The 56,786-nt window shown below is 38.1% G+C and carries 52 protein-coding genes and 1 tRNA gene; 16 read left to right on the forward strand and 37 right to left on the reverse strand.

What is annotated here, in order from left to right; genetic code table 11:
- Positions 1–49: 49 nt before the first annotated feature.
- The 10 genes from purF to CXF64_RS02475 all read right to left on the reverse strand — a co-directional run bounded on the left by purF (position 50) and on the right by CXF64_RS02475 (position 15,413).
- A complete protein-coding gene (gene purF / locus CXF64_RS02430; protein ID WP_007580920.1) occupies positions 50–1,576 on the reverse strand; it encodes an amidophosphoribosyltransferase in 1,527 nt (508 codons plus the stop codon).
- 18 nt (positions 1,577–1,594) lie between these two features.
- Positions 1,595–2,089: a CvpA family protein gene (locus CXF64_RS02435; protein WP_007376853.1), complete on the reverse strand. Its 495-nt coding sequence runs from the start codon at positions 2,087–2,089 to the stop codon at positions 1,595–1,597.
- 195 nt (positions 2,090–2,284) lie between these two features.
- The gene (locus tag CXF64_RS02440) at positions 2,285–2,926 is read right to left on the reverse strand and encodes an SPOR domain-containing protein (RefSeq protein WP_024590975.1); all 642 of its coding nucleotides are present in this window, start codon (positions 2,924–2,926) and stop codon (positions 2,285–2,287) included.
- Between the two features lie 11 nt (positions 2,927–2,937).
- Positions 2,938–4,203, reverse strand: coding sequence for a bifunctional tetrahydrofolate synthase/dihydrofolate synthase (gene folC / locus CXF64_RS02445; protein ID WP_024590974.1), 1,266 nt, complete (start codon positions 4,201–4,203; stop codon positions 2,938–2,940).
- 25 nt (positions 4,204–4,228) lie between these two features.
- Positions 4,229–5,104 carry an acetyl-CoA carboxylase, carboxyltransferase subunit beta gene (gene accD / locus CXF64_RS02450; RefSeq protein ID WP_007376856.1) on the reverse strand — a complete coding sequence of 292 codons (876 nt, stop codon included), beginning with the start codon at positions 5,102–5,104 and terminating at the stop codon, positions 4,229–4,231.
- Positions 5,105–5,244: 140 nt separating this feature from the next.
- The gene (truA, locus tag CXF64_RS02455; protein ID WP_007584098.1) at positions 5,245–6,042 is read right to left on the reverse strand and encodes a tRNA pseudouridine(38-40) synthase TruA; all 798 of its coding nucleotides are present in this window, start codon (positions 6,040–6,042) and stop codon (positions 5,245–5,247) included.
- A 148-nt stretch (positions 6,043–6,190) separates the two neighbouring features.
- Positions 6,191–10,384 (reverse strand): FimV/HubP family polar landmark protein, encoded by a 4,194-nt coding sequence (locus CXF64_RS02460; protein WP_101216186.1) that lies wholly within the window; start codon positions 10,382–10,384, stop codon positions 6,191–6,193.
- Positions 10,385–10,738: 354 nt separating this feature from the next.
- Positions 10,739–11,755: an aspartate-semialdehyde dehydrogenase gene (locus CXF64_RS02465; RefSeq protein WP_007586655.1), complete on the reverse strand. Its 1,017-nt coding sequence runs from the start codon at positions 11,753–11,755 to the stop codon at positions 10,739–10,741.
- Between the two features lie 48 nt (positions 11,756–11,803).
- On the reverse strand, positions 11,804–12,925 hold the full coding sequence (locus tag CXF64_RS02470; RefSeq protein WP_101216187.1) for a 4-phosphoerythronate dehydrogenase: 1,122 nt from the start codon (positions 12,923–12,925) through the stop codon (positions 11,804–11,806).
- 265 nt (positions 12,926–13,190) lie between these two features.
- A complete protein-coding gene (locus CXF64_RS02475) occupies positions 13,191–15,413 on the reverse strand; it encodes a TonB-dependent receptor (RefSeq protein ID WP_101216188.1) in 2,223 nt (740 codons plus the stop codon).
- Positions 15,414–15,822: 409 nt separating this feature from the next.
- On the opposite strand from CXF64_RS02475, the gene CXF64_RS02480 reads away from it, so the two are divergent.
- Positions 15,823–16,413: a LuxR C-terminal-related transcriptional regulator gene (locus CXF64_RS02480; protein ID WP_101216189.1), complete on the forward strand. Its 591-nt coding sequence runs from the start codon at positions 15,823–15,825 to the stop codon at positions 16,411–16,413.
- On the opposite strand, the gene CXF64_RS02485 is transcribed toward CXF64_RS02480, so the two are convergent.
- The 6 genes from CXF64_RS02485 to CXF64_RS02510 are packed head-to-tail and all read right to left on the reverse strand — an operon-like array spanning position 16,403 to position 22,169.
- Positions 16,403–17,254, reverse strand: coding sequence for a hypothetical protein (locus tag CXF64_RS02485; protein WP_101216190.1), 852 nt, complete (start codon positions 17,252–17,254; stop codon positions 16,403–16,405). The two genes, CXF64_RS02480 and CXF64_RS02485, sit on opposite strands and share 11 nt — an antisense overlap.
- Positions 17,244–19,649 (reverse strand): fimbria/pilus outer membrane usher protein, encoded by a 2,406-nt coding sequence (locus CXF64_RS02490; RefSeq protein ID WP_101216191.1) that lies wholly within the window; start codon positions 19,647–19,649, stop codon positions 17,244–17,246. Before CXF64_RS02490 ends, CXF64_RS02485 begins: the two co-directional genes overlap by 11 nt.
- 2 nt (positions 19,650–19,651) lie before the next feature.
- Complete coding sequence (locus CXF64_RS02495) at positions 19,652–20,386, reverse strand: hypothetical protein (RefSeq protein WP_232783780.1); 735 nt, start codon at positions 20,384–20,386, stop codon at positions 19,652–19,654.
- Positions 20,379–21,080 carry a hypothetical protein gene (locus tag CXF64_RS02500; protein WP_101216192.1) on the reverse strand — a complete coding sequence of 234 codons (702 nt, stop codon included), beginning with the start codon at positions 21,078–21,080 and terminating at the stop codon, positions 20,379–20,381. Before CXF64_RS02500 ends, CXF64_RS02495 begins: the two co-directional genes overlap by 8 nt.
- 51 nt (positions 21,081–21,131) lie before the next feature.
- Positions 21,132–21,644 (reverse strand): hypothetical protein, encoded by a 513-nt coding sequence (locus tag CXF64_RS02505; RefSeq protein WP_101216193.1) that lies wholly within the window; start codon positions 21,642–21,644, stop codon positions 21,132–21,134.
- A 54-nt stretch (positions 21,645–21,698) separates the two neighbouring features.
- Positions 21,699–22,169: a hypothetical protein gene (locus CXF64_RS02510; protein WP_101216194.1), complete on the reverse strand. Its 471-nt coding sequence runs from the start codon at positions 22,167–22,169 to the stop codon at positions 21,699–21,701.
- Positions 22,170–22,675: 506 nt separating this feature from the next.
- Here CXF64_RS02510 and CXF64_RS02515 point away from each other — a divergent pair.
- Positions 22,676–23,806 carry a porin gene (locus tag CXF64_RS02515; RefSeq protein WP_101216195.1) on the forward strand — a complete coding sequence of 377 codons (1,131 nt, stop codon included), beginning with the start codon at positions 22,676–22,678 and terminating at the stop codon, positions 23,804–23,806.
- Positions 23,807–23,818: 12 nt separating this feature from the next.
- Positions 23,819–24,226, forward strand: coding sequence for a phosphate ABC transporter substrate-binding protein (locus tag CXF64_RS02520; protein ID WP_101216196.1), 408 nt, complete (start codon positions 23,819–23,821; stop codon positions 24,224–24,226).
- Between the two features lie 441 nt (positions 24,227–24,667).
- On the opposite strand, the gene CXF64_RS02525 is transcribed toward CXF64_RS02520, so the two are convergent.
- From CXF64_RS02525 to rlmE, 8 genes are all read right to left on the reverse strand, one after another.
- Positions 24,668–26,293, reverse strand: a complete 1,626-nt coding sequence (locus CXF64_RS02525) for a methyl-accepting chemotaxis protein (RefSeq protein ID WP_024590962.1) — start codon at positions 26,291–26,293, stop codon at positions 24,668–24,670.
- A gap of 198 nt (positions 26,294–26,491) precedes the next feature.
- Positions 26,492–26,576: transfer RNA gene (locus CXF64_RS02530), tRNA-Leu, on the reverse strand.
- An 81-nt stretch (positions 26,577–26,657) separates the two neighbouring features.
- The gene (secG, locus tag CXF64_RS02535) at positions 26,658–27,011 is read right to left on the reverse strand and encodes a preprotein translocase subunit SecG (RefSeq protein WP_002962769.1); all 354 of its coding nucleotides are present in this window, start codon (positions 27,009–27,011) and stop codon (positions 26,658–26,660) included.
- A 1-nt stretch (position 27,012) separates the two neighbouring features.
- Positions 27,013–27,762, reverse strand: a complete 750-nt coding sequence (gene tpiA / locus CXF64_RS02540; RefSeq protein ID WP_007586641.1) for a triose-phosphate isomerase — start codon at positions 27,760–27,762, stop codon at positions 27,013–27,015.
- A gap of 71 nt (positions 27,763–27,833) precedes the next feature.
- On the reverse strand, positions 27,834–29,183 hold the full coding sequence (glmM, locus tag CXF64_RS02545; RefSeq protein ID WP_007586638.1) for a phosphoglucosamine mutase: 1,350 nt from the start codon (positions 29,181–29,183) through the stop codon (positions 27,834–27,836).
- Positions 29,180–30,028 (reverse strand): dihydropteroate synthase, encoded by an 849-nt coding sequence (gene folP, locus CXF64_RS02550; protein ID WP_101216197.1) that lies wholly within the window; start codon positions 30,026–30,028, stop codon positions 29,180–29,182. Before folP ends, glmM begins: the two co-directional genes overlap by 4 nt.
- Before the next feature lie 78 nt (positions 30,029–30,106).
- A complete protein-coding gene (ftsH, locus tag CXF64_RS02555; protein ID WP_032827068.1) occupies positions 30,107–32,050 on the reverse strand; it encodes an ATP-dependent zinc metalloprotease FtsH in 1,944 nt (647 codons plus the stop codon).
- A 66-nt stretch (positions 32,051–32,116) separates the two neighbouring features.
- On the reverse strand, positions 32,117–32,746 hold the full coding sequence (gene rlmE / locus CXF64_RS02560) for a 23S rRNA (uridine(2552)-2'-O)-methyltransferase RlmE (protein ID WP_007586629.1): 630 nt from the start codon (positions 32,744–32,746) through the stop codon (positions 32,117–32,119).
- An 88-nt stretch (positions 32,747–32,834) separates the two neighbouring features.
- Here rlmE and yhbY point away from each other — a divergent pair, with 88 nt between their 5' ends.
- On the forward strand, positions 32,835–33,131 hold the full coding sequence (yhbY, locus tag CXF64_RS02565) for a ribosome assembly RNA-binding protein YhbY (protein ID WP_002963153.1): 297 nt from the start codon (positions 32,835–32,837) through the stop codon (positions 33,129–33,131).
- Between the two features lie 75 nt (positions 33,132–33,206).
- On the opposite strand, the gene CXF64_RS02570 is transcribed toward yhbY, so the two are convergent.
- Positions 33,207–33,710: a SixA phosphatase family protein gene (locus CXF64_RS02570; RefSeq protein ID WP_101216198.1), complete on the reverse strand. Its 504-nt coding sequence runs from the start codon at positions 33,708–33,710 to the stop codon at positions 33,207–33,209.
- Entirely contained in the window at positions 33,707–34,861 is a 1,155-nt protein-coding gene (locus CXF64_RS02575; RefSeq protein WP_101216199.1) for a serine hydrolase domain-containing protein, read from the reverse strand. The genes CXF64_RS02570 and CXF64_RS02575 overlap by 4 nt, the downstream gene beginning before the upstream one ends.
- 113 nt (positions 34,862–34,974) lie before the next feature.
- On the opposite strand from CXF64_RS02575, the gene CXF64_RS02580 reads away from it, so the two are divergent.
- From CXF64_RS02580 to CXF64_RS02605, 6 genes are all read left to right on the forward strand, one after another.
- Positions 34,975–35,778 (forward strand): hypothetical protein, encoded by an 804-nt coding sequence (locus CXF64_RS02580; protein WP_007586622.1) that lies wholly within the window; start codon positions 34,975–34,977, stop codon positions 35,776–35,778.
- Positions 35,779–36,207: 429 nt separating this feature from the next.
- Positions 36,208–36,990, forward strand: a complete 783-nt coding sequence (locus CXF64_RS02585; protein WP_010553867.1) for a MipA/OmpV family protein — start codon at positions 36,208–36,210, stop codon at positions 36,988–36,990.
- Positions 36,980–37,363, forward strand: coding sequence for a DUF3019 domain-containing protein (locus CXF64_RS02590; protein WP_007586617.1), 384 nt, complete (start codon positions 36,980–36,982; stop codon positions 37,361–37,363). The genes CXF64_RS02585 and CXF64_RS02590 overlap by 11 nt, the downstream gene beginning before the upstream one ends.
- A gap of 25 nt (positions 37,364–37,388) precedes the next feature.
- Positions 37,389–38,093 carry a response regulator transcription factor gene (locus CXF64_RS02595; RefSeq protein ID WP_101216200.1) on the forward strand — a complete coding sequence of 235 codons (705 nt, stop codon included), beginning with the start codon at positions 37,389–37,391 and terminating at the stop codon, positions 38,091–38,093.
- Between the two features lie 19 nt (positions 38,094–38,112).
- Positions 38,113–39,405, forward strand: coding sequence for a sensor histidine kinase (locus tag CXF64_RS02600; protein WP_101216201.1), 1,293 nt, complete (start codon positions 38,113–38,115; stop codon positions 39,403–39,405).
- A 204-nt stretch (positions 39,406–39,609) separates the two neighbouring features.
- Complete coding sequence (locus tag CXF64_RS02605; RefSeq protein ID WP_101216202.1) at positions 39,610–40,965, forward strand: sodium-dependent transporter; 1,356 nt, start codon at positions 39,610–39,612, stop codon at positions 40,963–40,965.
- 79 nt (positions 40,966–41,044) lie between these two features.
- On the opposite strand, the gene CXF64_RS02610 is transcribed toward CXF64_RS02605, so the two are convergent.
- Positions 41,045–41,494, reverse strand: coding sequence for a GNAT family N-acetyltransferase (locus CXF64_RS02610; protein ID WP_101216203.1), 450 nt, complete (start codon positions 41,492–41,494; stop codon positions 41,045–41,047).
- A gap of 74 nt (positions 41,495–41,568) precedes the next feature.
- Positions 41,569–42,312 carry a sporulation protein gene (locus CXF64_RS02615; RefSeq protein WP_007586609.1) on the reverse strand — a complete coding sequence of 248 codons (744 nt, stop codon included), beginning with the start codon at positions 42,310–42,312 and terminating at the stop codon, positions 41,569–41,571.
- Between the two features lie 265 nt (positions 42,313–42,577).
- Between CXF64_RS02615 and CXF64_RS02620 the strand changes: the two genes are divergently transcribed.
- Both CXF64_RS02620 and CXF64_RS02625 read left to right on the forward strand, forming a co-directional pair.
- A complete protein-coding gene (locus CXF64_RS02620; RefSeq protein WP_007586608.1) occupies positions 42,578–44,152 on the forward strand; it encodes a cation:proton antiporter family protein in 1,575 nt (524 codons plus the stop codon).
- Positions 44,153–44,502: 350 nt separating this feature from the next.
- Entirely contained in the window at positions 44,503–44,727 is a 225-nt protein-coding gene (locus tag CXF64_RS02625) for a DUF3820 family protein (protein WP_101216204.1), read from the forward strand.
- Positions 44,728–44,815: 88 nt separating this feature from the next.
- Here the strand turns inward: CXF64_RS02625 and CXF64_RS02630 are convergent, their stop codons facing one another.
- From CXF64_RS02630 to ilvY, 6 genes are all read right to left on the reverse strand, one after another.
- Positions 44,816–46,063 (reverse strand): ATP-binding protein, encoded by a 1,248-nt coding sequence (locus CXF64_RS02630; protein WP_101216205.1) that lies wholly within the window; start codon positions 46,061–46,063, stop codon positions 44,816–44,818.
- 25 nt (positions 46,064–46,088) lie between these two features.
- Positions 46,089–46,781: a response regulator gene (locus CXF64_RS02635; protein WP_007584133.1), complete on the reverse strand. Its 693-nt coding sequence runs from the start codon at positions 46,779–46,781 to the stop codon at positions 46,089–46,091.
- A gap of 14 nt (positions 46,782–46,795) precedes the next feature.
- A complete protein-coding gene (locus CXF64_RS02640; RefSeq protein WP_198551127.1) occupies positions 46,796–47,176 on the reverse strand; it encodes a DUF3019 domain-containing protein in 381 nt (126 codons plus the stop codon).
- 1 nt (position 47,177) lies between these two features.
- Positions 47,178–47,990: a MipA/OmpV family protein gene (locus tag CXF64_RS02645; protein ID WP_101216206.1), complete on the reverse strand. Its 813-nt coding sequence runs from the start codon at positions 47,988–47,990 to the stop codon at positions 47,178–47,180.
- A gap of 447 nt (positions 47,991–48,437) precedes the next feature.
- Positions 48,438–49,484, reverse strand: a complete 1,047-nt coding sequence (locus tag CXF64_RS02650; protein WP_024589919.1) for a GGDEF domain-containing protein — start codon at positions 49,482–49,484, stop codon at positions 48,438–48,440.
- 116 nt (positions 49,485–49,600) lie between these two features.
- A complete protein-coding gene (ilvY, locus tag CXF64_RS02655; protein ID WP_101216207.1) occupies positions 49,601–50,506 on the reverse strand; it encodes an HTH-type transcriptional activator IlvY in 906 nt (301 codons plus the stop codon).
- Positions 50,507–50,644: 138 nt separating this feature from the next.
- Between ilvY and ilvC the strand changes: the two genes are divergently transcribed.
- Together ilvC and CXF64_RS02665 are read left to right on the forward strand one after the other, a co-directional pair.
- Positions 50,645–52,117, forward strand: a complete 1,473-nt coding sequence (gene ilvC / locus CXF64_RS02660) for a ketol-acid reductoisomerase (RefSeq protein WP_024589917.1) — start codon at positions 50,645–50,647, stop codon at positions 52,115–52,117.
- A 192-nt stretch (positions 52,118–52,309) separates the two neighbouring features.
- Complete coding sequence (locus CXF64_RS02665; protein ID WP_024589916.1) at positions 52,310–54,229, forward strand: methyl-accepting chemotaxis protein; 1,920 nt, start codon at positions 52,310–52,312, stop codon at positions 54,227–54,229.
- 88 nt (positions 54,230–54,317) lie between these two features.
- Here CXF64_RS02665 and CXF64_RS02670 read toward each other — a convergent pair whose 3' ends face one another.
- Positions 54,318–54,647: a GIY-YIG nuclease family protein gene (locus CXF64_RS02670; RefSeq protein WP_101216208.1), complete on the reverse strand. Its 330-nt coding sequence runs from the start codon at positions 54,645–54,647 to the stop codon at positions 54,318–54,320.
- 107 nt (positions 54,648–54,754) lie between these two features.
- Between CXF64_RS02670 and CXF64_RS02675 the strand changes: the two genes are divergently transcribed.
- Entirely contained in the window at positions 54,755–55,114 is a 360-nt protein-coding gene (locus CXF64_RS02675) for an outer membrane protein assembly factor BamE (protein ID WP_004335706.1), read from the forward strand.
- Between the two features lie 133 nt (positions 55,115–55,247).
- Here CXF64_RS02675 and CXF64_RS02680 read toward each other — a convergent pair whose 3' ends face one another.
- Together CXF64_RS02680 and CXF64_RS02685 are read right to left on the reverse strand one after the other, a co-directional pair.
- Entirely contained in the window at positions 55,248–55,571 is a 324-nt protein-coding gene (locus CXF64_RS02680; RefSeq protein WP_007584122.1) for an RnfH family protein, read from the reverse strand.
- On the reverse strand, positions 55,568–56,008 hold the full coding sequence (locus tag CXF64_RS02685; protein ID WP_007584120.1) for a type II toxin-antitoxin system RatA family toxin: 441 nt from the start codon (positions 56,006–56,008) through the stop codon (positions 55,568–55,570). Before CXF64_RS02685 ends, CXF64_RS02680 begins: the two co-directional genes overlap by 4 nt.
- Before the next feature lie 147 nt (positions 56,009–56,155).
- Between CXF64_RS02685 and smpB the strand changes: the two genes are divergently transcribed.
- Entirely contained in the window at positions 56,156–56,635 is a 480-nt protein-coding gene (gene smpB / locus CXF64_RS02690) for an SsrA-binding protein SmpB (RefSeq protein WP_007584119.1), read from the forward strand.
- The last annotated feature ends 151 nt before the right edge of the window (positions 56,636–56,786 follow it).

Here is a 56,786-nt window from a genome sequence, read left to right on the forward strand (position 1 = left end):
AGCTAATTAGCTCCTTTTTTTTGTGTAACGACTTTTTATTAACTAATCATTAATCAGCTTCGTTTTCGTCTTGGTTGTGTATTTCTAAACCTGAAGACATCGCACTTTCTCGGGTGCTTTTTGCTGAATCGTTACGTAGCTTATCAATACGATTTAAATAGTTTTGATCAATATCGCCAGTAATATATTGGCCATCAAATACTGAAGTTTCAAACTTAGTAATTTCAGGATTTTCTTGGCTAACCGCAGCAATTAAATCTTTTAACGATTGAAAGATTAAACCGTCAGAACCAATACTTGCATTAATATCTTCTACTTCACGTCCGTGAGCAATAAGCTCAGCGGCTGAAGGCATATCAATACCGTACACATTAGGGAAGCGTATTTCAGGTGCCGCTGATGCAAAGTAAACGTTTTTAGCGCCAGACTCTCGGGCCATTTCAACAATTTGTGCTGATGTTGTACCACGAACAATTGAGTCATCAACTAATAATACGTTTTTACCTTTAAACTCGCGATCAATTGCGTTTAGCTTTTGACGCACTGATTTTTTACGCATCTCTTGGCCAGGCATGATAAATGTACGACCAATATAACGGTTTTTAACAAAACCTTGGCGATACGGTAAATCAAGTACACGTGCGATTTCCAGTGCTACATCACATGAAGTTTCTGGGATTGGGATAACTACATCAATATCTTTGTCAGCCCATTCACGTGCAATTTTTTCGCCTAGTTTAGTCCCCATGTTTACGCGTGTTGCGTACACAGACATACGGTCTATTGTTGAGTCAGGTCGAGCAAAATAAACAAATTCAAAAATACACGGCGAGTAAGATGCCTTATCAGCACAACTAAGTGAATGGAATTCACCTTCTTCTGTAACATATATAGCTTCACCAGGGGCTACATCACGTACAAACTCAAAACCGTCCGGTTTCAACGCAACGCTTTCTGAGGCAAACATGTACTCAGTACCTTTTTCGGTTTCGCGTTTACCAAATACAAGTGGGCGAATACCATTAGGGTCGCGAAAAGCAACAATGCCGTGGCCGATAATCATAGCAATAGTTGCATAACCACCGCTTACTTTATTGTTTACTTCGGTTACCGCAGTAAAAATATCTTCAGGGTCTAAATGCAACTTATCAGATTTGCTTAATTCATGTGCCATGATATTAAGTAAAATTTCAGAGTCTGATGTTGTATTAACGTGACGACGTGCTTCTGAGAATAACTGCTCTTTTAAAGCTTCTGCATTAGTAAGGTTGCCATTATGGGCAAGTGCTATACCAAACGGTGAGTTAACATAAAAAGGCTGTGCTTCAGATGAGCTTGAAGATCCTGCTGTAGGATAGCGCACATGGCCAAGACCAATTGTACCTTGTAGTCGTTTCATATGACGTGTGTGAAAGGCATCTTTCACTAAGCCATTTGCTTTGCGCAAGCTAAACGTATTATTCTCAATGGTAATGATACCCGCGGCATCTTGACCACGGTGCTGCAAAACAGTTAAGCCATCATAAATCGCCTGATTCACAGGGGATGTTCCGACTATTCCAACGATACCACACATGTAATTTATCCTCGCCGATTAACGGTTTACTGAATTTAAAAAGCTCGAGTTGTTTTCTAGGTACGAAAAGAACCATTCAACAACAAAGCCAAATTCTGGAATCAAAATAGAATTGCCCCACCAGTGCGTATTGGGTGCACCAGTAAAAGCATCAAGAAAGAAGAGTAACGCGCTCACGACCAACACGCCTCGTAGAGCACCAAACACTATGCCAAAGACACGGTCGGTACCCGATAAACCAGTACGATGTACAAGCTCACCTAAAATATAGTTTAGTAAACCGCCTAACAGTAGCGTCGCAAAGAATAATATGGCTATGGCCGCAGCATTTCTTAAAAGGGGTTCAGAAATGGTTGTTAGGAAGGAAGCTAAATATTGGTAAAATAAGCTAGAGATGATAAAGGCGCCAGCCCATACCGCTAATGACATTGCTTCTTTTACAAAGCCGCGTATTAAACCGATGATGGTAGACAATGCAATGATGCCAATAATGGCGTAATCAACCCAGATCATAAGAACCAATTAGTCGCTAATTTGGGGCGCATTCTATACCCAAACATCGTTAGTATGCAAGTTTAAACGGGAGATTACTGGGTTGTAGTCAATACAAAAAATTAACATTATAGAATGGGTATTGTGAGATAAAGATAATGATAAAAACAAATATAAATAAATAAAAAAAGGCTTGTGATACAAGCCTTTTTTTAATTATTTTGTTACTTCGTATTGCGTAACTTTACCATTTAATTTAGTAAGCTCTTTCAGCTGGGGAAGCTGCTTTTGTAATTCATTTTTATCAAGCGAAGGACCAACAAATACCTTGGTTAACGTCCCATTTGGGGTTTTAATCGGTTTAGTAAACGTTTTAAACCCTTCAACTTTTAATTTAGCCTGTAATGCTTTTACATTTGCAACATGTGAAAAACTACCTAATTGAATAACGTAAGCCATACTTGTTAGGTTTTCATCACTTTTACGAGGCGCAATAGGTTTTGGTTTAGCCTGAACAGGTGCCTTAGTGATCGGTGTTGCTTTGGGTTCAATAGTCGCTTCAACAACTTTATTCTCTACAGCGTAGTCACTCTCATCCATAGCGTTTTGCTGCTCAAAAGCTTCATCGTCAGCTTGAATATCTTCAATTTCATCTTGTTTTAGTGGCTCAGCATTAGCCATGTTTTCATCAATTGACTCTTGAAGATCGATTGTTTTGAACTCAGGGCGATCAGGTATCGCTTTAAAGCCCTCTTTATAATGCACTTTTTCGCCATCGAGTATATTAGGGATAAACACAATTGCTGCGATCACTACTATACTTGTTCCGACTAAGCGATTAATAAAACTTGAGTTCACCGACATCCTCTCTATTTTTTAAAGTAATTAATAGCGCCGGCCACTGTAAAAAATGAACCAAATACAATCAACATAGTATCACTTTGTTGTTTTGGTAAAATTACACTCAGTGCCTGTGCCACACTATCATAGCTATTGATAGTATTATGATGAGATATACCCTGCAGCGCATTTTGTAAATTACTTGCAGTGTCGCCTCGCGGACCACTTAAGCTCGCTAATGACCACTCATCGACCAAGTGACTTACTTCTTTGAGTACACCCACTTTATCTTTATCAGCAAGCATAGCGGCTAATGCATGAATTTTAAAGCCTTTATCTTTATAGCTTGATAACTTATTGGCTAAGTAACGCGCCGACTCAGGGTTATGTGCTACATCGGTAAAGACTAAAGGCTCAGCGCTTAACTGCTGAAACCGCCCTTCTACAACTAAATTAGCGAGGCAACTTCGTATGACTTGCTCACTAGGTAATAAGCTTAAAACACTTAGCGCAGTTAACGCAGTTGCTGCATTTTGACACGGTATTGCTGGCTTATCTATTACAAGATTATGTTCTTTATATTGCCAATTAAAGCTCTCAGCATTCTCTTTGAAAATAAAGTCACTGCCCGACAACGTCATATTGGCATTAATTTCTTTGCCGTAATCAGTCATTGTGTGAGGAATATTTAAATCCCCTATAATAGCAGGCGTATTTTCACGAAAAATACCGGCTTTATCATAAGCCACTAACTCTCGTGTATCACCTAGGTACTCTTTATGATCTAAATCGATAGTGGTGATCACGCTTGCAAAGGGAGTTACTATATTTGTAGCATCAAAGCGCCCGCCTAGACCAACCTCTAGTAATACATAATCGACCTTACAGCGTTTAAAAATTGCCAACGCACCCAAAGTACCATATTCAAAATAAGTCAAAGGAGTGTCTTTACGGCCTTGCTCAAGCTGGTGAAAAGCATCTATATGAAATTGGTCTGCCAGTTCTTCGCCATTAACTCGTACACGCTCGTTATAACGAATTAAATGAGGAGATGCGTAAGTACCCACGCTAAAACCTTGCGCTAGCAATAGCGACTCTAAGCAACGTGCAGTGGTGCCCTTACCGTTTGTACCGGCAATAAGAATAATTTTACTTGGAGTGTTTAAAAGGCCAATATTGTTGGCAACATTAGCAACTCGTTCTAGGCCCATTGCAATGTTAGCTGGGTGAACACTTTCTAAATAAAAAAGCCAATCATCAAGGCTTGATGATTGGCTAGGAATTGTTTTTGTCATAGCGTGTAATCAGTAAAGCTGAAATTTACGCTACTCTATGCTCTTGTTCCGTAGAAGGCAAGTTCATAAATTTAGCTAAAATGCGTGCAAGGGTATCGCGCATTTCACGGCGGTCAATAATCATGTCAATTGCACCATGTTCTAGCAAAAATTCACTACGCTGAAAACCTTCAGGTAATGTTTCGCGAACAGTCTGCTCAATAACACGAGGGCCTGCAAAACCAATTAACGCTTTAGGTTCAGCAACGTTAATATCACCCAGCATAGCAAGTGATGCAGATACACCACCCATTGTCGGGTCGGTCATTACTGAAATAAATGGAAGACCTTTTTCCGTCATTTTTGCAAGTGCAGCACTTGTTTTAGCCATTTGCATAAGCGACATAAGCGCTTCTTGCATACGTGCTCCGCCTGATGCAGAAAAACAAATAAGCGGCATATTATGCTCTAAACATTGATCAACAGCATCAACAAAGCGAGCGCCAACAACAGAAGCCATTGAACCACCCATAAATGAGAACTCAAATGCTACCGCTGCCACTGGAATACCTTTTAATCGGCCTTTCATAGCTACAAGTGCATCTTTTTCACCACTTGCTTTTTGGGCTGCACTGATACGGTCAGAGTACTTTTTAGAATCTTTAAACTTAAGAATGTCTTTAGGCTCATGTTGTGTACCAAGCTCTTGACGATCACCTTCATCTAAAAAGTGCTCTAGGCGCTTACGGCCACTAACACGCATGTGATGGTCACACTTAGGACATACGTTTAATGACTTTTCTAATTCAGCTTTATATAAAATTGAATCACACGATGTACACTTAGCCCAAACACCTTCTGGGATTTCTTTACGACCTGATGATTTTGTCGTTTTAGGTAAGATTTTTTCTAGCCAACTCATTTGCAACTCTCTTAATACTGTTCTGTGTCGCGAGCCTGCTAATAGCAATTAGCAGACAAATTTTTTCAATTAAAACATGAATTACACTAACGCGGTATAAAAAACTGGTCTTAGTAGTTAAAAGTGCTCATAAAAAGTACTTATACCACATCTATATCAGGCAAAAATAAAGGGCCTAAAGGTGTTTGAGGAATATTAAATTGCTCAGGGTAGTCAACATCCACTAAATACAAACCAGCAGCCTTAGCGGTAGCACTGGCCTTTGCGCGTTCTTTACAATCAAGTAGCTCTTTTATCCATATAGGTTGTTGTTTATGTAAACCAACATCCATTAAGCTGCCTGTGATATTACGTACCATGTGATGTAAAAATGCATTCGCTTTAATATCAATAATAACGTAAGTACCTTGGCGCTGTACCGACAGATGATGAATTGTTCTTGTCGGTGTATTCGCTTGGCAATGTATCGCTCTAAAAGAGGTGAAATCGTGTTTACCTATTAAGTACTGACACGCCTCTTGCATCTTTGTTTCATCAAGATGATGATGAAAATGCGTAACCCCCTCGTTTAATACCGCACCTCGTAGGGGGGAGTTATAAATAACATAGCGATAACGACGAGCTGTAGCACTAAAACGGGCATGAAAGTCATCAGCAACCGGTTGGGCAAAGCGAATAGCAATATCTTTAGGCATTAAAGTATTCATACCTAGTGTAAATGCGACCATATCGCGATCGGCTTGCGTTTCAAAGTGTATTACTTGGCCTGTACCGTGCACACCAGCATCTGTACGCCCTGCACATATAACTTCAACAGGATGATTACAAATACGCGACAACGCTTTTTCTACTTCTTGCTGTACGCTATTTACATGTGATTGACGCTGCCAACCACTATAACGTGCGCCGTTGTATTCAACTCCAAGTGCTACTCGCATAATTACCGTTTTACCTACTGTGCTAATGAACGAGGCATTTTATGCTATCTAACGATGCAATAAAAGGAGACCTGTCGTAATCAAACCAATACACATAAAAAAACCCGTATTTAGCTAAGCTAGATACGGGTTCTTATAAACATTTTAATTATTTTAGTTTAGCTTTTAAGCTAAGTGCTTCCTCTTGAACTTCTTCAGGACCTTTGTTAATGACATCCTCAATAACTTTAAGCGCAGAATCAAAATCATCAATTTCAATATAAGCACGCGCTAAATCAAGTTTAGCTGAGTAGCCACCACTTTCAGCATCAACATCCGTTGGGTTATCACCTGCAAGTAATGCATCAAACTCACTCAAACCGACATCCATATTAACGTCGGTGTAAGGTTCGTGTTCAAGTTCAGCGTCGTCACTTTCTTCTAATAATGAATCAATATCTACAAATTCGTCATTATCAAGTTGCTCAACATCACTACCTTCAACAAGTGACTCTTTTGTAGTTAATGAATCATCTGTCTCTAAGTCTTCTTTTAGCAAGCTGTCAAAGTCAACATCAAATTCACTGCTGTCATCAACACTTAAGTCTTCAGGCTCTGCTAACTCACTAAGTAATGAATCAAAATCAGTTTGCGTCAAATTCGACATAAACTCTTCATCAAGTTCGTCGTCAGAGCTAATATCAGTGCTACCCACTTCATCTAAGCTTGTTAACTGTGCTTCGCGCTCTGCATTTGTTTGCTCTTGCGATTCGTCTGATAACTCATCAGTTAGCGCTTGCTCTAAACTATCTTCGTCAAATTCAGCATCTAATTCAGAAAAATCATTTTCAATTAAAATCTCATCATCAAAATCATTTTCTAAACTATCTAAATCAGCATCTGCCATAAGTGCGTTTGCTAAATCTTGCTCAGCTTGGCTGGAAGCGACTCCCGGTGCCTCACCATCTAAATCATCCCCTTGTAATTCTTCAGGGGTAAATGGCAACTCACTTTCTAATGTTTCTTGAACTTCATCAAGGTTAAGAGGTTTGATGTCATCTTCAATACTTGGTGGTTCAACAGAATCAACCTCATTATTAATTTCTTGAAGTAAATCATCATCAAGCGACTCATCTTCAATCTCCGTTTCAGTTTCTAATTCAGAGAAGTCATTATCAATTAATAGTTCATCATCAAAATCATCTTCTAAACTATCTAAATCACCATCTGCCATAAGCGCATTTGCGAGATCTTTCTCTGTTTGACTAAGTGCTACTGCATTTTCATCACCCGATGCATCTCCTTTAAGCTCTTGCGGCTCAAACGAAGGCTCATTCTCTAATAATGATTGATCATCGTCTAATTCAAGTTCAGGATATTCATCCAACTCTTCACTTGGCGTTACAAGCTCGCTATCAAGCTGCTCTTCAATTTCAGTAAGATCTGAGTCATCGTCGCCCGCTAGCGGATCGTCACCAAGATCAACTTCTATTTCTTCAAGATCATCATCAAGCTCATCTAAAGACCAATCAGGTGTTTCTATATAGTCGTCATCAGTGGCCTGTTGTAGCTCACTTAAAAGCTCATCAACGCTCTTTAAAGTATCATCTGTGTATTCTTCAAGTGCATCTTCAGGATCAAGAAGCGACTCTGATGTGTCTGAAAAATCATCAACCGTTACATCTATAAGTTCAGGTTCTTCTTTAAGCTCAGGTTCTTCTTCAAGCTCAGGCTTATCGTCAAGCTCAGGTTCTTCTGCAAGTTCAGGCTCATCGTCAAGCTCTGGCTCATCGTCAAGCTCTGGCTCATCGTAAAGCTCGGGCTCTTCTACAAGTTCTGGTTCTTCTTCAAGCTCTGGCTCTTCTTCAAGCTCTGGCTCTTCTTCAAGCTTAGGCTCTTCTTCAAGTTCTGGCTCATCGTAAAGCTCTGGTTCTTCTTCAAGCTCTGGCTCTTCTTCAAGCTCTGGCTCTTCTTCAAGCTTAGGCTCTTCTTCAAGCTTAGGCTCTTCTTCAAGCTCTGGCTCTTCTTCAAGCTCCGGCTCTTCTTCAAGCTCTGGCTCTTCTTCAAGCTCTGGCTCTTCATTTAATGATGAAGCAAGCGACTCAATATCATCAACATTTAATTCTTCTTGAGCATCTGCTAAATCCTCAACTGAGTCTGCTAATGCATTATCAATTTCTGAATCTCTTACATCTGAATTTTTTAGTTCATCATCAATTAGGTTATCTATGTCGTCTAAATCAAAGTCGTCACTTTCCTCAACTAATGATTTATCTGCAGTATCAACCGCTGCCTCATCAATTAAGCTATCTATGTCGTCTAAATCAAAGTCGTCACTTTCCTCAACTAATGAATCATTTGCAGTATCAACTGCTGCCTCATCAATTAGGTTATCTATGTCGTCTAAATCAAAGTCATCACTTTCCTCAACTAATGAATCATTTGCAGTATCAACCGCTGCCTCATCAATTAAGCTATCTATGTCGTCTAAATCAAAGTCGTCACTTTCCTCAACTAATGAATCATTTGCAGTATCAACTGCTGCCTCATCAATTAGGTTATCTATGTCGTCTAAATCAAAGTCGTCACTTTCCTCAACTAATGAATCATCTGCAGTGTCAACCGCTGCTTCATCAATTAAGCTATCTATGTCATCTAAATCAAAATCGTCGCTTTCCTCAACTAATGAATCATCTGCAGTGTCAACCGCTGCTTCATCAATTAAGCTATCTATGTCATCTAAATCAAAATCGTCGCTTTCTTCTAGAAGTTCATCTTCGTCGAGTAACTCTGCATCAATTGAGTCATCTGCCACATCACTTTTTGGGTCATTCGCTTCATCAATTAAGCTATCTATATCGTCTAAATCAAAGTCGTCGCTTGTATCAAGTTCAGCTGAAGTGTTATTTGAGGTATCTAATTCTGTTGATGTTTGATCTAATAATTCATCTATATCAAAATTATCATCATCTGCAAGCTCCTCACTTAAAGCCGCCATTTCATCATGAGACTCTAAGCTATCATCCTCTAAAGCTTCGCTTGTTTGCGGTGCATCAAACTCAGGTAGACTATCGTCTTCATCAAACAAGCTATCTAAATCGTCATTAGTTAGAATTTCATCATTGTTTATTGAGTCATCAGATAAGTCTAAATCAATATCTTCAGCGTTTTCATCTGAAGGTTGATCAAACCCTTGCTGCATAAAAATATCGAGTTCATCATCGTCATCGGTATTTTCATCATCAAAAACAATGTCATCGCTTAGTAGACTTTCAAGCTCATCCTGATCGAGTAAATTCTCACCACCTGAAAAATCATCTAGGCCGTCATCTAAATCATCATCAGGCAACATATCATTTTCAAGATTATCATCAAGTTGAACACTCAACTCATCTAAAGGGTCGGGTACAATTGGATCGTCATTTAAACTTGGACCTAAATCATCATCGCCAGTGTAAATTGGGGTTTGTGGTAAAAAGTCATCATCGTTTTGTGGCTCTTCTTGATTACTTGCTCGTTTGCGTAAAAACATAACAATTGCAAAAATAATCAGTAGCCCAGGAATAAACATTGATAAACCCAGCACTATCGGATTTGAAAATAATGAGCTTAAATCAAACGATTCTTTTGGTACTATCTCTTGTTTTTTTTGTTGTGCAATAATCTCGTTTTGCTTAACAATTAGTTCTTTTAATTGATTTTGAATTTCACTGTCTTGTCCTAACTGTAAGCGTAAGTTTTCGAGTTCGTTTGAAATACCTGATAATTGTTTTTTAAGATTATTATTCTCAACTAAAATTTCTTCTACATTGCTTACAGAATTTTTAAATTGTTGTTGTAACTCAACCAGCTTAGTACTTTGCTCTGTTTTTATTTCATTTAATTCTTTCTGTATCTCTTTTTTGGCATCGTCTACGTCGACTTTACGAGCTTGGGTTACTTTTGTTTGTGCTGAGGTAATTTCGCTTTGCGTAAGTGTGCCATTTTTTTTCTTTTCCCATAATGCATCATCTTGCTCTGAGCGTTGTTTTGCAAGCTGTGTATTTACACCTTTTATTTCGGCTAAAGTAGGGATTTTTAAATAGGCACCATTTTGAATATGATTAAGATTTTGTTCTAAAAATGAGTTGGGGTTTTTGTTATACAAGGCCTGCATAACTTGATAAATGCTGACGGAGTTATCTGGGCGCACTTTAGCCGCTATACGCCAAAGTGTGTCTGTTGGTTTAATTGGCCCAATAGATCGCCCTTGCGCACCATAGTCAACGCCTTTAGGCCCCTTTAATTGGGTACTGTCTTGAGAGTAAACTGGCGTTACTATCAATGCAGACGCTAATATAATAAGTGTAACTAAACCGCGCATGCTGATCCTTTAATATTTAAATATTAACAAAACACTTAAAGCTTAAGTGCATAAATATTGTTGATTATTGCTGTTATCAGCCAAATGACTGACTCGCATTTATTATTACAATCTATTTTTATTGCAAGCTCTATTCCAATTACAAACTATAAACCAGTTAAGGCTTAATATCCATCGCAACACCTTGAAAATAAATGCCTTAAAACATCTTTATAAATATTAATTTATTGAGTGTTATCAATCAGTTTTTATACTTTTAAAAATAAACGGCAAAAAACTGACAAGCTCTATAAACAAAAAGCGGCAAACAAATAATGTTTACCGCTTCTAAAATGTGTTCAGCGCTATTAACTATTACATGTAATTAGCAATAAGCTCTTCTGCAATTTGAATGCTGTTAGTTGCAGCACCTTTGCGAGTGTTATCACTTACAACCCACATGTTTAATCCATGAGGATGAGAAATATCAGCACGTAATCGGCCTATATAAACAGTATCGTTACCACTAGCGTCAGACACTGCTGTAGGGTAATCACCTTCATCATCAATTAGCTCGACACCAGGCGCGTCTTTTAAAAGTTGCTTAACGTGTTCAAAGTCATAAGGCATGCGCGTTTCAATATTAATTGATTCTGAGTGACCAAAAAACACGGGAACACGTACACATGTAGGATTTACTGCAATAGTGGTATCACCCAAAATTTTATGAGTTTCATTTACCATTTTCATTTCTTCGCGTGTATAGCCATTATCCTCAAAGCTATCAATTTGAGGAATAACGTTAAATGCAATTTGCTTTGGAAATACTTTATTATCCATAGGGCGTGCATTCATCAAGTTAGCTGTTTGCTTTGCAAGTTCATCAACCGCTTCTTTACCTGCGCCCGATACAGCTTGGTAAGTAGATACGTTAATACGGTCTATTCCGTAAGCATCATAAATTGGTTTAAGTGCTAACATCATCTGAATAGTTGAACAGTTAGGGTTAGCAATAATATTACGATTCCTAAAATCAGCTAGGCTTGAAGCATTAACTTCTGGCACCACTAGTGGGATTTCAAAATCATTTCTAAAGTGCGATGTATTATCGATTACAATACAGCCGGCATCAGCAGCAATAGGAGCATATTTTTCAGATACACTACCACCAGCAGAAAACAAACCTATATGCGCTTGGCTAAAATCAAAGCCTTCAACGTCAAGTACTTCAATGGTCTCACCACGAAACTTTATGTCTTCACCTGCGCTGCGGCTGCTCGCAAGTAAAAAAAGCTGATCTACAGGAAACTTACGATCTGCTAGCGTTTCAATGATTTGACGGCCTACTAAACCAGTAGCGCCAAGTACGGCAACGTTATATTTTTGCGACATATTTCTTCCTCTATAAACGACATTAAAACAACATCGTTAGTTAAATAATTATTCAGCTATGCTAAAGCCAAGCTGGCTAAGTGCTGCAAGTTGTGGGCTATCACCTTGTAGAAATAAGGTGCTAAATTCTCGCCTTATAGGATAGTTTTTACGTAAACTATCAAAGCCGTCGCTCTCTAGACGACGAAGTAATATTCCGTCATCGCGGCGAACGTCATAAATTAAATGCACTAAACGGGCAATATCTTGCTCATTAAGGCTTGGCGTAACAGTTGCATTTGTAACAGCTGGTGTTGGTAAAAAATCATCCAACGATTTAATCGCCTCAACACCTTTGAGCTGACACAGTTTTTGATACAACATTTGTGTACCACGAGCTTTCCCCTCAAGTGTATGCCCTGCAATATGCACACTAGCGTAACGAACATGCTCTAGTAATTCAGTTAAAATATTGGGTTCTTTCTCCCATACATCAAGTACTAAATCTAAATCAGCCCCAGCTTCCATTACCTCAAGCAATGCTTGGTTATCAATTACATCGCCACGGCTTGCATTAATTAGCGTGCTTCCTGGCTTAAGTGCTTTTAAACGCTCTTTACCCATCATGTGCAGTGTTTTATGCTCGCCACTTTTAACAAGGGGAACGTGAAAAGTAACAACATCTGACTGCGCTAATAACTCATCAAGCGCTACATGCTCTTGTAATAAGCCTTGTTCGTGCTTAATCGGATCGCACAGCAGTACAACTACGTTTAATGCTTTTAATTTTTGCGCCAAACATGTACCAATGTTGCCCATCCCTACAATACCAATTGTTTGAGCACACAATGGACGCGCATTTTCTTGGCTTAATGCAAATAAGCTACTAATTACATATTCAGCTACAGCAACAGCATTACAACCAGGTGCACTTGTAAAAGCAATATTTCTATCATGCAGCAATTGCGTATCAATATGGTCAATGCCGATTGTGGCAGTACCTACAAAGCTCAACTTGTTAGCTTGTACCAAAAGTTCATGATTAACATTAGTCACCGAACGAGTAAGAAGAACATCTACATCTATTAATTGTTCAGGCGTTAATTTACGACCATCAAAACGCTCAACCTCACCAAAGTCTGCAAAGTACTGCTCAACTAAAGGCATATTTTGATCGGCAAGAATTTTCATTACAGAGTCCGTTTGGCATTTAAGAGGCGCCATTGTAGCGAACAACCTAGCCTTTACACAAACTAAAAAGGCGCATTTTAGTTAATACAAACACTCAAAAATGGGGATGTGGATTGTTTTAAATCAGCAATTAAAATTAGGAATTTAAACGATGCAAATAATAACCTTACTATTGAATACACAAAGGCCGAATCACAGCATGATTCGGCCTTTATTATGCAAAATAAACTTCAATTACATTATATTTTATTTACTTGATTTTAGTTTATAGCTCAAAATCTTTTTTGAATTTCAAACCAAACTCACTTCGATCATTACTACGCATTACGCCAACAAAACCTGATTGTTGTAGACGACCAACATCGTAAACTTCGTTTAGAACGTTTTCACCATACAGTGTAACTTCCATATCGCCATATGGATTAGTGTAGGAAATGTTAAAACCAACTAGTTCACGAGAATCTATTGTCTCACTTTGGTTATAAACTGATTGCCCTTGCATTTCGCTTCGGTACGAATAGTTAGCATTAAACGCAAGTGTTGCGCCGCTCTCTAAATCCATAAAGTAAGAAGGTGCAACCATGACAGTCCAGCGTGGTGTAAGTGCTGGTGAATCGCCTTTACCTATACCTTGTACACCCTCAGCCACTTCTGTTATTTCAGAATCTAAATAACCAACTGCACTGCGAATAGTAAAGTCATCAGTAATAGCGACGGTTGTTTCAAGCTCAATACCTTGTGCTTTAGACTGACCCGCATTTTCTACAATTGTTACGAAACCGCCACCTGCTGTTGGGTCTGAAAACGGTAATGCTAAATCAGTGTAATCAGTCACAAATACCGCAAGCATCATAGATACATTTTCGTGTACTTGGCCTTTTAGACCCATTTCGTAGTTAATCGCTTTCGTTTCGTCAAATGATACAAACTGGTCTGGTCCACCAAATGGGCGCGGTGGAAAACCACCTGTTTGGTAGCCTTTTTGAATCTGGCCATACACATTCATATTATTGCTAAGCTGATAAGATGCATTTACATCCCAGGTAACTGCATCAAAATCTGCACTTACATACTTACGAGTAAGAAATGATGGGAATATAGCATTTGCATCTTTTTCATCTTTTGAATAACGAAGGCCACCACCTACCGTTAAATCGTCAGTTAAATCGTAGCTTGCATTAAAGTAGGCTGCGTAAGAATTAGTTTCTTGGTTAATTTCAAAATCGCCGTAACCACCAAATGATTCTGTTACTCCGTCATTCAATAAGCCATTGGGTGTATTAAATGGGCTGAATACAAATGGGCCTGAACGTGTAAAGCCATCTTCATTAAAAAAGTAAAGGCCTGATACAAAGTCCATATTATCAAATGTCGCATTTAGTTGAATTTCAAACGAGTACTGATCAGCTCCGCCCTCTTCTGGAAACTCAGATAAGTTTAAAGGTGATGCATCGTCATCTAGGCCACCTTCATACTCAGATGTACGGTAGCTTGAGATAAACTTAGTAGTATAAGTATCGTTAATTGCCCAATCAGCCGAGAACGATGTGCCCCAACCTGAGTAAGAGGTTGATTCAATACCTGCAACGGTTGTACCTAAATCATCAGGGTCTGATGGAATTAAATCTTGAGTCAATAATGGGAAGTCGCCATTAAACACATCGTTTGCATCTAGCGGGTCAGTTAATTCAATTGTGTAAGGCGATTGACCTGACTCGTTATCAACTCCATCTAAAGCAAAAGTGAATGCTAAATCGCTGTTCGCTTGCCATTTAAGGGCTACACGACCACTAAATTCTTCTTCCTCACCAATTTCTTTCTCTGGATTTGCTAAATTAACAGCTTCACCAACACCATCACGTGTTTTGTAAGATGCACTCGCAGACATGCTTAGTTCATCGTTTAGTGAGTTATTAAAATAAACATCACCAGCAATACGTCCACGACTTCCCAGCTTAGCTGAAGTAGTTACAATACCTTCATCACCAGGTTGCTTTGTAATTACATTTACAGCGCCACCTAATGTATTACGACCATATAAAGTACCTTGTGGACCACGAAGCACTTCAACACGCTCAACATTAGGTAATGATAAATTAGAACCCATTTGACGACCTAAATAAACGCCATCTAAGTATACGCCGACACCTGGATCAGTAGTTATTATGTGATCTTGCAGACCAATACCACGAATAAATACAGACGCATGTGCTGCATTACCAACACCGTAACGGGTGATGTTTAAGTTTGGAACATATTTACCAATATCTTCAAGATTACTCATGTTGGCTTTATCAATTAGGTTCGCCCCAATTGATGTGATAGCAGTTGGAGATTCAAACAGGCTCTCTGTACGTTTACGAGCTGTGACCTCGATTTTTTCAAACGCGTCTTGTTTTGCTGTTGTTTTGGCTTCTTCAGCATTTACTGAGGTAGATAGTGCAGCGACAATTGCTAGGCTTAACTGTGAGAGTGTGCGTAGTTTCAAAATATTCTCCAAAGGATACCGTGTGATTTTTGTTATGCTTTTATATTGATAATATAAATTTTAGGCATAAAAAAAGACGCTAAATAGCATCTTTCCTCTGGACAGGTATTATATGACATTATTGTGAATAAATGTATAAAATTATTTAAATAAATTCATAGAAAATGACAGTAATTTAAGCATTGTTAGCTTTAAATGAATTATCATAAATAAACCCCTTTGATATTTACCTCAGTAATAAACTGTTTTAAAACAAAAAATCTCATAAATACTATTTTAAAGAGCGCATAAAACATACTCATACATGTACTTTAGTGTATAAAAAAAGAGCTAAAACACATTCAGCTATCATTGAAATTAACTAAAAATAAGAATATAGTGCTAAAATGTAGTCTATGGATAGAATATTATGAATATTGAAAATACAGCCAATAAAAGCCCCACATGCTTCACCAGCCCAAATTACACGTCACTTTTTTGTGTTGCAGCTGACTTCAACGTCCTACTTGTTAATTATCAAGCTTTAAATGTTATTACAAACCATGAACTTATAAATCAGTTTATGCTAAAAAACGGTCATCAAGGACTCGTTATTTTTGACGTGCCCAAAGACGGTGATGTACTAGCATTAAAAGAGTGGCCTAATTTGAAAGGTTTGTTTTATGAAGGCACTGACGAAGTACTACTGCAGCAAGGATTAGAAGCAATAGAACAAGGAAAACTTTGGTTTCCACGTGCGGTAACTGATGGTTGGATGAGACAAATGCTAGCGAGTGAACAACAAACTGCGCTGCAATCAAATAACTTAACCTGCAAAGAAATGAAAGTATTAAACTTGTTATTTTCTGGCTTACATTCAAGCGCAATTGCAGACACTTTATTTATCAGTGAAGCTACAGTTCGTGTACATTTACACAAGGTGTATCAAAAAATCGCTGTAAAAAACAAGCAACAAGCATTGCTTTGGTGTCAAAAAAACTTAAATAAAATTAATAGTTAAGCGGGCTTATTTGAAACCTGATTGTATCTGAATATTCTCCGGCAGCTTGCTCTCTAAAGTCAGATAAATGTATTCTAAGCGGTAATAGAAATACAGTTTGGCCATTATATGAATACACCTGCTCAATATCTTGACTAAGGTGTAACTCATCCCCTGCCATATCTAGATAGTAACCTATGTCATAGCGATGCTTATAAATACTATGTACTAGCTTACCTTTATTATCAGAGCTAACACGTAGTTTAACATCCGAGTTTGTTACTATTTGTAAGCTAGGTAACATTGAATATGTTTGTCTGGGAGTTAACTCTCCTAAACTGATAGTACTTGATAATGTATTGTAACCAAGTACTGAAAGATTCGTTCTAGGTGCTATATTTGTATCAATGTCCAATTGAAGCTCGTCTAGGAAATTATTATTTTGATCATACAATTTAACCTGTAATCTATCCTTGTAAATACCTGCTTTGACCGGTGTACCCGAAGGAATTAGGAGCTCTATTTCAGCTTTTGAGTCAATAAATTCCAACCTGCTGATTGATGAACTTAAAAGTTGTTGTGCGTTACTACTGTACCGATAGGCTATATTTTGGAATACACCTTTCAACCTTCCTTGATTTTCACTCTTTAATATAACGTGAAGCTGGCATTCCTCGTCATCAACCACACTAATTCGCAACTGTTTTTTTGCATCTGTAGTCTGTAAAGAATAGTATTGATCGAAATCATCAAATATATGCTCTACCTTATCAATTTTTGCATTACACTGCGCAAAACACATATAAGGTAAATACAATAAGACCCAGCCAATCATTGAGTTAACCACTTTTTTAGTCAACATAAATATTTCCTTTACGCTGTAGTTGTTCACCCTCTATTACATCTAATAAGAATTTTGAATTACTACTATTATTAAGCTTTACAGTATAGCGACAAGGTGCAAGCCCTGTAAGTGCAAAGCGCCCTGATTTATTAGTAAAAAATTTGTAGCTCTTTCCTGGTTTTTTTAAGCAAGAAGCAACACCAACTTGCAATATAAGTGGTTGCTTTTGGCGATCAAGTAAGGTCGCTATTACTGATATATTCTCATCCGTACCAACTGTTAAATTATGGCCACTCTTATATGATGGAAAGAGAACAATTAACCCTGAACCTAAGTCATAACCTGGAGGTAGATTTTCGACATCTATCGAGATTGCAGAATTTGTATAAGAATCAACATCACTTAATAAAATAGTTTTGAACTGATCGTTACTCGCCCTATATTGCTGTTTGTTTTTACCCAATATAATTTTGTTATCTCCTAAACTACGGTGTGCATTTACTAAAGCAAAGCTGTCATTAATAGGCTTACCAACAGCCCATTCAGTTTCGGCAAAAGCCAAACTAGACGCAAAACTCACTCTGCTTTGATGTGATACATTGTTGCTATTAAACTGTTCAAATGAGCTCGCATGGTCAAGGCTAAATAAAAACCTGTTTCCGCTATACTGCGAAGTTAAATCGAACAAAGCTGCATTTTCATCACTCATTTCAACTCCTGCCCTCATACTAAGAGCGCCAGCATACCGGTGATTTGAACTGTGGTTTAACTCAAAACGAGTCGCCTTTCTTCTTGATTGGTGTGAAAGCTTAGCTCTAATAGGGTTACTAAACTTATAAGATAAAGATAGCTGGATCCCCCAAGCATTTTCTTTTGCAATTTCATCAAATTGCACACCAAAATTGTAACGCCAATCACTGCTATTTAAGTTACCAGAAAAATTTACTCCAGCTGATTTATCATAATAAGATTGTGCATGTGCTCTATTTAAATTTGCATAAAAAGCAACTTGCAAGCTAGGGTCAAAAACAAAACTATAATTAGATTGTATGAGATGTTCTTGAAATTGTGCATTATTTAATAACTCAGGGCGATACCCAATAGAGCTAAATCCAACAGAGCTATACTCATAACCTATGCTAAAGCTTTGCTGCAAAGAACTACTATCATAAAAGCTACTGTATAATAATCGGTAAGCATGTCCTGTACGATCAGCGAAACTAATAGCATTTTCAAACGCAACTTTGCCTACTTGAGTAGCAAAGATATTTTTGAAACCAAGCTGTTGCACATATTCATCCATTTGTAGTGTAAAGCCTGATGTCCAACTTGGCGATATACCATAATCCAAGTAGCTACTAAGAAGCGGGTAATCGTTACTATATTCTAACTGCTCAGCTAATTTAGAAGGTATACCTAAGTGAATTTCGTATTCTAGCTGTCCCTGAGCAAATAAGTCTAAACCCGTAGTTACGTCAAAATCTATGTAATGCACCACGCCAGCTATATCTGTAATCCGTAAACTAATATTATTGCTTCCCTCTTTAAGAGGGATATCACTTAAAGAATACGTACCAACTCCTAGGTTCAACCTGCTTATAATTTTGCTATCCGCAAAAACTTCTATAGAAGAAGGACTCTCTAAAGTGAAGCTTTTGGAAGCGCTAGGACGAATAGTCTTATTAGAAACTAATGCAAAGTCATGAGCCAATGAAACACCTAAAAATCGTGATGTTGATTGAAAATAACTACCTGAACTATAGTTATCTCCTACTGAGATACGCATCCCCGCAAGAGGAGTATCATGAGTTAATCGTGTTCCCAATCGTCTATAACTTGAGTCTTTTTCAGTTATTTCTGATATGTACTCGACTTCATTTTCTATTACCCATCCCTGCCAGTTTAATGCCATTTCTGCACGTGTTGCTAACTGCCTTCTTGTTTTATCTACTCCAATAATTTGACTATGCAAAAGGCTAGCATAAAAATTAGTAAAGCCACTTAAATCAGCAACATTCTCAGCATGTAAATACCTAATATCAGGCTTTAATGTCAAGGCTCTCATGGTAATAAACTTTAAAGGAACACTTATTTGTAAGTTAAAATTACTGAAGTCGAAATGCAAAGCAAAACCACTATCCTCTATTGCCTGATGGGTAAGCAAACCGTCATGAACTTTTGCTGATAACTTTGAAAAAAGTTCGGGAAACAATACATCTTGAAAAGCAGAGTGAACATCGTTCCATTTAACTATCAGCCTATCATCAGGCTCAATAACTAGCGCAATTTTACCAATTGAGCTGCTATTGAGTTCAGCTTCAACGCTTAATTCAATTGTATGATTTGTTGGATTTATTTTTGCAAAACAGTTCAACGTAAGAGTAAGCAAAAGAAAATAAATTAGTAGCCGCATAATCACTTTTCCAGTTTTAAGTACAGCTGCTTTAGGTTGTTCTTATTTATAGAAGTTGAAACCGGTACTTCAATGTGACTAATACTATGCGGAGCAAAAAATACATCATATCCCTTGGCTCTCAGCTGCTGCTTTAAAACTCTTTGTACCAATACTTCACTATTAATATCTATGAAGTTAAGATCATACTCACTTAAACGGCTTGCACCTGGGCCAATATTTTTAATATTAGTTGTAATATAATTACCTTCTATAGAAAGAGGAGCTACTACTAAATTGGGTTTTAGCTTTAGCTGGTCAACATGAACCACTAGGTTCACATTTAATCGAAGATTTAGTGCTGGGCCGCTAGTTGTAGAATGATTTAAAATGGGCTGTTCAATCAGGCTAATCTGGTAACTTTTATCAGATTCAGGTAAAACTTCAGTTAACCACTTAAATTGTAGTTGTTGAGCTTGACCAGGCTCTAGGTATAGCGATGGTGGGAAGACCCATAGTGGCGAATCAGTTATAGCTTTGAGCTTTGGCTCTTCTTTTGCGTCCTCCTCACTAAATTTAATTTCAAATATTTGTATATCGAATGCTATCTCACGAGTTAGATCATTACGTACTAAGCTGTTAGCATCTTCATTAGGTGAAAAAGTTATCACCATAGGTCTTACCTCAATTGCATAAACAGGCCAAAAGAAGTTCAATAAAAAGCATGCTGGTATAATTAAAAAAAATGGCCTATTCATGCACCACCATTAACTTACTTAAATTGGGATCAAATCTTGCTGGCATTTGCAATGTAACCTCACGGCTAGAGTAAGGTAATAAAAACTGATCTGAAAGGGCTTCTTTTAATTTGTCATCCTTAAGTTCTAACTTTTCACCAGAACTCTCAATTATCCATTGAGTTTTTGTCAAGCGAATATATTTATTTCCTTTGTTTTCTAAATACACCTTCCATAAACCCTCACTAGCTTGCTGCTTACCATTAACAACTAACTGTGCATGTGCTTGAATAGGTACTACGTTATATAGAGTTTGAAAAACATAGCCAACTCCAATTGAAGATTGACTGCCTCCACTTAAATCAACATCAAGCTGTTTCACTTCTATTCGGTAAGATTTTGATGCTTTTAATATTGGTTCGCCTATGTACTTTACAATAACAGCCTGACTTTCTCCTGGAGGGATAATCGCAGTCATAGGTATGATCATAAAATCGTTGTCATTAGCAAATAACTTCTCTTTATTCTGGGAATTGATTGTTAAATCAAAACTTGAAATTTCTACTGACAATTGATTCTCGGAAGTATTGGTTACTCGCAGTAACACCTGGGAATTTGCACCCAATGGCTGTAAATCAGCCACCATAGGCTCGACCTGAAATGCAAAAATACGGAAAGATATGAATATTGACAGAATAATTATTTTATTGCGCATTTAATACCCCTATTTTGTAATAAAAGGCAGCCTTAGCTGCCTATTTAATTTTTACAAAGCAGTTATAGTCAATAATAAATTATCAGCATAATCCCCGGCCATTGAATTCCCATAACCACTGGTTAGGCCAACAGTCAATTTTGCATCGACCCCCGTAGCCACCTGAGCATTAGTAGTCATTCGCTGCTCACTAGCTTTTTGCTTACTTGTGTTGTCTGCATCAAGTACTAAATTGAAATTATTAGCGTCAGCCACATCTAGTTTTGCTTGATATTTAACTCCGAATGCTGCATTAGATTGATTTTCCAACCAACCATTTGAAGACTTCAATTTTACAACTGCGTCATTAGCGCTGTTACATGTAACCTTGAAGTCAACATCTAAAGAACCTGTTGCGCTCTTTATTTGCTGTTCAGTAAAATCAAAATCACCTGTAAAGGTTGTTGCATTACAAATAACAGGAACAGTTCCTCCTGGAGCAAAGTCTTGGCTAGTTGCTAATACAGAACCTGATGCGAATGTTGTAAATGCTGAAATTGCTGAAATTACGATTAGTTTATTCATTGTTATATTCCTTATCCATGTGACATATAGTTTGTTTTGTTAATAAATGTGCGTCTATAGCACGCCACCCGATACTACTGATGGTGTCATTTCTATGCGGATCACGTCCTGGTAGCTTCCTGCATATATCAAAGGTTCATCTAGAGTTAACTGAATCTCAGCAATGGTATTAAATAAGATATCATCAATATTAAAGTTATAGGTCGATTTGATTGCCTGTGCCGATATAGACACAATTTTATTGGCACCTTCCAACGTCCAGTTAATATTATATGAACTTATTCTATTACTTTGCTCATGGCTTAAACCGCCATTAAGAGACTGCATTGATATTCGCATTGGTGAATTACAGTTGATCTCTAATGTTGTATTAGCAACGCCATTAGAAGAAAACTCTAAGTTATTATTTTGTGAGGTAAATTCACATACTGGAGAGATAAAACCAACCAATATAATACTTACTTCATCATTGCTATATGCATTGGATGCAAAGCAACATAATACTAACCATGCTAACCTCTTCATCGTTATCACTTCCTTTGAACTACCTTGCTAATACAGTGTCCATGTTAAGCTAAAATTCAGGTTTAGGAAGTTGGTATTTGATTACAAAACAAAGGGTAATACTAAATAAGCTGTAAATAAGCATACCACTGGGTATAAACATCTATGTGATTCGTAATCAGTAAATAAAAAGAACCAATTTGTGATTAGCCCCTTCCTAAAGCCCCATAGCAATATATTTAATGCTTATAAACAACGCTACACGCTACAAACAAAGCATAAACAACGAACGAGATATCAATCACTACCTTCGAAATAATTCACTAAACAATGTTAATAAATTTAAAATTTTAGCTTCAGTAAAATCACTAACTTTAATTAGGAAAGTCTGATAACTAAAAATTGAAAATTTCAAGGTAAACTAAAGGCTCACTTCTTTTTTATTAACTAGCTAAGTTAGGTAAAAACCAAATTTACTTCTATAATCTTATTGAAATCAACATCCAAATAACAAATAGGAAATATATATGAAAAAGCTATCTGTAGCAGTAGCTGTATGTGCTGTACTTGCATCTAGCTATGCAAGCGCTGAAGTACGTATTAATGGTTTTGCATCTATCGTGGGTGGTAAAAGCCTAGACAGTGATCAAACCTTATACGGATATGACGACGATATCTCATTTAAAAATGAGAGTAAGTTCGCTTTACAACTATCTGCTGATCTTCAAGAGAAGCTAACGGCTACGGCTCAAATTATTGCGCGTGGAGAGGACGACTTTGACGCCACATTCGAATGGGCATACGTTACTTATGAATACAGCGATGAACTGCAATTTAGCGCTGGTAAAATGCGTGTTCCTTTTTACAAGTATTCTGATTTCTTGGATGTAGGTTATGCTTATCGATGGGTACGTCCGCCAAAATCAGTATACGGTATCCCATTTTCAACTTATGAAGGAGTTAGTGTAGTTTACAGCTCTCAATTGGGTGATTGGGATTCTACGCTTCAAGGCTTTTATGGTGCATTCGATGGTGATATTGACGTATTTGGAACAGAATTACCTGCTGAATTAAATAATTTAGGCGGTATAAACTGGAGTCTATCATACGACTGGTTCAGTGCGCGAGCTGCATACATTGTGGCCGACACTAGCATTTCATCAGAGGATAGCGGCCTAATTGGTCTCGTAAGTGTATTGTCTGATAGTGGCTTAACTAATACTGCGAATGACCTAATCACTGAAGAAGATAAAACGAGCTTCGTTGGCGTTGGTTTTTCTGTTGATTATGAAAACTTTTTGTTTGATGCCGAATATACGCAATTTGAGGTTGAAGACAGTATACTACCAGAACAGTCACAGTATTACGCATCAGTTGGTTACCGTATTGACAGTGTAATTGTTCATTTTACTTATGAAGACAATGATGACAAACATGACTCATCACGTTTTAATACCATTGAGTCAATACCAACCTTAAATTCAGCTGTAAATGGTGCTCTTGAAGGTCTTCGTGCACAAAGTAACGTATACACAATTGGTGCACGTTATGATTTTCATCCTTCCGCTGCTTTCAAGATCGACTTTAGTCGTTTTGAAGATGACATAACTGATACAGAGACGGATGTTGTAGCTGTCGGTGTAGATCTTGTCTTTTAATTGGAGCTTATGATGAAAAAATTAATTTTAGTAAGTGCACTTTCATTGTGCTCAATTAATGTATTTGCAGAAGTTGCTGTGATTATTAATCCAAGCAATGCTAGCTCTATAGATGCTGACACAATAAAAAAGATTTATCTGGGAAAAAGTAAGTCATTTAGTAATGGCGATAAAGTTAATCCTATAAATCAAGACGGTACATCTGTAGCTGATGAATTTAACGACAAAGTAGTGGGTAAGTCTAGCAGTCAGTTAAATGCATATTGGTCAAAGCTTGTATTTACAGGTAAAGGTACCCCGCCTGAAAAACTAACAACTGACCAAGCTGTTATTGATTTTGTTGCAGCTAATGGAAATGCAATTGGCTATGTTGATAGTGCTAAAGTGACCGATAAAGTAAAAGTAATTGCGACCTTTTAGCAGTGAAATTGATATAAAAACCACCCAGAGGTTAGTACAGATAGGTTGAGAAATATTTAACCAATCGATAAACCGGCCTTCTGGTTCGTTTATGAAGGCTTCTGAATTTATTCAGAGGCCTTTTTTTGCAACCCACTACAACACTTTCTCTAGCCAATAGCTACGCACCCAATTCAGAAGACTTCTGTCAACTGAGTGTTACGACGTGTGCAATTAATATTATTAACTCAATTCAGACTATGTTTATTGAGATCTCAGGGAGCATCCCTAAATAAATAGAGCAATAGTAAGCTAAAGTAGAGCATCACATATTACTAATAAAGCGAGAGTGGACATATACTAGGTATGTCAAACCAATTATCCAAACAAAAAAGCCAGTCAGCGGTTAACTAACTGGCATCAACCCTAGGGTAGATTTTTATACTGACTCAGTACTAAGCTTTACTCGATTCTAAACTTAGCGGTTGCATCTAATAGGTTATCAGATAGGTAATGTAGGTTTTTGGCTACGTCGCGTACAGCAAGTAGTGAGTCCATAGTATCTTCGAACGATACATGCATATTTGACACATTATCTACTACCATAGCTGCAACGGATGTTTGTTCTTCAGTTGCTGCTGCTATTTGCGAATTCATACCATTAATTTCTAACATTTGCTCTGCGATTTTCTCTATTGAAATACCTGTTTTTTCTGCGGCTGTAGCATTATCTGTTGCCATATCACGTGCTGAAGTCATAGCAGCTACAGATTCATTTGCGGCAGTCGTTAATGATCCCAATAGTTCACGTATTTCATTAGTAGAATGTGCAGTGCGAGAAGCCAGTTCACGAACCTCATCTGCCACTACAGCAAAGCCTCTTCCATGTTCACCTGCTCGTGCAGCTTCAATAGCAGCATTAAGAGCAAGTAAGTTTGTCTGATCTGCAATAGACGTAATTACATTCAAAATCTGCGATACATTTTTTGTATCGTCCGCAAGCTTATTAATAGTCCCTGCAGCTCGATTAATTTCATCACTGAGCGTACGAGAAGCGGTAACTGACATCTGTACTTGTGTACGACTTTGTTCAACTTCTTTCTCGGCCGTTTCAGCAGCGTGAGAAGCGTTAGCTGCAGATTCTGATATATCACCAACACTCTGCTTCATTTCTTCCATAGATTGCTTAACAATTTCAGCATCAGTGGTTTGCTTTGTTGTAGCACGCTCAGCTTGTTCCATACCTTGAACTAGTCGTGTTGAGTTTTCCATTAAAGGCTCACATACAGCAATAACTTCAAGAACTGTTTCTCTTAGTAAGGAAATAAATGCGTTAAAATTAATAGAGACTTGGCCAATTTCGTCTTCTGAGTTAACAGATAGCTGTGTGCTTAAAGAACCATTGCCGCTTGCTAATAAACTAAGGTTGTTAGCTGCATCACTCGCAGATGAACCTATATTCTTAGCAATCCAAATAGCCATAAACAATAATAAAATTAATGAAATAATGGATACAGCTAACATTAGAGTTAATGCTTCATCAGAGCGCGCTTTAGTGTTGGCAACCAGTTCAAAAAAACGATTATCCGCTTTTTGTTGAGCGCCTTTAAAGCTTTCTAAAACAGATCCATATAAACTTGTTTTAAGCTGCGCTTGTTGCTGAATCTTACTAAAATCAGCAGTACCGTTAACCATACCTGTAGCAATACTTGAGGATATTTTTTCATAATCTGACAACTCATTAATAATATCGTTATTAATGTAGGAGTTATTAAGTTGCGTTATTAAGGTAATATTAGACTCTAAAGTTTGATATACCTCGTCTGCTTTAACTATAAGATCTTGCTCACCAAACGTAACCGCTTGGGTATAAAGTTCATCAAGTTTTTCTAAAAGCCCTACGTTTTGCGACGTTATTTTTACAACTTTATACGATGAGTTACTCATTTCATCGAGAGAAACCTTATTATCATTCATAGCTAAATAGTTTATCAATACGATCACTATAAAAGCCACTACCGCAATGCATGTTATTGCATGTATTTTTTTTGTTATGCTTAGGTTTTGAAAAGAGAAGCCTGAAGCCATACTGTGCTACCTTATTTTATTGTCTATATTTATTATCGGCGTGATATCTATAAGTGTGAGCTAAATTTGTAATATTTCTAGTTTTTTCTAACAAATAGAAGGATTATTTAACAACAACCACACACTGTCCAAAAAACAATCACAATAAATTACAGATACAAAAAAACCAGTAACATCACTGCTACTGGTTTCTAAATTTGGTGCGGATGGGGGGACTTGAACCCCCATGCCCTAAAGCACCACCCCCTCAAGGTGGCGTGTCTACCAATTCCACCACATCCGCATTTTTTAAGCTTTCGCTTAATTGTTAAACATGTGATTTATTTGAGGACTATAAATCGTTTAACGATAGCTTTACGCTAAATTAGTTTGGTACGTCAGAGCTTTGCTCTTTAGTAGATGTTACTGGAACATCTTCTTCAACAGGAACTACTGTTTCTACTGCTGGAGCTGCTTCTAGGTTTTCCCATTCGTCAGTCTTTTTAATTTGACCAGCAGTTAGGTTTCCTAACACAATGCTTAATACAAAAAATACCGTTGCTAAGCTTGTGGTTGTTTTTGTCATAAAGTTACCTGCACCTGACGAACCAAAAACTGTGCCTGATGCACCAGCGCCAAATGAAGAACCCATATCTGCGCCTTTACCTTGTTGAATTAAAACCATTCCAACTAGAGCCAAAGCCACAACTAAATAAACTACTAATAAAATTTCGTACATCTTATACAGTCCCTTTTGCACTGTTACAGATTGCAGTAAAAGATTCTGCTTTTAGACTTGCGCCGCCAATTAAGCCGCCATCTATATCTGTTTGTGCAAATAATAATTCGCTATTTTTTTCATTAACGCTACCACCATATAAGATGGTAAGCCCTTGTGCTAAATTGCTATCAAGTGATGCAATTTTGTCACGGATAAATTTATGAACAGTTTGTGCCTGCTCTGGCGATGCAGTCTTACCTGTGCCTATGGCCCAAACGGGCTCGTATGCTATCACAGAATCTTTCAGTGCTGCTACACCTAATTTCTCTATTACTGCATCAATTTGTGCAGCAACTACTTGTTCGGTTTGGCCGTTTTCTTGCTCACTTTCGCTCTCGCCTACACATAATATTGGTGTTAACCCAACTTGCTGTGCTCTAGCAAACTTTTCAGCGACTGTTGCATTACTTTCGTTATAAATACTGCGGCGTTCAGAATGACCAACGAGTACGTAAGTTGCACCTAAATCTTTTATAAGCTGCGCATCAACTTCACCAGTAAATGCGCCAGGTGTATTTTCAGAAACAGTTTGAGCTCCTGTAGAAACACCGCTAGCTACCATTGCTGGTACAAGTGGGAATGGAGGAAATAAAACAATGTCCATCTCTTGTGATTTTACATCGTTAATAGCGTCAGACATTTGTTTAACTAACTCTAAAGAGCCATTCATTTTCCAGTTGCCTGCGACCATCGCCTTGCGTATTGCCATTATCCACTCCACATTAGAAAGCGGGCGAGATATTAACTTTTCTCGCCCAAAGTTACAAGAGATTATTGTTATTAATCAGTTTGTTTGCTCATAGATTCTACAACAGCTGCAATTTTTTGAGCGCTGTCTATTACAATCTTTTCTTGCTCGGCTTCAACCATAACACGAACCACAGGTTCAGTGCCTGACTTACGCAGTAAAACACGGCCTTTATCGCCTAAAGCAAGCTCTACTTCTGCTACAGCTGAAAGCACTTCTGGTGCTTTTGTCGGGTCAGTTCCAGCTGTATAACGCACGTTAATCATCTTCATTGGATACTTGGTAAAACCAGCGCCTAAGTCTTGCAATGTGCGATTTTGTGCAACCATTGCAGCAAGTACTTGTAAGCTTGAAATAATACCATCACCCGTACTAATTAAATCTAGGTTTAGTACATGCCCTGAGCTTTCACCGCCAATTTTCCAGCCTTTTTGCTGTAGTAATTCCATAACATAGCGGTCCCCTACTTTACTGCGAGCAAACTCGATACCTTTTGCTTTTAAAGCGTTTTCAAGGCCCATGTTTGACATAACAGTACCAACTACACCACCACCCAAATTATCATCTTGAGCTGCTTGGCAAGCAATAATATAAACCAGATCATCACCATCAAAAACACGGCCATTATGATCAACCATCATCACGCGGTCACCATCACCATCGTATGCAATACCTACGTCGGCTTTAAGTTCGAGCACTTTACGTTTAAGAGTATCTACGTGAGTAGCGCCACATTCATGGTTGATATTAACGCCGTTAGGCTCACACGCATGTGTTATTACTTCTGCGCCAAGTTCACGCATAACAGAAGGTGCAATATGATAAGTAGCGCCATTTGCGCAATCGACAACAATTTTAAGACCTTCTAAAGACAGGCCTTGCGGGAACTGGCTCTTACAAAACTCTATATAGCGGCCATCCGCACTGACTAAACGCGATGCTTTGCCTAATTTATCTGAAGCAACACATGTCATTTGCTCATCAAGCATCGCTTCAATTTCAAGCTCTACTGCATCATCAAGCTTTAAGCCTTGACCATTGAAAAACTTAATACCGTTATCGTAATACGGATTATGTGAGGCACTAATTACAATACCTGCCTCAGCACGAAATGTTTGCGCTAAATAAGCAACGGCCGGTGTCGGCATAGGACCCAATAATACAACATCAATACCAGCAGCAATTAAACCAGCCTCAAGTGCGGTTTCAAGCATGTAGCCCGAAATACGCGTATCTTTACCAATAATTACTTTTTTAGTACCACTTTGCGATAATACACGCCCAGCAGCCCAGCCTAGCTTCATTGCAAATTCAGGGTTTATTGGAGCAGCGCCTACAAGTCCACGCACGCCATCGGTGCCAAAATATTTTCTTTCTTTCATTGTGAAATTCCTTGTTCGCAGGCTTGATATACACCAAGTACATCTGCGGTTTCTTTTACGTCATGTACACGAATAATTTTTGCGCCATTTTGCGCTGCGATTAACGCACCCGCTAAGCTGCCCGCTAACCGTTCATTTGTATTTCTGTTTAATAAATTACCTATCATCGATTTACGAGATAATCCGGCCAATAATGGCAAACCTAATTTATTAAAATCATCAAACTTAGCCAATATTTGATAGTTATGACTAAGCGTTTTTCCAAATCCAAAACCTGGGTCTAGAATAAGTCGTTCAAACTTAATCCCAGCTGTTTCACATGCTTTAATACGTTCACTAAAAAACATACTTATATCTGCAAACAAATTATCGTAATGAGGTGACGATTGCATGCTCCGGGGCTGCCCTTGCATATGCATTAAACAAATTGCTACATCTTCATACTGCGCAACCGTTTCTAAGGCGTCTATTTCTCGCAAAGCTCTAACATCATTGACTATATCTGCCCCTGCAAGTATTGCTTGTTCCATTACTTGCGCTTTACTAGTATCAATTGAAATAACGCAATCACTGTGCTGACGTATCGCTTTAATAGCGGGGATTACTCGAGCAAGTTCATCTTCTAAGCTAACATCTGGCGCGCCTGGGCGAGTAGATTCTCCCCCTATATCTAAAATTGTCGCACCGTCATCTAATAATTGCATTGCGCGTTTTAGCGCTATTTTGGGATCTAAAAACTGCCCACCATCAGAAAATGAATCCGGCGTTACATTTAATATTCCCATAATAACGGGCTTTTCAAGATTAAGCGTACGCCCTCTCGGAAGCTTTAATATGTTAGTCATTGCCAACCTTTATTCTTTTTCTAAATAGCTGATACAAAAAAGCCCCGAAGTTCGGGGCTTTCATTACTATTTTAACGATTATTCAGCTTTGTCATCAAGGTTTGTTTCATCTTTTTTTGATGAATCATCAGTCTTTTGACTTTCATCAGCAACTGGTTCTTGAGGTTCTTCCGCTTTTACCGGTTTAGCTTCATGACGGTCATGTGCATCACGCGGTTCACGTACTGGTTGGCGTGCCATTAAATCATCAATTTGCTTTGCATCAATAGTTTCGTATTTCATTAACGCATCTTTCATTGAGTGAAGAATATCAATATTTTCTTTTAATATTTCCTCTGCTCTTTGATAGTTACGATCTGAAAGTAATCGAACCTCTGCATCAATTACTTTTGCCGTGTCGTCCGACATGCTAGATGAACGACTACCGCCACCACCCATATACATTTCGTTCTGATCTTCAGCGTAAAGTAACGGACCTAGTTTTTCACTTAAACCCCAATGTGTAACCATTTTACGCGCTATATCTGTAGCTCGTTCAATGTCATTACTTGCACCCGTTGTTACTTTATCTGCGCCGTAAATAAGCGCTTCAGCAATACGGCCACCATAAAGGCTAGAAATCATTGATTCTAAAAGCTCTTTTGAATGGCTAACACGATCTTGTTCAGGCAAGTACATTGTTACACCCAGCGCACGGCCACGTGGAATAATAGATACTTTATAAACCGGATCATGTTCTGGCACCATACGACCAACAATTGCATGGCCAGCTTCATGGTACGCTGTCATTGCTTTTTCTTGCTCGCTCATCACCATGGTCTTGCGCTCTGCGCCCATCATGATTTTATCTTTAGCAGCGTCAAATTCAGCCATACTTACAACACGTTTATTACCACGCGCTGCATAAAGTGCAGCTTCGTTTACTAAGTTTGCTAAATCCGCGCCAGAGAAACCTGGAGTACCACGTGCTATAAGAGCAGCTTCTACGTTATCGCCTAATGGCACTTTACGCATGTGTACTTTAAGTATTTGCTCACGACCACGAATATCAGGTAAACCTACTTCAACTTGACGGTCAAAACGACCTGGGCGAAGTAATGCAGGGTCTAATACATCTGGTCGGTTAGTTGCTGCGATAACGATAATACCTTCGTTACCACCAAAACCATCCATTTCTACTAGCATTTGGTTAAGTGTTTGCTCACGTTCATCGTTACCGCCGCCCATACCAGCACCACGTTTACGACCAACAGCGTCAATCTCATCTATAAAGATAATACAAGGCGCCGCTTTTTTAGCTTGCTCAAACATGTCACGTACACGTGACGCACCAACACCCACAAACATTTCAACAAAATCTGAACCAGAAATTGTAAAAAATGGCACTTTAGCTTCACCAGCAACAGCCTTCGCAAGTAACGTTTTACCGGTACCTGGAGGACCAACCATTAGTACACCTTTAGGAATACTACCGCCAAGTTTTTGAAACTTAGAAGGATCTCGTAAAAAGTCTACCAGCTCAGTAACATCTTCTTTCGCTTCATCACAACCTGCAACATCAGCAAACGTTGTTTTAATTTGATCTTCACTCATTAAGCGAGCTTTACTCTTACCAAATGACATAGCGCCTTTACCGCCGCCGCCTTGCATTTGACGCATGAAGAATATCCATACACCTATAAGCAGTATCATCGGGAACCAAGAAATAAATATACTTGCTAAGAATGATTGTTCTTCAGGTTGTACACCCTTCACATTTACATCATTTTTAAGTAAATCATTTATTAAGTCTTCATCGTACATTGGCATCGTTGTTTGAAAACGCTCACCACTGCTCTTAGTACCAGTAATATTTCCTGTACCGCGGTCGATAATAACTTCTTGTAAAGAGCCACTGCGGACATCTTTTACAAATTGAGTGTAACTTGTTTGACGATCAACTTGCTCGCCGCCATTAAAGCTCTGAAAGACTGACATCAGCACAACTGCAATCACCAGCCATAGTATTAAATTTTTCGCCATATCGCTCAAGGGGTTAACCTCTTGTATCCAATTAATTTAAATTCAACTAAACGCCAAGCAACTGTACTACAGTTTGTATCCAGTCGCTACTATATATACTTCCCGAGAACGGGCACGTGAGGCATCAGGTTTGCGTATTTTCACTGCTTTAAAACTATTACGTACATCTTGCAAGTATTGATCAAAGCCTTCTCCTTGGAAAACTTTAACAATAAATGCGCCATTTTTCTTTAGTACTTGACTACACATATCCAGCGCAAGTTCTACCAAATACATACTACCCGCTTGATCTACTGAGTTATTACCACTCATATTTGGTGCCATGTCAGAGAGTACCACATCAACATTTTTACCATCAATACGTTTTAACAACGCATTTAATACAGCCTCCTCACGAAAGTCACCTTGTAAGAAGTCAACACCCGCAAGTGAATCCATCGGTAATATATCACACGCGATCACTTGGCCTTTGTCACCTACTTTTTCAGCCAAATATTGAGACCAACTTCCTGGAGCCGCCCCTAAATCAACAACTGTCATACCTGGACGAAGTATTTTATCTCTATTTTGTACTTCATCTAATTTAAAAACCGCTCGGGAACGCCAGCCTTTTTTTTGCGCTTCTTGAACATATTTATCATCAAAATGTTCTTTCAGCCATCGCTGTGAACTGGCTGACTGTTTTTTATTTGTCATAAATTAACACGCAACTAATTAGTAATATTCTCTAGATGGCGTTAGAATACCCTTAATTCAAGCCATATTCAGCAAAATTTGTATAAACATGACATTATCAAACAAACAAAAGCAGTTTTTAAAAGGTCAGGCACATAGCCTTAAGCCTGTAGTTTTACTAGGTTCTAACGGTTTAACCGAAGGCGTAGTAGTAGAAATTCAAAGTGCATTAGAAATTCACGAATTAATCAAAGTTAAAGTTCCAACTGACGATCGTGAAACAAAAGCACTAATTTTTGAAGCAATCGTACGTGAAACTGGTGCGACTAAGCTACAAACGATAGGTCACACTATTGTGCTTTATCGTCAAAGCGTTGAGAAAAAAATACATTTACCACGTAATTAATCCTGTTAAAGGATTGAGTACGTTTAAATTAAAAAAACCAGCTTAATGCTGGTTTTTTATTATTTAACGCTTAAATTAAAAGCTCATTTTATGATGGGTTACATCATATTCACTGCCATTACTACTAGGCTTCTTATTCAATATAAAGTACTGAGTAAATTGTGTTTCACTCATTGCTGGCACTTTTTCATTCGAAAGTAGCTCGGCTAGTTGCGGTGTTGTATTACTGTGCCCAATAACAACAACTACACCTTTTAGTTTTAGTAACTCATTTTTTAAATCACTTAGCTCACCTGCGTTATACACATTTATGTCGGTATTAAAATATGCCTGCAAAGGGGACGCTGTTTGTAACGTGCGTTTATAGTTGCTGCTGAAAATATGTATACTTTGATGTTCTTTAAACAAAGTAACTAAATTATTGGCGCGTGCTTTCCCCTCCTCTGAGAGCGCTGGGTTTTTACCCGTTAACTTTTCGCTATGACGAAACAAATATATCTCATCAGGTGCAGCAAATGCCAAACTACAATTAAATGACATGACTAAAAAAGTGATTGCTAATATTATTTTATTATTCATATTTTTTTACCTCGTTTGTATTCTAGTAGCCTGTCGATAAATTCAGTCGTTAGTTCATTGATTACGCCGGTTTCAGCATTAATTATTAAGCTAAAACCAACATTTAAGTGAGGAAATACAACCACATCACTTCTATACCCTTGCACCCAGCCACTATGATAGTAAAGCGTTTCATCAGCGTAGTTATAAACGCGCCAACCTAATCCGTAATAAGCTTCATTAAGGTGTTTTTTCCACACCCTGCGATGCATTTCTTTTTTTGTATGTGTATAAGGGCGTGTTTGTTTTGCAAGTACATCTAACGATAAAACATCGAGATACTGCCCTAATTGTGCTTTTAACCAAATAGCCATATCGCTAGCACTTGCATTTACACCTGCAGCAGGCCCTACTTTATAATAATTTTTTTTAAGCTTAGCGGTATACCAACGTTTTTTACCTCGTACATGAGGTAGTGCATAATTCTTGTCATGCACCATTTGTTCAAAACCTAAGCTCGCATCGCTCATTTTTAAAGGATCAAAAATAGCCTCTTTAAGCCACTGCGCATAATTTTTATGAGTGCTTTGTAATATCACATCATCAATAAGGCTAAACATGACGTTTTGATAGCCATAACATTCACCTGGCTTGCAAATTGGTTTAACGCTTAGGAGCTTTTGTACAATATCGGGGTAATCCATACGCGATTCGATTAAGTTATCGTACGCGTTTGGAACTAATCCACTTGAGTGACTTAAAAGGTGAAACACCTTTAAATCATCTTGATAAACAGACCCTTTAAAGTCGGTTAAATAATCACTAACAGGCTTATCTAATTCAAGTAGGCCATTAGCAGCTAACTTGGCCGACAACGACCCTGCAAATGTTTTAGAAACAGATGCCAGCCTGAAGCGAGTATGTTTATTAACTTTTTGTCCATTTCGTGATTTAGTTACGCCCATGGTGTGGATGTAGTCTGAGTTGTTTATATTTACAATCGAAAGCGCTGCACCAGGTATACCTTTATTTTTTAATTTTTTTTGTGCGTAACGGCCGTACTTTTTTACAAATGCATCCCAATCAGGATCCGCTTTTGCTGCAAAACCCACAGAACTAAACAGCAAACACAAAGCAGATAGGCAATACGATAAAGAGTTGAGATACTTCATTTTTTATAAAATTTATCTTTTTAACTACATCTGCGCAGATAATATCATGAAGTTTTGTTTGTACTAACGTACAATACGACGATTATTTGGTTTTAAGCGAGTGTTTAGTACTTATGCGTTTTTTAGTTGTGTCACTTTTTATTTTATTATCAACTGGTTGTGCTATTACAAAGCAACCAGCCGAACCACTGGCTATGCCATTAAAGCCAACATTAAAAAGTCAGACCTATCAACTTGAGTACACTACAGAGCACTCATCTCCAAAAGTTAAATCGGTTCAACTTCCTGCACATAAAGTAGTTAGAAACCAAACAGTAAAAATCATTACCGATAAGGCAAGCGTAACCGATAAACTTCTATCGCAAATTAGCCAAGCACTGAACGATAAACAACTAAAAGTAACAACTAAAAATAACAGTGACTACACACTGACTATTCAGCAACTCGATTTAACTTTCACAGACGATACTAAGTACGCAATAAAGCAACCAGAGAAGCCATTTACTTTATATTCAAATGTTGCCCAGCAATACCCAACACAACAGTGCGCTGCAATATTTGCACAAGTTAGTATGCGTCTCACGCACAAGTCATCGGGTGATGTTGTTTGGTTTGCTAAATCTTCAATCGACAGTGCAAGTTTTCATCGTGAACCACTAATTTACAATTTCACCGAAGAGCAAAAAATAACAAATGAGCTTGAGGTTGTCGCTTTTATTCATCAGCAAAACACTGACGAGGCCCGTATTGAAAGACTTGGCAAAGATATTCAAATCCCTCAGTACAAAACGTTGTCAAAACTATCTAGCCTTACCAAACTTAGCGGTCCATGTAATAGAACAGAAGTAAGTGCATTAACACCTATGATGCAGTTTTACTTGAGTAGTATATTAATCGATAAAATTAAAGTTCAGTAAATTAGGGTCTGTTGATCTTTACGGATTAAAGTTTGTTCAAACTAGGGGCTATTTAATCGCGGCGCGAGATTTGTAACCTAGTGGGCTAAGTCAAAACCGAGCAACAAAGAGTAAATAGCCCCTAGGAAGAATCCTTTGGGCAGCGCCTGTTTGGCATTAATGCTACGTTATCGCCCATTTATGGGGAATAGCCACACTGCATAGGCTCTGCCTTACCTAAATACCAAACAGACTGCTGCAAATTTAACCTTGAAAGATCAACAGACCTAACACTTACTACATTTTTTTACAGATTAAAGGAACGAATTAACAATATACTACGCTTAATAACAAATAATAATTAGGCCCTAAGGGATGAGAAACGCTTTGCTTAACCATACTTTACTGAGCATAACACTGCTTTTTTGCTGCATTTTTAGCACGTCGAGTATGGCAAGTAACCGCTATTATGCAGATAATACGTTAGAGCCAACCCAAGGCTTTGCGTGGGATTGGAGTGCTGGTGCGGGCTTTTATATTGAAGATTCTTACCTTGTCGGCATTGAGTCTTACGATAAAGGCGTTGAGCTCGACTTAAGTCTTGCTGTTTCCTACGATAAATTTTATCTTGATTTCGATCACAATCAACTCAGTGGCGGCCTTGTAATAGGCTACAGTCTTATAGATAAATTTGATTGGGGCCTAGATATATTAGGCACAAATACTCAAGCTGGATTTGACGAAAAAGGCCTCGGATTTTATAACCATGGTGTTATAAAAGAACTCCAAGGTATAAAAAAACGTAATTACGACTTTGACGTGGGCCTTCGACTTTCTCGTCGATTTGAAAATTCTCAATTCTCTTTTGAATACCTTCATGATGTATCTGGCGCGCACAATGGCTGGGTTATAAATAGCTTTTTTAGTCACATTTTGCCGTGGCGAAACTGGGAGTTTAGATCTGGTGTTGGTTTAAGCGCCTACTCTGCTGACTTTACCAATTATTACTTTGGCATTGATAGCGATGAAGCCACCAGCCTTCGCCCGATTTATAGCAGCAATGCCAGTACTAGTATTATTTTTGAGTTCCATGCTGAGTACCCAATAAGCCAAGATTGGGTGTTTTTATCCGGCTGGCTTACCACATGGTTTTCAAAAGAGATTGACGACAGTCCAATTATTTCCCAAGGATATCAACACAAAGCCAAGGTAGGCCTACGTTATGTATTTTAGATGGATCTGTGTATTACTGATCTTCCCCAGTACTTTTACTGTTAAAGCTCAGGAACCTCCTGAAGCACTTATAGCAGTTCCCGACACCTGCGTTGCATTGCGCGAAGGGCGAAATTGCTATGCTGACGTAACGCTAACGTGGGAGCAACCTATCATTGGTAATTACTGCCTACGTGACGCCACCTCAAAGTACATAATGCAATGTTGGCTCAAGCAACAGAGCGGTACCTTTAATTATGCATTTGATTCACAGCAAAGTATTTCATTTGAACTATTTGACAGCAATACCTCTAAAATAATTAGTATTGCCGAAGTAAAGCTTCAATGGGTATATCAAAACAGGCAAAAAAAGCGCCGTTGGCGACTATTTTAATACCAATCGCATTAAGGATATTTTCATGGATAACTATGGCACTATTTTACTCGTTGAAGACGATGTATCACTTGCTCAATGGGTTGCTGAATATTTAACAGAGCAAGGCTACACAACGCATGTTTGTCACAGAGGTGACGAAGTAATTAGCCAAGTCAAAACGTTAAATCCAAATATCGTGCTCCTTGATATTATGCTTCCAGGGCAAGATGGTATAAGCGTGTGTAGAGAACTTCGTAGTTTTTATAATTCGCCCATTATAATGCTCACCGCACGCGATGAAGAAATGGATGAGGTCATTGGTCTAGAAGTAGGTGCAAGCGACTACATAATGAAACCTGTACGCCCTCGTGCATTGCTAGCGCGTATAAAAGCAGCCCTTCGCCAAAATAATGAGCCAAATACCCCACACGTTAACGAGAGTGTTATTAATGTTGGTGCGCTTAGTATTGATACCGAATCTAGAAATGTAAAACTCAACAAGCAAGACGTAAACATATCAAGTGCTGAGTATTTACTGCTTCATTACCTTGCGAGCAATGCAGGCCAAGTGGTCTCGCGTGACGCTGTATTTAAAGCAACCAAAGGCAGAGAATACGATGGGCTTGATAGAAGTGTTGATGTACTTATTTCTGCACTTCGTAAAAAGTTTAATGATGATCCACAAAACCCTGAAAAAATTAAAACTATTTGGGGCCGTGGATATTTACTTGTTTCTACTGCGTGGTGATAAAGTGATGAATAAATAAATGAAAAAGTTTTATATATCGCTTCTAGGCAGTGCACTTTTATCTATTGTGGTATTGGGCTGGCTTATTGATGCTTTTAGTCAACAAGCGCATACCCCACAGGATGAATTTAGTCAGCAAAGTAAAATGATCATGGGTTTTAGCAAGCAGTTAGCTAACATACCCACATCTGAGCGCAGCGATTATGTAAAACAACTGGCGCTAGAGTTTGATGTTTTAATTGATTACAAACCTAATGAATCACTTGCTTTACCGCCTTCTTTATTATTACAAATGCACACGCCGGGTGGGCTGATTTTAGAAGATCAGCAAGGCTTTTATATGCTTTATAGCAGCGCTGTTTTAAATCCTTTTCACTTATCAATGCGTTTAGATAAAATTTTTGATAGCGAGCAACATAACGACATTATATTAACCTTACTCTTTTACGCAGGCCTATGTGTATTTATGGGGTTTATTATTGCGCCCTTAGCTAAACGATTAACCGTGTTAAATGAAGCCGCTAAAAAGTTTGCCTCTGGTAATGTTCAAGCCCGAATAAAAGTATCGCATTTTACTTACATAAAAGACGTAGAGCTTACCTTTAACCGCATGGCCAGCCAAATAGAGAAGCTTGTCGCCGAGAACAAGCTAATGGCCTCAAGTTTATCTCATGATATACGCACCCCTATCGCGTGCCTGCGATTTGGTTTAGATGCGGCATTAGATAGCCATGATGAGCAAAAAGTAAAACAGTATTTAACCCGTATGGAAAATGATTTAGACCATATGGAATCGATGCTTAGTAGCTATTTAGCATTTGCTACTTTAGAGCAAAATGCTAATAAGCTGACCTATTCATCAACAAACATTAAGTCCTACCTTGAAGATATTTTAGTGCAACTTGCACCTAAGCTTGAAATGCAAATGCTCAACGTACAGCTCAATAGTACCGATAAAATAATAAATGCAGATCTTCACTGGCTTGCTCGCGCAATTACTAATTTATTAACTAACGCATGTGATTTTGCAAGCCAACATATTTACTTAAGCGCAAAGTTACACGAGCAACAGCTTATAATAACGGTAGAAGATGACGGCCCGGGTATCGCTCGAGAAAATTTTAGTAATGTATTTAGCCCATTTTTTAGGGAAGAAGATCACCGTAACAGAGCTGATAAAAGTTACGGCCTTGGTCTAGCTATTGTTGAAAAAGTAGCCGACTGGCATCATGGCAGTGTTAAAGTAAGTAAAAGTACCCAGCTAGGTGGTGCGTGTTTTACTTTCACTATTGCACAGCATCATAATTCGTAAAGCAATAGTTACAGACTGTAATTAACAATTATTAAACAAAATCAACTCGTTATTTTAAACGACTCGATAACAACAATTAAAATCGATGGTTATAACACACACTTTACTTATTAAATTGTGCTAGATCAGCAAATAAGCACTTTTTATTTTTTAACATTTCCAGTAGATTGTCACCGCCGTCACACAATAGAGAAGTACAATAATATGAGCGCAGTTAGAGGCGAGTTCAGCTCTCGCTTTGGTTTTATTATGGCCGCCGCGGGTTCTGCCGTTGGTTTGGGCAATATTTGGGGATTCCCTACACAAACAGCAAGTAATGGCGGTGCTGCATTTTTAGTCGCATATTTAGTGCTTGCGTTCTTTTTAGCCTACCCCGCTTTAATGGCTGAACTTATGATTGGTCGTCATGGCCAAGCAAACGCGGTTTCATCACTTCAAAAAATATCTAATAAGCCATGGCAAAAACACTTTGCCTTTATTGTTGGTTTTGGCGGTATTTTATGTGCTGGCTTTATATTAAGTTTTTACGCCATTGTTGCTGGTTGGATGCTCAGCGCTACAGCTGAACCCATAGCTACTCTTGTCGGTGCCGACACAGCATCGACATGGCTAAGTGAGCAATCACTTACCCGAAACGTTATATTCACTCTCGTCTTTATCGTACTAACTGTCGCTATTATCAGTAGAGGCGTTGAGAACGGTATTGAAAAATGGTCAAAACGTTTAATGCCCGCTCTTTTGGGGATTTTATTTGCACTTATTGCTTATGTAATGACCCAAGATGGCGCAATGGAAGGTTTAAAGGCTTACTTAGTTCCTGATTTTTCGTCTATTTTTGACGCAAAACTATTAGTTAGCGCACTAGGACAAGCTTTTTTCTCTTTATCGCTAGGTACTAGCGTAATGATTATTTACGGCTCGTACATTAGCAAAAAAGAAAATCTTGTTTCTTTAGGTGCCTATGTAACCCTTATTGATGTATTTATAGCCTTTGTAGCGGGTTTACTGATTATTCCGGCTATGTATGTAGCGCAAGCTCAAGGCGTTGAAATATTCTCGGCCTCAACAGGTAAATTACTCTCTGAAGATACGTTAGTGTTTCAAGTACTCCCTGCTTTATTTGATGGAATGGGCGAAGTTGGCTTATTTGTGGGCTTTTCATTTTTTGCGTTAATGAGTATTGCCGCTTTAACGTCATCTATTTCAATGTTAGAGGCACCAGTATCATACACTGTAGAACGCTTTGGGATGAAACGCGTTCAGGCAACCTGGTTGATTGGAGCTTTAATTGCTATCGTTAGCATTATAATTGTGTGTAACCTTAGCAGCTTATTTGGCTTAGTGATTACTTTAACTACAAAAGTAGCTCAACCTTTGCTTGGCCTGATGTGTTGTATATTTGTAGGCTGGATTTGGTACAGAAGCTCATTACTTAAAGCAATTAAAGAAGGTAATCCTGAGGTCCATAACACATTGTTTTGGAAAGTATGGCCTTGGTATACCAAGTTTGTGTGTCCACTTGCTATTGGTATGGTATTTTTACACTCACTCTTGAGCTAAATAATACCTTAACCTTAAAATAGTCTTAAATTAAAATAGCCCACATTAGTGGGCTTTTTTATAGCTGCTTAAATTGGATTTATTTAGTGAGTTTTAAAATCATATCTTGATGAGGTATACCGTCTTCTAAATATTCACTTTTATAGTCCTCAAAGCCAAAAGAGCGGTAAAAATCAAGCAAGTAAGTTTGTGCACCTATATAAATATCTCGCTCAGGCCATTGTGCTTTGCAGCAGTCTATAGCTTTAGTAATAAGTAAAGTAGCATACCCATTACCACGCGCTCCTTCACTCACTAGCACGCGACCTATTGCGCTGTATTGCTCACTTTTGTCATAACAACGCGCATAAGTTTGTAGTTGCCCATTATCCAATGTATATAAATGCTGTGTATTTAAAGCAATATCTACATCATCAAGTTCAGGGTAAGGACATTTTTGTTCTACAACAAACACATCAACCCGCCCACGCATAATAGTAAAAAGAGTCTGTGTATCAAAAGCGTCAAACTGCTCACATTTAAACTGCATATTAAATCCTATAAGCAAAAAACCCAGCTTAGGCTGGGTTTATTAAAATCACTCGCTAGCTTAGTTAGCTTATACTAAGTAAATAAGCGCTCTAGCTGATCACACAACTGCGATAGATTCACATGATCGTGCTCTATGGTCAAATCTACATAACCATCGCCTTTAAAGGCTCTGTCTAGCTCTATAAGCACATGTGTTTTATGTGCCTCTGGTACAAACGATAATTCAATTTCCTGAATGCCAAATAAGCTGCGGCTATTAGGTTTATACTCAAGTTCTTGGTAACACCCAGATAATGACTGAAAAGTTGAAGCCCGTAAGTGGCCTTTTTCTACGTCAGCTTTCATTAAACTAAAACCTAACTTTTCCATCGCTTGCATACACGTTTTAACCGCTTCATTAGGGTAAATGTGTAAATGATCTTTATCTGTTGGGTCAAGTGCTAAGTCTATATCTAGGCCTGTTTCTAGCCATACATGTGATTGATTATAACCTGCATTAATTTCTGTAATAGGTGTTTCAGAATGAAGACGTGCTTCAAAAGGGATGTTTTTAACTTCGCCTGGCTCAATTGTACCAATATCTGTAATTCGCCATTGCTCAATTACATGATTAGTAAAATAATCGCCATCATCACCCGCAACTTTAACACGAGTCATTAATAATAAATCTAAGCCTGCGATATCTTGGCTAACATCCCCTGCTGTGATAACTATTTGTGCGTTAAAAAGTTGACCTGGTTGTAGGTGTTCAGTTTCTAAAATAGTGTCTACTTTTGCAGCACCAATACCTACCGACGCTAAAATCTTTTTAAACATATCTCTCTCCTTAAGCTGAGCTGCTCTATTATTTGCTCTGGCTTAAACTTCTTCGTTATCGCATCTTAACCATATTTAAAAGCTAATGTCAGTGAAAAAATGTTATTTACATACTATTTACGATTAAATAAGTGTTTAATGCGCATTTTTCATACGCAGCAAGGCAAGTAATTGATTAGACGCGTTCATTTTTAGGTCTATTATATTTTCAATGGCATAAATTTTTCGTTACACTGCAACACCAAATGAAGTGATATTAAGAATTATGGAACTAATCTATTTTGCTGCCGCGTTTGTTTGTGGTTTTGCCGTTTATCAATTAAAACTACCTCCTCTTATTGGATTTTTATTAGCAGGCTTTGCTTTAAATTTATCGGGATATAAAAGTACAGAGTTGCTCGATACAATTGCAGCACTTGGCGTAACCCTTCTTCTTTTTAGTATTGGCTTGAAACTTAAAGTTAACAGTTTAATTAAACCTCAAGTTTGGGCACCTGCAACATTGCATATCATTTTTAGCAGTGCGTTATTTAGTGGTTTTATGCTGTTACTTGGCGTATTCGCTATTCCACTATTTGTTGATTTAAGTTGGCAAAGTGCTTTATTAGTTGGGTTTGCGCTTAGCTTTTCAAGTACCGTATTTGCAGTAAAAGTACTTGAAGAGCGCGGAGAAATGGCAAGCCTACACGGCAAAATAGCCATTGGTATATTAGTAATGCAAGATATCTTTGCTGTTATCTTTTTAGCTATTAGTACCGGTAAAGTCCCAAATTTATGGGCAATTGCACTAATAATTGCTTTGCCTTTATTACGACCTGTAATGTATGGCGTGTTGAACCGATCTAAACATGGTGAACTATTACCATTGTTTGGTTTTTTCTTTGCTCTAGTTGCTGGTTATCATGCATTTGAATTTGCAGGCCTAAAAGGCGATTTAGGTGCATTAATAATAGGAATGATGTTTGCCCCTCACAAAAAGGCAGGCGAGCTATCAAAATCCCTGCTTAATTTAAAGGACATATTGCTAGTTGGCTTCTTCTTAAGTATTGGTTTGAGCGCAGAGCTAACCACTAACTCCTTGATTGTTGCTATTATACTTATTTTAGTATTACCCGTTAAAATAGCGCTTTATTATGTGTTCACTAATATATTTAAACTACGCGCGCGTACATCATTACTTACTGCTTTTAGCTTATCTAACTACAGTGAGTTTGGTTTAATTGTATGTGCAGTGGCTGCAACTACAGGCATGATCACCTCTGAATGGCTAGCTGTAATGGCAATTGCTGTTTCTATTACCTTTATAATTGCCTCCCCATTAAATAAACGTTCAAACGAGTTGTACGTCAAAATTGAGCACTGGTTATTAAAGTTCGAAAGCAAAACTCGTTTAGCTGAAGAGCTACCTGTTAACCTTAACGATACTAGAATAGTCATTTTTGGTATGGGACGGATTGGTACTGGTGCTTATGAGACTATTAACGCAACTCACCCAAATGTTGTTGCAGGTATAGATATAAAACCTGAGGTGGTAGATAAGCACGTAAACAGAGGCCGCAACGTCTTAATTGCTGATGCAACCGACCCTGACTTTTGGCAACGAGTAAATCACTCGCAAGTAGAAATGGTTATGCTTGCAATGCCAAAACACATGCAAAATATTTTTGCCTTAGAGCAACTACAAGCCTCCGGTTATAAAGGCCAAGTAACAGCTATTGCAAACTACCCTGATCAACAAAAAGAACTAGAAGAAATGGGTGTTCATTCTACTTATAACTTTTACCTAGAAGCCGGTAGTGGTTTTGCAGAGCACGTTAAACAAGAGCTATTTAACGAATAATTACTTTTTATAACGTCTATAAATAACAAGGCCTTAATCCATTAAGGCTTTGTTATTAGTTTTTAAATAAAAAGCAATTCTATTTACATTCCTTTACAAGCCAATTCACCACAACAATGAAAAACAGGTAGACTAACTGTGTTGGTTAAATAAGAACCCATGTTCTAATAATAACTTAATTAGATCCCAGCTAATTAAAGTTCAACTAGGTTTATATCAATCAACATAAAATTATTAAATCAGAGGGCCTACTCCCTCGCAAAATAGGCTGTTTCTTGCCCGTCACAGCCTATTTTATATCTCTAAAATCCCTTACACTTACGCATACTTTAAATACATAAGTAGTTTTTATGGATCCAAAACAACTAAAAATAGCGATAAATACTACAATGCCGTTTGGAAAATATGCAGGACGGCCATTGTTGTTACTCCCAGAGCCTTATTTAGTCTGGTTTAATCAGCAAGGGTTTCCTGACTCAAAACTAGGTAGTCAACTTGCGATGATGTATGAGGTAAAACTAAATGGCCTTGAGCAAATGTTAATGCCATTACTTGAAAAAAATAAAAATAGTTGAGAACTTTTTTAAGCACCTGCGGTCTATTATATTGCTACTTGTTGATTTTGGTTTTTAACCGCAAAAAAAGCGCCTTTAGGCGCTTTTTTTATGTCTTAAATTTGAGGGGTAAATATACAATAAATTTAGCACCACCTAAACTTGAGCTTTCTGCTTTACACTCTCCTTGGTGCCACGACACAATTTTAGCAACTATAGCGAGCCCTAAACCAAAACCACCGGTATCCTTGCCTCTACTTTTATCTAGTCGAGTAAAAGGTTTAAATACATTTTCTCGCTCAGCGGGAGCTATCCCCTCCCCATCATCTTCAACAATCAATACGATGTGTTTTGTCTCTTGTAGCAATGAAATTTTGACTTGTTTATGGGTGTATTTGAGCGCATTGCCAATTAAATTTTGAAATACTCGCGCCATAAAGTGACTATCACAGTAATAATTTAAATGCTCAGGGAGGTTTACGGAGAGCGTTGTTCGGGCTTCAAAGTTTAGCTTTTCAACAGTTGTTTTTACCAGCCCAGCTAAGTCACAGTTTATTGGCTGTAAACTAGGTTGTTGAGAGTCTAATCGCGCGTATTCAAGCATTTCAGAAACTAGTGACTCAAGCTCGCTAATGTCTGTTTGCATGTTTGTTAAGTACTTCTCACCTTTTTCGTCAAGCATTTGTTCTTGCAGCATTACAATTGCAAACTTTAAACGTGCTAGTGGTGTTCTAAACTCATGCGACACCGATGAGGTAAGTTCTTGCTGCGCACTAAGTAAAAACTCAATACGTTGCTGCATTACCTTTAATGTATCAGTAATAGGTAAAAAGAAAGACTTAGAAGAGTCATTTAGTTGAAAGTCTTGCAAACCCTCTACCGCTTCACACGCTTTACGTAGCTTTGCAAAGTCGCGCCATAGTAAAAAGCTCCACAGCCCAACAGGTATACCTACAATAATAAGTAGTAATAAATACGGCCAAACAGAAGATGATTCCTGCGTTAATACACCTACCGGTCCTACTTGAAGTAATGAATCATTACCGAGATCTACATACCAAACAATGCGTTGTTGCTTATCGTATAAGTATAAGTAGTGGTTTTGGTTGAGCTGCGATTGTTGTTTTTGAGGGAGTATTAAATCACGTCGTTCAATCACTTTACTTTCAAAGTTGTGCTTTAATTTTTTAAGACCATTTGGAGTTTGTGAGAGCAACCAGAGTGATTGCCCAAACTCATCATCTAAGAAGACCTGTTGTTGCGACTCTTCGTAAGGCCACAATTGCTCTATAACACCGCTTACTACAAACAAAGAAACGATGATATATAAATATAAGCTGGTAAACAGTTTTCCCATTAAAGCCGACTAACCTTAAATAGTTCTAAAGATCCCATGCATCAGAAACAAATAAGTAGCCTTGTCCCCATACAGTTTTTATACGATACGGCTTATCGCTGTTGTCGCCTAATTTTTTACGAATTCGTGATACGCGTACATCCACAGTTCTATCAAGTCCATCGTATTGGCGGCCAATCATATGCTGGTGCACATGTTCTCGACTTAGTACTTCACCCGCATTTGACGCTAATAGCCATAGTAACTCAAACTCGTGCGAAGTTAATACAATCTCCGAATCACTTAGTTTTACAATACGACTTGTTTTATCAATGACTAAATCACCAAACTGGAGCTCTTCGCTTGATTTTACCATGGGTTGTCCACGACGCAGTAATGCATTAATTCGCGCTAGTAATACACGTGGCTCTGCTGGTTTTATTACATAATCATCAGCGCCAAGCTCTAAACCAAGTACTTGGTCGAAGTCTTCACCTTTAGCAGTCAACATTAAAATTGGTAGAGTAAATTTATCTCTCACTTGGCGGCAAACGCTAAAGCCATCTTTACCTGGCAGCATAACGTCTAAAATCATTAAATCGGGTGTATTGTTTTCTAAGTAATTAAACACTTCGTCACCACGGTCTAATACTTCGACTTCAAGGCCATTATGTTCAAGGTAATCTTTTGTTAGTTGTTGTAAACCGAGATCATCTTCAACAAGTAAAATTTTTGGCATTAGTTGCTCCTAAATTAAAAAAAGCTCCACGGAGAGCGAAGCCTACGCCTATTCTTTTTAGCATGGGCGCTTTGTACTTCAACCTGTGTTTTTGCTATTAACACACCCGTATGAGGATTGATTAAGGAGTATATGGTCTCCACCTGAACACGCGCTTTATAATTAAATTGCCCAGAAAGTTGTTGCTCCCAGCATTGAAGCCGTTGCTCTTGCTGATACAAACAGACATCACTGTAGGTGTTTAATTGCCATTTAAATTGTAAATCAAGATCGCAAAAAACCTGCTGTTCAGAGACAACGCAGACTTTTGGAGAAACGCTAAAAAAAGGGGTTTGTGCCACACTAAAACCACTAAAAAAAGTGGTAATAAAGACAACTAATATTAAATACTTCATATTAAAAAGTACGATCGAATCCTATAAATGCAGTCATTGAATAAGTACGTTCGAAGAGCGGACTGCCATCCATAGCCGAATAGTCGTAATATGCTACATGAAAACGAAGAGAGTCAGCCTTACTCAGAGGCCAACGGGCATCGATTTTAGCATAAGGTTGCCAACTACTACCAACGTCTATTTTGCCAAATTGAGTTTCACCCTCATTAAGTCCATAAAAATAGCTATTTAGTTCCGCAGATTTATAGTTTATTCCAAGTGTTGGCTTTATTTTGAGCTTTCCTAGCACAGTATGATACTGCCACTGTAATGCTGCGCGTACACCTCGATAAACATCGGTTATATCATGCAGAGCCTGAACCGAAAAAACATGGTCTTCATTTACATAGTGATATGCAATACCCGCATCCAGTGCAATTTGCCGTTTATGTAAATTATCAATATCAACATAGCGAGAGGACGAGGCTTCATCTTGCATTACGAACTGATTGTTGAGAGCACTGCTTTGTAGTGTAAATACATTTTTAGGGTGCCAGTCTATAAAAAAGCGAGACTCAGAGTTGAGTTCACCAACTAGATTAAAGTGATGCTTAGGGGTTTGCAAAAATGAATAACCAAGACGGCCATTATCAAAAAACCATTGCTCTGCATAAAACGCAACTTGAGGAATAAGCACGAGCGGAATATTATCTCCACCATGCAAAGGGTTGGTTATAACTCCAGCCCCCACGCTTAAACTCAAATGCAGACGATCGGTTGTTATATCTTGCTCTGTATAATCGTCAGCATGCTTGCTTGCCTGTGTTGCTTGCACCGAAAGGCAAACAAACAAAGTGCTAAAACATAGAGCTGTTAATAATGAGAAGGCATACCGCATCAGCGTAAATCAAAGTATCAAAATAAGTGAGTTCCCCATACTAGCAAGGTCTTTTTAAACTAGCTCTAGCTGGTTACAATTATTCACAATTTGTATACAAAAATGTTAACTTTATGCTTTTCGGACTATTTATCTTTCAAGGTAGTTGTGTCTAAGGATTGTACTTTGAGTTGCTTGTGTAGTTTTTGACTAATAGTACTTTAAGATACTTTGAAAATGAGGCACTACGTAGCAAATGCAATTATTCAAATAAAAAATTACTAAGAGCTAACTCGCTACAGCTCTATTGGGTTTTACCTGCTTGTTTACCAAAACTGAAGTTGGATTAAATCGCCCTAAATTGAGCGGCTTTAACCCAAATAAATCAAAAACCTCTGGTACTTATTAAATATCAGGGGCTATTTCTATACGATTTCGTCCATGTGTTTTGGCAATGTATAAGGCTCTATCTGCACGCTCAACTAAAACAGAACTATTTGTAAATGGTCGTAAAATTGCTAAGCCAAAACTTGCTGAAATAGCACGTTTTGCAGTTGCATCATGCTTTTTACGAATCGCCAATTTTGCTATTGCTAAACGAATACAATCTGCAAATGCTATTATATCGTTAATAGTGTCAAAGTAGGCTGTTATACAAAACTCCTCGCCACCATATCTATACACATTTGCAGCTTCAGTTGTATTTTCTCTCACTTTTTTAGCAACTAGCCTAAGCACTTCATCACCCTTTTGATGGCCAAAATCATCGTTAAAGCGCTTAAAATGATCAATATCAAACATAATGAGTACGGCAAGAGAGTCTTCTTGCGCTTGCTCTGAGTATTCGAGGCAAAAGTTTACAATATCAGAATCAAACTTACCTCGATTATAAAAACCCGTAAGCGTGTCGGTATCGGCTGCTTCCTTTGAAATATTGAGTGCTTCTTTTAAATCTTTTATTTCATTGTAGGCAACGGCTAATTTAGTCTGAAACTCCCGAGCATAATCTTGCATTGCAATAGAATCGTCGGTTAAACGCTCAACACAACCTAGTATCTCATTGTAAGAGTTTACATCAACAAGCATATTTAATTCATTTTGTGAATCAACTAAACTTGTTGTAAAGCTTTTAGAGTGATCAAGCGTTGTGCTTATATCTTGCTGAACTTGCTCCATAGTTGTATGAAATTTTTCAGTCATTTCTTGAAAAAAAACGAGATCGTCTTGCGTTAAATGTTTATCAAAAATTTCTTTTGCTTTGTCTTGTGAACATGTTTGTTGCAGAGCAATAACATGGTCTAACTCAGCATTTAATGAAGGTTTGTTTCCTTGAATATAACAGTACCAAATTGCATAGTTGATGGGTGTAACCGGCATTCGGTATTTTACCATCAAAGGAATCGCCTTTTTTAGGCATTGAGCAGAATGAGCAAGTGATACGGCGTGGTTCATAAATAAACTCTCAAGCGTCATTGTTTTTATTATTAGCGCTCAATGTTAAGTAATAGTAAACTTATACGCAACCTATATTCATACTATTTAACTAACTTGCTTATTCTCTGCGCGCATTAAATCGCTTTTGCATCTAAAGTTTGCGCAATATTCCACAAAGCACTGATTGCAGGGTCATTTAACTCTTTCCTTAATACTGCCAAACCAATATCAAACCCATCAGGCGCTTGCATTTTTGGTGTTAGTATTTGTACTTTATCTTGCAGCGGGCTATTATCTAGCACTATTTTAGGGACCATTGCGACACCTAATCCTAAGCTCACCATAGATACCATTGCTTCGTGCCCAGCAACTTGTGCGTAAATTTTCCCGTGAATATTATTTTTGCGCCACCAGTGTTCTAACCTTTGGCGAGAAAAACCTTGTTCTGGCACAATAAATTCTAAATCAGACCAATTAATGTCATCACCATTCTGCGTTAGTTTTTGTGTGATCGGGCATTGAATTTTTGGTCCAATTAATAAAAGTGGAGAATGCCCTATATCTACAAAAGCAATTTGCGCCGGTAACTTATTTGGCTTAGCTGCAATAGCCATTAATTCATGCCCATCTAACACACGGTTTATAGCAAGTGCAGGGTCGCCTGTATTTAATGTTATTTCTATATACTGATGCTGCGCACGAAGCTGCTCTAATATTTGATGTAAAAAACTATAAGATGCAGTAACCGAGCAATAGATACTTACTTTGCCGTAAATATGTTGTTGTGGGTCTTTCACATTCGTTTTAAAACGCTGCCAATTAGCAAGCGTTGCTGTGGCGTAATCAATAAACGACTCACCCTCACGCGTTAATTTAACACTGCGGTTATCGCGGATAAACAATGCAACACCTACCTCTTCTTCCAAGTATTTTATATTGCGGCTCAAAGTGGGTGCGCTTATATGACAAAGCTCGCTTGCGCGTCCAAAATGAAGTGTTTTAGCCAGTGCTAAAAAGTAGTTTAAATGTTTATGATCCATGCCAAACCCAGTATTTCATATTATGAAACACTTTAATTCAAATATATCATTTTACGCAAGCAACGATTTTACATATGGTGTTTGTAAGCGCAATAAACCTTGCGCATCTAACAAACATGACTTTATAGGACACTAACAATGGCGAATTATTTCAATACCTTACCTTTACGCGAGCAATTAGCGCAATTAGCGCAATGTGAATTTATGGACGCAGGCGAATTTGCCGATGGCGTTGACGCACTTAAAGGTAAAAAACTAGTTATTGTAGGCTGTGGCGCACAAGGTTTAAACCAAGGCTTAAACTTACGTGACTCTGGTTTAGATGTTTCTTACACATTACGTGCTTCAGCTATTTCTGAGCGTCGCCAATCATTTTTAAATGCGTCTGAAAACGGCTTTACTGTTGGTACTTATGAAGAATTAATTCCTACCGCTGACGTAGTACTTAACTTAACGCCAGATAAACAACATACCGCTGTAGTAAGTGCAATTATGCCACTTATGAAAAAAGACTCTACCCTTGCCTACTCTCATGGCTTTAATATCGTTGAAGAAGGCATGCAAGTACGTGAAGACATTACTGTAATCATGGTTGCGCCTAAGTGTCCTGGTTCTGAAGTACGTGAAGAATACAAACGCGGTTTTGGTGTACCAACTCTGATCGCAGTTCACCCAGAAAATGACCCTCAAGGTCTTGGTTTAGCACAAGCTAAAGCGTATGCAGCGGGTACTGGCGGACATCGCGCAGGTGTACTTAAATCATCATTTATTGCTGAGGTTAAGTCTGACCTAATGGGCGAACAAACCATTTTATGTGGCATGTTACAAACAGGCTCTATTTTATGTTTTGATAAAATGGTAGAAAAAGGCGTTGATGCGGGTTATGCATCAAAACTAATTCAATACGGCTGGGAAGTAATTACCGAAGCACTTAAGTACGGCGGCGTTACTAACATGCTTGACCGCCTTTCAAACCCAGCAAAAGTAAAAGCGTTTGAACTAAGTGAAGAGCTAAAACTAATTATGCGCCCGCTTTATAATAAGCATCAAGATGACATCATCGACGGCACTTTCTCACGCACTATGATGGAAGACTGGAATAACGATGACGTAAACTTACTTAAATGGCGCGCAGAAACAGCAGAAACTAACTTTGAAAAGACCCCTGCTGGCGATGTAGAAATCTCTGAACAAGAATTTTTTGATAACGGTATTTTAATGGTAGCAATGGTTAAGGCAGGTGTTGAACTTGCATTTGAAACCATGACAGCAGCAGGCATTATCGAAGAGTCAGCTTACTACGAGTCATTACACGAAACGCCATTAATCGCCAATACTATTGCGCGTAAAAAGCTTTTTGAAATGAACCGTACTATCTCTGATACTGCAGAATACGGCTGTTATTTATATAACCATGCATGTTTACCATTACTTGCTGATTTTATGAAAAACGTTGATACAGACATTATCGGTAAAGGTCTTGGCGAGCACAGTAACCAAGTTGATAACCAAACATTAATTCAAATTAACGCTGCATTGCGCGAACACCCAGTTGAGAAAGTAGGTGCTAAATTACGTGGCTACATGTCAGCAATGAAAAAGATTGTTTAACCCTAAACAATAAATGTTTCGCTTGTTAGAAACCAAGCCCGTATGCTTTTTGCATGTGGGCTTTTTTATGCCTGTTAATAAAACTTTAACCAATCTGGTATATCTTTGCCTATTCTGCTTAGCCAATATTTAGTTCCAAATAAATAATGTGCTAATATGTTTTTCTATTTAGTTGTAAAATTAATTAATATCATGACGATACAAAATCTTTCGATCACTCAAAAAATCACAGCTTTAGGTAGTGTTATTGCTATATGCGTAGCCGCACTGATTGGTTTGACTTCCCTACACAGCTCAGAGGATATTATTGAGCGACGTATGATTGAGTCAGAGCTCCCTAGTAAACTGCAAACAATCAGCAATCACATAGGCGGTGAAATCAACGAGTTACTCGGTGCTGCTCAGCAACTATCATCAAACGAATTTATTTTACAATGGGCTCAATCAAACAACCAAGACGATACATTACTATTAAAAGAATTAAATCGCGTTGCCCAGCAATACGATTTAGCCACAGCATCTTGGGCAAATAGAGACACTGCACAGTACTGGAACCAGAATGGGTTTTTGCGTGTGTTAAAAAACGATGCAGCCGATGGCTGGTTCTTTGCTTTTAAGCAATCAAAACAACCTTACTCTATCAGTATTTATCAAGAGTCAGCCAATGATGTGAAAATGTTTGTAAATCATCAGCAGGCTAATGGGACTGGTTTAGCAGGTCTTGCAAAAAGCATCACTGATATGCAAAAGCTATTACAGCAATTTAAAATTGAGCAAACAGGCTTTGTATTCATTGCAGATAAAAGTGGATTGATTCAGCTTCATAAAGATGCAAGTAAAGTAGCTAAAGCAAACATTGATGATTTATATACTGCAAATATCCACAGCCAACTATTTAATAGTAATGGCTTTGCACTAGAAGAAATTAATTTAAATGGCGAACCGACACTTGTAGCTGCTATGCCTATTAAAAACACCGATTTATATGTTGTAGCCCAAGTGCCAAAAAGTGAAGTTTTCGCAAGCGTAAACACCCTGCAATGGCAAATATTTACTTTTACGGTAATTACAGCATTGGTTGCGAGTTTAATCAGTTATTTGCTTGCTCGCTCACTTTCATCTCCACTTTCTAAAATGGCTGAGTTATTTTCACGCCTAGGCTCAGGCGATGCAAATTTAGCGTACCGCTTACCAGAATCGAGCCAACCAGAGCTTAACAATCTAAGTAACGGCTTTAACCAGTTTATAAATAAAATAGAAACAGCGATTACTCAAGTTGCCAGCGAAAGTCACGATATTAGAAAAAGCTCTGATCATGTATTTGAACAAGCAAAACGGAACTCCCAAGCAATAGACAACCAAAAAGAACAAACAATATCTGTCGCAGCAGCAATCAACGAAATGGGCGCTACAGTACAAGAAATAGCGCAAAGCGCAGCAAATACAGCTAAGTTAACCGATAACAGCCGCGAAAACACCATTCAAAGCCATAAACAAGTATTACAAAGCCAAGCAACTATCTCAGCCCTTGCCAGCGATATTGATGGCATAACAGAGCAAGTTACTTTGCTTTCTAAAAAAACGGTTGATATTGCAAGTATTGTTGACTCAATTAGAGGTATATCGGATCAAACTAATCTACTTGCTTTAAATGCTGCAATTGAATCTGCTCGGGCAGGTGAACACGGACGCGGCTTTGCTGTTGTTGCTGATGAAGTACGTGCACTGGCAAACCGTACATCGCAATCAACCACCGAAATTCAATCTATGATTGAAGAGCTTACAAAAATATCTGATGATGTAGTTAATGATATTAGCCAATCGAAAGATAAAGCTCAGCAAAGCGTTGGTGCAATGCAAAGCTCTGTTGAATTACTTGATACGATAACCGAAACAGCAAATCAAATAAACGATATGGCTACGCTTATAGCGACTGCAACTGAGCAGCAAAGTAATGTGGTTGCCGATGTAAGTCGTAATATTGAGCAAATTAGCGAAATTAGCGATAAAGCAATGAGCGAACAAATCAATACAGAGCAAGCGATTCGCGACTTAGCCAACAGTGCACAAACACTTGATGCGCTTGTAGCTACCTTTGAAAAGCATCGCTAAGCAGCTCTGATATTACACGCCAGCTATGAGCAAAAACTATATTCGAAGATAGTTTTTGCTCATAACGAATATGCTTAATTTACACAAACTAAGTACTTTTGCTATCGCCAGTATTAAATGCTGAAACGTACGCTTCCTTTTTAGCTCTAGGGAGCTTTTTTAATTGATACTCAAGCTTACTTGCTTCACTTTTATTACCTACTTGTTGTTGATGGATAAGTAAAAGAGGCCCTTTTCCTCTAAGGTTTTTAGCCCCTTTACCAGCTTGATGAGTTGCAAAGCGTTTTTCAATATTAGTCGTGATCCCTGTGTACCAATGACCAAATCGTGTTTCAACTATATATAAAAACCAAGTAGACTCAGTTTTTAAAATATTCGTTTCAATATGCTGTAAACTTTTTTCATTATCAGTGGTCAAAACATTACCTTAACGCCCTTAACATAAAACAATTGCTTAAAAGGGTTTTACCTTCAGTGACTAATCGGTATCATGCAGATTATAAAAAATAAGGATCACAACTAACAATGCAGTCGTTAAAAACTTTTTCTCTTTGGCTTATCGTCGCTTTAACACTTAGCTCAGCAGCAGGTTGCTCTAGCTGGGTATACCGAATTAACATTCCACAAGGCAACTTTTTAGAGCAATCGGATGTTGAAAAACTTCGTGTAAATATGACCCGAGAGCAAGTTGTTTATGTATTAGGTAGACCTATTGCCGAGGACGCCTTTGATAACAATACATGGCGCTATATTTACAGCTTTAATAAAGGCCGTAAAAACGAACAAAATAAAGAGTTAGTAATTAACTTTGAAAATGAAAAGTTAGTTTCAATCTCAGGTGATTATGACCAACCTGAAAACTTTACTACACCGCTAGAGCAATAAACGTCTCAGGTAGTAAAAAAGGTGAGCATGGCTCACCTTTTTTATTGGTTTACTTAAAAAGCTTTTACCATTTTAAACGACGTTAGCGTGTGATTTAATCTGTTAAATTGTTCGAAGTTTATGCCGATTGGTATTACTTCTCGAGTGGGCGACCACCCGTTATTTTATTTGCACGCCCCTCTTCTTTTGCTTTTTCTGCACGTTTTCTGCGGGCATCTTTAGGATCTGCAATTAATGGACGGTATATTTCTATACGGTCACCGTCTTTTAATTCATAGTTAGCTTTTACAGTTCGATTCCACACACCTAACGTTAGCGATGTGGCATCTATTTCTGGGCACTTTTCTATAATACCTGACTGAATAACAGCTTGCTCGACTGTAGTCCCTTGTGGCACTTCAATTGATAAACACGTGGCCGTGGTCGGTAATGCAAAGACCACTTCAACATTAATCATACTCGCGCTCCATAAACCTGTTTTGCACGTTGAGTAAATGCACTCACCATATTTTTTGCTACATCGTTAAAAATCTTTCCAAAGGCAAGCTCTATTAACTTACTTGAAAATTCAAACTCTAGGTGCAAATGAACCTTACATGCTTTGGCGTCAAGCTCTTGAAAATGCCAGCGCCCTTTTAACGTCTTAAACGGACCATCAACAAGGCGCAGTAACACGGTTTGCTCATCAACAAAGGTGTTTTCGGTGGTAAACCACTTTTTTATACCCGCCTTAGATATTTCTAAACTCGCGGTCATGTTATTATCGTGCTGTGAAACAATTTTTGAGTCTGAGCAATTTGGTAAAAACTGTGAATAAGCTTCTACATCATTAACTAGATCAAACATCTCTTTAGTGCTGTACATAACCAGCGCACTTTTTTCTATTTGTGGCATACTCACTCCCAACTGTGTGGGCGAATTTTAGCAAGCTTTGCGCGTTTCCCCAAATTTTCATGCTGCTTAAATTAAAGCTAAATTTTTAAAAGCATTATTAAAAAAATCGATGTAAAACATCTCACATTACGTATATTATAGGGCACTATGGCTAAGAAAAATTCATCAAAATCGACAAGTAATACCATCGCGCTAAACAAAAAAGCGCGACATGAGTATTTTTTACACGATAAGTTTGAAGCGGGTGTTGAACTACAAGGCTGGGAAGTTAAAAGTATCCGAGCTGGTAAAGTAAATATCACAGAAACTTATATTCATCTTAAAAATGGCGAAGCATTTTTACTTGGCAGTCAAATTCAGCCACTTATCAGTGCATCGACCCATGTAATTTGCGACCCGCTACGTTATCGTAAATTGCTATTAAGCAGACGCGAACTTGACCGTTTATTCGGTGCTACAGAGCGCGATGGCTATTCTTTAATAGCTACAGCGATGTACTGGAAAAACTGCTGGGTAAAACTTGAGTTTCATCTAGCAAAAGGTAAAAAGCTACACGACAAACGCGAAGACGGTAAAGATAAAGACTGGTCGCGTGAAAAAGAACGCTTAATGAAGCATAAAGCATAAATAAAAACGCCTAATTTATTAGGCGTTTTTAATTTCACCTATATAAAAACTCAAAAAATACCAATTTGCTTAACTAAGTAATCTATTATGAGATAAGAAAATAGTGTCGATAACAAGAAAAAACTTGTTATACCAATCTGCTTATATATGG

Source organism: Pseudoalteromonas sp. GutCa3, from assembly GCF_002836155.1.
Taxonomy (GTDB): domain Bacteria; phylum Pseudomonadota; class Gammaproteobacteria; order Enterobacterales; family Alteromonadaceae; genus Pseudoalteromonas; species Pseudoalteromonas arctica.

Excerpts from the sequence above, each read along its gene's own strand:
- purF (WP_007580920.1), bottom strand. The coding sequence starts at position 1,576 with ATGTGTGGTATCGTTGGAATAGTCGGAACATCCCCTGTGAATCAGGCG.
- CXF64_RS02435 (WP_007376853.1), bottom strand. The coding sequence starts at position 2,089 with ATGATCTGGGTTGATTACGCCATTATTGGCATCATTGCATTGTCTACC.
- folC (WP_024590974.1), bottom strand. The coding sequence starts at position 4,203 with ATGACAAAAACAATTCCTAGCCAATCATCAAGCCTTGATGATTGGCTT.
- accD (WP_007376856.1), bottom strand. The coding sequence starts at position 5,104 with ATGAGTTGGCTAGAAAAAATCTTACCTAAAACGACAAAATCATCAGGT.
- truA (WP_007584098.1), bottom strand. The coding sequence starts at position 6,042 with ATGCGAGTAGCACTTGGAGTTGAATACAACGGCGCACGTTATAGTGGT.
- CXF64_RS02460 (WP_101216186.1), bottom strand. The coding sequence starts at position 10,384 with ATGCGCGGTTTAGTTACACTTATTATATTAGCGTCTGCATTGATAGTA.
- CXF64_RS02465 (WP_007586655.1), bottom strand. The coding sequence starts at position 11,755 with ATGTCGCAAAAATATAACGTTGCCGTACTTGGCGCTACTGGTTTAGTA.
- CXF64_RS02470 (WP_101216187.1), bottom strand. The coding sequence starts at position 12,925 with ATGAAAATTCTTGCCGATCAAAATATGCCTTTAGTTGAGCAGTACTTT.
- CXF64_RS02480 (WP_101216189.1), top strand. The coding sequence starts at position 15,823 with ATGAATATTGAAAATACAGCCAATAAAAGCCCCACATGCTTCACCAGC.
- CXF64_RS02485 (WP_101216190.1), bottom strand. The coding sequence starts at position 17,254 with ATGTTGACTAAAAAAGTGGTTAACTCAATGATTGGCTGGGTCTTATTG.
- CXF64_RS02490 (WP_101216191.1), bottom strand. The coding sequence starts at position 19,649 with ATGCGGCTACTAATTTATTTTCTTTTGCTTACTCTTACGTTGAACTGT.
- CXF64_RS02495 (WP_232783780.1), bottom strand. The coding sequence starts at position 20,386 with ATGAATAGGCCATTTTTTTTAATTATACCAGCATGCTTTTTATTGAAC.
- CXF64_RS02500 (WP_101216192.1), bottom strand. The coding sequence starts at position 21,080 with ATGCGCAATAAAATAATTATTCTGTCAATATTCATATCTTTCCGTATT.
- CXF64_RS02505 (WP_101216193.1), bottom strand. The coding sequence starts at position 21,644 with ATGAATAAACTAATCGTAATTTCAGCAATTTCAGCATTTACAACATTC.
- CXF64_RS02510 (WP_101216194.1), bottom strand. The coding sequence starts at position 22,169 with ATGAAGAGGTTAGCATGGTTAGTATTATGTTGCTTTGCATCCAATGCA.
- CXF64_RS02515 (WP_101216195.1), top strand. The coding sequence starts at position 22,676 with ATGAAAAAGCTATCTGTAGCAGTAGCTGTATGTGCTGTACTTGCATCT.
- CXF64_RS02520 (WP_101216196.1), top strand. The coding sequence starts at position 23,819 with ATGAAAAAATTAATTTTAGTAAGTGCACTTTCATTGTGCTCAATTAAT.
- CXF64_RS02525 (WP_024590962.1), bottom strand. The coding sequence starts at position 26,293 with ATGGCTTCAGGCTTCTCTTTTCAAAACCTAAGCATAACAAAAAAAATA.
- secG (WP_002962769.1), bottom strand. The coding sequence starts at position 27,011 with ATGTACGAAATTTTATTAGTAGTTTATTTAGTTGTGGCTTTGGCTCTA.
- tpiA (WP_007586641.1), bottom strand. The coding sequence starts at position 27,762 with ATGGCAATACGCAAGGCGATGGTCGCAGGCAACTGGAAAATGAATGGC.
- glmM (WP_007586638.1), bottom strand. The coding sequence starts at position 29,183 with ATGAAAGAAAGAAAATATTTTGGCACCGATGGCGTGCGTGGACTTGTA.
- folP (WP_101216197.1), bottom strand. The coding sequence starts at position 30,028 with ATGACTAACATATTAAAGCTTCCGAGAGGGCGTACGCTTAATCTTGAA.
- ftsH (WP_032827068.1), bottom strand. The coding sequence starts at position 32,050 with ATGGCGAAAAATTTAATACTATGGCTGGTGATTGCAGTTGTGCTGATG.
- rlmE (WP_007586629.1), bottom strand. The coding sequence starts at position 32,746 with ATGACAAATAAAAAACAGTCAGCCAGTTCACAGCGATGGCTGAAAGAA.
- yhbY (WP_002963153.1), top strand. The coding sequence starts at position 32,835 with ATGACATTATCAAACAAACAAAAGCAGTTTTTAAAAGGTCAGGCACAT.
- CXF64_RS02570 (WP_101216198.1), bottom strand. The coding sequence starts at position 33,710 with ATGAATAATAAAATAATATTAGCAATCACTTTTTTAGTCATGTCATTT.
- CXF64_RS02575 (WP_101216199.1), bottom strand. The coding sequence starts at position 34,861 with ATGAAGTATCTCAACTCTTTATCGTATTGCCTATCTGCTTTGTGTTTG.
- CXF64_RS02580 (WP_007586622.1), top strand. The coding sequence starts at position 34,975 with ATGCGTTTTTTAGTTGTGTCACTTTTTATTTTATTATCAACTGGTTGT.
- CXF64_RS02585 (WP_010553867.1), top strand. The coding sequence starts at position 36,208 with ATGGCAAGTAACCGCTATTATGCAGATAATACGTTAGAGCCAACCCAA.
- CXF64_RS02590 (WP_007586617.1), top strand. The coding sequence starts at position 36,980 with ATGTATTTTAGATGGATCTGTGTATTACTGATCTTCCCCAGTACTTTT.
- CXF64_RS02595 (WP_101216200.1), top strand. The coding sequence starts at position 37,389 with ATGGATAACTATGGCACTATTTTACTCGTTGAAGACGATGTATCACTT.
- CXF64_RS02600 (WP_101216201.1), top strand. The coding sequence starts at position 38,113 with ATGAAAAAGTTTTATATATCGCTTCTAGGCAGTGCACTTTTATCTATT.
- CXF64_RS02605 (WP_101216202.1), top strand. The coding sequence starts at position 39,610 with ATGAGCGCAGTTAGAGGCGAGTTCAGCTCTCGCTTTGGTTTTATTATG.
- CXF64_RS02610 (WP_101216203.1), bottom strand. The coding sequence starts at position 41,494 with ATGCAGTTTAAATGTGAGCAGTTTGACGCTTTTGATACACAGACTCTT.
- CXF64_RS02615 (WP_007586609.1), bottom strand. The coding sequence starts at position 42,312 with ATGTTTAAAAAGATTTTAGCGTCGGTAGGTATTGGTGCTGCAAAAGTA.
- CXF64_RS02620 (WP_007586608.1), top strand. The coding sequence starts at position 42,578 with ATGGAACTAATCTATTTTGCTGCCGCGTTTGTTTGTGGTTTTGCCGTT.
- CXF64_RS02625 (WP_101216204.1), top strand. The coding sequence starts at position 44,503 with ATGGATCCAAAACAACTAAAAATAGCGATAAATACTACAATGCCGTTT.
- CXF64_RS02630 (WP_101216205.1), bottom strand. The coding sequence starts at position 46,063 with ATGGGAAAACTGTTTACCAGCTTATATTTATATATCATCGTTTCTTTG.
- CXF64_RS02635 (WP_007584133.1), bottom strand. The coding sequence starts at position 46,781 with ATGCCAAAAATTTTACTTGTTGAAGATGATCTCGGTTTACAACAACTA.
- CXF64_RS02640 (WP_198551127.1), bottom strand. The coding sequence starts at position 47,176 with ATGAAGTATTTAATATTAGTTGTCTTTATTACCACTTTTTTTAGTGGT.
- CXF64_RS02650 (WP_024589919.1), bottom strand. The coding sequence starts at position 49,484 with ATGAACCACGCCGTATCACTTGCTCATTCTGCTCAATGCCTAAAAAAG.
- ilvY (WP_101216207.1), bottom strand. The coding sequence starts at position 50,506 with ATGGATCATAAACATTTAAACTACTTTTTAGCACTGGCTAAAACACTT.
- ilvC (WP_024589917.1), top strand. The coding sequence starts at position 50,645 with ATGGCGAATTATTTCAATACCTTACCTTTACGCGAGCAATTAGCGCAA.
- CXF64_RS02665 (WP_024589916.1), top strand. The coding sequence starts at position 52,310 with ATGACGATACAAAATCTTTCGATCACTCAAAAAATCACAGCTTTAGGT.
- CXF64_RS02675 (WP_004335706.1), top strand. The coding sequence starts at position 54,755 with ATGCAGTCGTTAAAAACTTTTTCTCTTTGGCTTATCGTCGCTTTAACA.
- CXF64_RS02680 (WP_007584122.1), bottom strand. The coding sequence starts at position 55,571 with ATGATTAATGTTGAAGTGGTCTTTGCATTACCGACCACGGCCACGTGT.
- CXF64_RS02685 (WP_007584120.1), bottom strand. The coding sequence starts at position 56,008 with ATGCCACAAATAGAAAAAAGTGCGCTGGTTATGTACAGCACTAAAGAG.
- smpB (WP_007584119.1), top strand. The coding sequence starts at position 56,156 with ATGGCTAAGAAAAATTCATCAAAATCGACAAGTAATACCATCGCGCTA.